A 57,671-nucleotide genomic window follows, 5' to 3' on the forward strand; every position below is an offset into this window, starting at 1 on the left:
ATCTTGTGATGCTGTCATGTACGAAACACCAGGATCCGAAAACAATCGAAGCATTACTGATACGCTTCCAAAGAAACTTCCTCTCATTTTCTCTGGAGATAATCTAGCAGTTGCAAATGCGTCTCTAGCAGAATAATCTTTAGGTAATCAGAAGTTCGATCGTAGAGTTCACCTTTAGGATCCGTTAGAATCATACTTTCCCCAGCGATTGCATTAGCGTAAATCGTAGGGTAAATAACATTTCTTGTTTTACCAGATCTTGTAGCACCAATAAGTAACTTCATTGGAATTGCCGATGTGGAAAATAACAAAATATACTTTTTTGAATATAACATGTAATTTGTATTGAATCCGCTTCCTCGTGTATTGAGGAGGCGGATTTTTTAAAGGAAATGGCAGCCCTTATTTGCTTAAATCGTCACTTTTGGAATTCTGACGGAAGTGAGCGACCTTATTTGGCTTCTACCTTCGGATTTGAGCTGTTATTGTGCATATTGAGGTCTGTATTTCCGTTAGAATTTCATATAGGTGTTTTTTCGTGGAATAAGGTCTGTGGCTTCCGTTAGAAAGGTTGCCGTGGATTTAGAGAACAAATCTGCAATTAAAGCTGGGTGCTATTTCACCAGCTCAATAAACTTGCTGGCTGCATTGGAAAGTGGCATGTTGCGCATAATCATGAACCCCACTTGGGAAGGTGGCATCTTGATATCTAGTTGAATTTCAAAGAGGGATCCCTCTTCTAGTTCCTTGGAGATGAATTCTTTCGTGACGTAAGAGATTCCTAGGCCTTTCCGCGCGAACTCGATGAGAAGATCCACGCTGCCCACCTCAATCTCAGGTTTGATTTCATAACCGTAGCTATGAAATAGTTCCGTTATGGCCATCCGCACCCGACTATTACGGGAGAATAGGATGATCGGGTATTGAAGTAGTAGGTCGAGTGAGAGTGTTTTTCCCTTAAGTTCGGAATAGAGAGGTCCTGCAACAAAGCAATCCTGTAGCTGGATTCCCTCCATCACTTTAATCTGGGAATCGACGATGGGCAACCGAACGACGCCTAAATCGATTTTTCCTTCTTTCAAGAATGCGATCGTTTCTGGTGTTGTCCCATGATTCAGATGCAATTTGATGTTGGGATACTTCCGATGGAAGTTTTCCAGATAAGGAAGCATATAGTGCTTGAACAACGAATCGCTACCGCCGATCCGCAGCTCGCCGCTGTCCAGATTTTTAAGTGCCGCCATCTTTTCTTCTGCCAAGGAGATTAAGATCTGAGACTTCTCGATGTAAGAATAAAGGGTGGTGCCTTCTTGTGTTAGGGTAACTCCTTTGGAGTTCCGGTAAAACAAGGTCAGGCCGAAACTTTCCTCCAGCTGCTTGATAGCATGACTGACGCTTGGCTGGGTGATAAACAATACTTTGGCGGCCTTGGACAAGCTTCCTGTCTTCGCAGCCCAATAGAAAACTTTATATAATTCGTAGTTTATCATAGACATGGTCTATAGCTCCTGTAAGATATATTGATTACCTGTATAGGTGATATCTGTATTATAGTAGATTGAAGAAATAGAAACCAGTGCTGACATAGAAGCCCTGCTGGAAGGAGAAGTAAAATGGAGGCTACCACGTTTGTCTTATTTGGAGCGACAGGAGATCTAGCGAAGAGAAAGATTTATCCTGCTTTGTATAATTTGTTTGTCGATCAGAAGTTACCTCAATCCTTCTCCGTAATCGGTCTTGGAAGAAGGGAATTATCCGATCAAACCTTTCAAGCTAATGTCGAGCAATCTCTCGATATGTTCTCCAGACGAGAAGCGAAAGATCCCGTATTATTGAAAAAATTCTTAAGTGCATTTCGCTATAGTGTACTCAATGTAAGTCATAAAGAAGATTATCAGAAACTGCTACAGATGATCGAGCAGCAAGAAGAAGAGCTTCGGATGGTGCCGAATCGGATGTTTTATTTGTCCGTAGGACCTGAATTTTTCGAAACTATTGCAGCGAACATCCATGAAAGTGGACTTGGTTCCGCGAATGGCTGGAAGCGTCTGGTGATTGAGAAGCCTTTTGGCCATGATTTACAGTCTGCTCGGGAGTTGAATCACAATCTGAGCAAAGCTTTTACAGAAGATGAGATATTTCGAATCGATCATTATCTCGGCAAGCCGATGGTCCAGAAACTTGAAGTTCTACAGAGAAGTAATCCGGTTCTTAAGGCATTATGGGACAATCGTTACATTGCTAACGTTCAAATAACGGCGAATGAAATCGTTGGTGTTGAAGAAAGAGCGGGCTATTACGATCAAGTTGGTGCTGTAAGAGACATGTTCCAGAATCATATGCTGCAATTGCTCATGATGCTGACGATCCACCTCCCGAATAATAGTAGTGACAATGTTCGAAACAACAAGAAAATGGTGATGGATTCCCTGGAGGTGTTACCAAAAGAGGATGTTGGATCCCATGTTGTCCGCGGGCAGTACGGAGCAGGAACGATCCAAGGGAAATCGGTAGTCGGTTATACATCCGAACCTAACATTGCCGCAACCTCAAGAAACGATACATTTATCGCAGCCAAGCTGCAAATTGACGATTATTTTTGGCGGGGTGTTCCTTTCTATATCCGCACAGGAAAAAGAATGAAGGACAAATCGACGCGAATCGTGATCGAGTTCAAAGAACCATTGAAGCAGGCCGGTGCAAACGAAGATAATACAATGCCTAATCTTCTCGTATTTGAGATCAGTCCCAATGAAGGTATTTTACTTCAATTAAATTCAAGAGATCCTCTGCATAAAGGGGAGTTCAAGCCATTAAATATTAATTTTCATGAGAGTCAAGAGAATGTGCCGGAAGCTTACGAGAATTTGATCTTTGATGCTTTGCACGGAGATTCTACGTTCTTCGCACATTGGGATGAAGTTGAATTGTCTTGGCAATGGGTTCAACCTATCTTAGAGGCATATGAAGAGGACATAGTACCACTTCATCTCTATGAAGCCGGTACCTATGGTCCTGCGGAGTCTGATGAGTTGTTGAAGCAGGACGGCTATCATTGGTGGTTCGATAATCATAAGACGGCAGAGATAAGAGCAGAAGTTATGGTGTAATTTAAAATATAACTAATAAAAACGGAGGTCATTATAATGAAATTTTTTATCGATACTGCAAACTTGGTGGATATTAAGAAGGCTTATAAAATTGGTGTTTTGTCTGGGGTTACGACAAACCCATCACTGGTTGCTAAAGAAGGCGTGAAATTTGAAGATCGTATCGCAGAGATTCTTCGTGAAGTACCTGAGGTTGAATCGGTTTCGGCTGAAGTGACACCTGATGCAGAAACGGCTGAAGAGATGATCGCACAAGCGAATGAACTGATTAAAATTAATAACAATGATAAGAACATCACTATTAAGCTTCCGATGACGTTGGCAGGATTAGAAGCATGCCGTTATCTTACGAAGAAAGGTGTTAAGACAAACGTAACACTGATCTTCTCCGTGAACCAAGCACTACTGGCAGCTCGTGCTGGAGCGACTTATGTATCTCCATTCCTCGGTCGTTTGGATGATATTTCGGAAGATGGCGTTCTACTCGTAGCAAAGATCGCTGAATTGTTCCGTACACATAACCTAGATGCACAAATCATCGCGGCATCTGTCCGTCATCCTGATCATGTGACACGTGTAGCCATGGCAGGTGCGCATATCGCAACCATTCCTTTCTCAGTCATCGAGCAAATTTCCAAGCATCCTCTTACGGATCAAGGCATGGAGAAATTCGCTGCCGATTGGAAGAAGACAGCAGAGGTTTAAGTTATATTGTACGATAAAGAAGGTTAAAGGGGAGTCAATCATAATGAAGAAGCAACAAATTGGTGTAGTTGGTTTAGCTGTTATGGGGAAAAACCTAGCTATGAATATCGAGAGCAAAGGGTTCTCGGTTGCAGTGTATAACCGTTCACCTGAGAAAACAAAAGAACTATTAGTGGAAGCGCAAGGGAAAGATTTCGTCGGTACGTACAATGTAGAAGAATTCGTTCAATCTCTAGAGAAGCCACGTAAAATTCTTATCATGGTTAAAGCGGGTCAACCGACGGATGATACGATTAATCAGCTTGTGCCTTTCCTAGATCAAGGGGATATTCTGATTGACGGTGGAAACGCCTATTTCCCTGATACACAACGCAGAAACAAAGATCTACAGGCTCAAGGATTCCGCTTCATCGGTGCAGGTGTTTCTGGAGGAGAAGAGGGAGCGTTGAAAGGACCTGCCATTATGCCAGGTGGGCAAAAAGATGCGTATGAACTAGTAGAGCCGATTCTGACAGCTATTTCGGCTAAGGTGGATGGCGATCCTTGTTCAACGTATATTGGAGAAGATGGTGCGGGTCATTATGTCAAAATGGTGCATAACGGCATCGAATACGGCGATATGCAACTCATCGGTGAAGCTTACCATCTTCTCAAAGATGTATTGAATTTAAGTACAAGTGAGCTACATGACATTTTCACAGAATGGAACAAAGGTGAGCTAGATAGCTATTTGATCGAGATCACAGCTGATATTTTCAAGAAGATCGATCCAGATACAGGAAAACCGATGGTGGATGTTATTCTTGATTCGGCAGGGCAAAAAGGAACTGGTAAATGGACTAGCCAAAGCTCATTGGATTTAGGCGTTCCATTGTCCATCATTACGGAGTCCGTGTTTGCACGGTTTATCTCCGCGATGAAAGAAGAACGTGTAGCAGCAAGCAAGATTCTGAGTGGTCCTACGGTATCTAGCTATGATGGTGATCCTAAAGAATTCATTGAGGCTGTTCGCCAAGCGTTGTATACGAGCAAAATAGCTTCCTATGCCCAAGGATTTGCGCAAATGAGAGCCGCTTCTGACGAGTACAACTGGGATTTGAACTATGGTCGCATCGCAATGATATTCCGCGGAGGATGTATTATCCGTGCAAGATTCCTGCAAAATATTAAGGATGCCTATGATCGGAATCCGGATCTGAACAATTTACTTTTGGACGAATATTTCAATCAGATCGTTGAAAAATATCAAGAAGCTTGGAGAAAAGTCATAGCGATTGGTATTACTAGAGGAATCCCAGTTCCTGCTTTTTCTTCGGCATTAGCCTATTATGACAGCTATCGATCAGAGAGACTGCCAGCTAATTTACTGCAAGCACAAAGAGATTATTTCGGAGCACATACGTTCCAACGTCTTGATCAAGAGGGAAGCTTCCATTTCCAATGGATGGACGATAACAAGTAACAAGTAAGTGTGATCACTATGGAATAATTCATTCATTGAACGATACAAAGGCACTCCTTGCGAAGGAGTGCCTTTATATTTTTTTCTGCGTCCTTTCACAATATTTGTTGCCTTTCCTTCTTCATAAGAAGGATAACAGAATAAAAGCCCGGGTTATAATATAACCGGGCTTAAAAGGCTAGAAACATTACTATTTATTTCTTACATACTCAACCCATTGCTCATGGAACTCTGACTCAGAACATTGAAAAATCTCATTAAAACCATTGGGATGTCTAATCACTTTATTTAATGCATTTACTCCATATTTATCAATAATGAACTCGACAATTAAATAAGAAAATTGAAATCCTTTCATCGTTTCAAAATCCCAAGTATCATTATCTAACTCTTGAAAAGACGGGATAACAAGACTATGAATGGGATCTAAGGTACTGTTCCTTATGAATTCTTCGCTCATTCCTTTTGACTCATATCCACCAATACCCTGACGCACCCATTTTGGAGCAAGTGGATTAATGTCAGTGATTAACCACATTGTGAATAAGTGTACGGTGGATCTAAGAATCGATTGATACGTATGCTCTGGACCGGGATCCAAAGGAGAAACAATTTTTAAATAATTCTCCTCAAAGGTACCCATGAACCAATTGGGAGCATTCTCCTCTCCCACAGCTTGATGGAAGGTCGGAAGATCTGGATAAATTTCAATGATAATTTTTCTGGATGGCTGGTGTTTATATTTCAATGAAATTGTTTCAACATTACTCTTAAGCTCATTAAATAAGTCTTGATGAACCTTCTTCAAACTATCAGTCATCTCATTTGTTTCACTTTTATTTACAATTGATATCATATCTTGAATAGACATTATGGCAATGTCACCCCATTCTTTTAATTCTCTTCTTAATTTCTCTAATGATCGATACAATCTGTTCTTTACTGCACTCTCACGCATTTCAACGATCTTGGAGATTTCCAATAAGGTACAGTCAACAAAAAAACGTAATGAAATAATCTGTTGGTCTAGCACATTTAGCTTTTTTAATGCTGAACTAATATCTATACGGATTTCAATATACTTAGCAAAATCAAGAGAGATAGACTGTGATTCGTAATCTGTAAAGTCATATGGGATTTCTCTCTTTCGTGATAAACTTCGAAATTCATTTTTCGCTATATTTTGAGCGATTTTGAAAATCCAAGTGAATAAACTGGAATTTCCTTTAAAAGTATGGATGTTTTCTATTGCCTTTAAGAAAACTTGTTGAGTTAAATCATCTGCAACCATAGGATTTACTTTCAAAGAGAAATATTTACGGATTCTTTTGCGATATTGATCATAGGTAATTTCAAAGTTTTTTATAATCTCCTGTTTATCCGGATAAACAGGGCTTTTGTCATGAGCTCCAGACATTGTAAGAACCTCCTCTTGACCTTACATTTAATTAGACACCGGAGGGGCATAAAAAGCCACATACAAGTAAAAAAAATTCTTTTGGATTGACCTATACCAAAGGGGGGAAGAGATCCACAAGATCAATCTCCTGAATTCACAGCCAACTTCGATCTGAATACAAAGCTCTTACAACTTGAAGGATGGACATCTAGCATAGGTAAAGTCCCTGATATGATCAGAAGTCGTGGTCTATCAGGGTTTATTTGTATTGACTCCACCAAAATCACATGGTACTTTGAATTGTCAGAGAGGTGGAATCTAGAGCATGGCAACATTTTTTTTAATTATTATATATTTAGCTTTTATTAGTTTGGGTTTACCCGATTCAATGTTGGGATCCGCTTGGCCGATTATGCAATCCGACTATGGTGCTTCATTTGAAACGGCTGGCTTAATTGCGATGGTTATATCAGGAGGTACGATCGTTTCAAGTTTATTTAGTGGAACGATCATTGAACGGCTGGGTACTGGGAAAGTAACATTGATTAGCTGCATGATGACGGCAGGAGCTCTACTAGGATTCTCTTATTCTCCATCTATCATCTGGCTACTTCTCTTTGCTGTGCCACTTGGGCTGGGGGCAGGTGCCGTAGATTCGGGATTAAATAGTTATGTGGCGATACACTACAAAGCGCATCATATGAGTTGGCTACATTGCTTCTGGGGCGTTGGAGCAACATTGGGGCCAATTATTATGTCTCAGTATATTGCGAAAGATAATTCTTGGAGAAACGGTTATACTGCCGTTTTTTGGATTCAAATCACATTGGTTGTGCTATTGTTCTTAACGCTACCTTTGTGGAAACGAGTTGCTACGAGTAGTCAGAACCATGTAGATGGAGATCAGATAGAGAAGAATGATCTTCATTTTGAACATGAGAAGACACTCAGACCCTTGCAAATTAAAGGTGTAAAACTAGCGCTGGTATCATTCTTGCTATACTGCGGAGTCGAAGCAACGATGGGCTTATGGGGGAGTAGTTTTCTTGTTAACGTAAAAGAACTACCTGCATCGGTTGCCGCGCAATGGGTATCGATGTATTACGCTGGAATAACAGTCGGCAGGTTAGTAACCGGGTTTATTACGTTTAAAGTCAGTAATCGTACGCTTATTCGAGGTGGGGTATTGTTGGCACTGTTCGGGGCGCTACTGTTGATATTACCATTTCCTAACATATTCTCTCTTTTTGGTTTTATTATGGTGGGCTTAGGATGTGCGCCGATATTCCCGTGTTTAATCCATGAGACGCCAGCTCGATATGGGCAGAAGCATTCTCAGAAAATTATGGGCTATCAAATAGCCGCGGCCTATACAGGAAGTACCCTTTTTCCGCCACTTCTAGGCTTGCTAGCCGCTAAGACTACGATAGGCATTTTCCCGTTTTTCGTTGGGGCTTATATTGTGTTATTACTTCTTTCATCTGAAAAAATAAATGGTATCGTGAAAGCTCGCCTACGCAATCATGAAAGTATAGGATGAGGGCGTTGATGCGATGAATAACAACATATTATAGAGGCAACAGGGGTAGTTCAACGAACTACCCTTTTTTGCATTTGTAGAATCATCATATATTCGCACAAACTATCATTTTTTGGTAAAATAATAGAGGTATTAGTTGTTACATGCAGTTATCATATTAATATATTCATAGAATAGGAGAGACAAGATGAAACGATTTGCTCAATTATTACTGTGCTACATGATCGTCATGGGTGGAACGGTTGTAATGGATAGCAATACGACTCAGGCAGCGGAAGTTGGCGGAGTTAGTATTGTGCTGGACGGATACCCGCTTCCATTTCCGGTACAACCTAAAGTTATGAATGGGACAACTCTAGTACCGTTTCGGGCGATATCTGAGGCCCTTGGAGTTACAGTGAACTGGGATCAGGCAACACAGCAAATTACGGCATCTAAGCAGGGACTAGCGGGGACTAAGCAAGTAGTCCTTACGATGGGTAGTACGAATGCTGTCGTTGACGGTGTCACTGTTAAGTTAGCGGCTGCTGTGCAAACGCTCAGCGGGAGCACGGTGATTCCGCTGAGCTTCTTCAGTCAGCAATTTGGGGCGTCTGTCGCGTGGAATCAAGGGACGAAGACAGTTTCCATTACATCCCCGCGGGAAGATATATATACGATGGGGTTTTATGCTTTGTCTTCTTTTGACGAACGGTCCTTGATCCCATCCTTCGATTCGGTTGCATTCGGCTGGAGTCGGATTGATACGAACGGTCAATTTACTACGGAAGGTAAGGAATACAGATGGCCGAAGCCTGCTGGAGAGATTACCCCAGAATGGATCATTCAAGAAGCGGAAGGCCAAGGTACAGCACCTTATCTGATGGTGTACGCGGTTGATGGGAACCTTGAACTCACGAAGAACTTAGAAGATAAGTTGCTCCAAGAACAGACGATATCTGGGATCGTAGATACCGCAACACAAAAAGGATTTAAAGGAATTGTACTCGACCTGGAGGGTCTGGGTTGGAGCGGTGATAAGGCCAAAGCGCGTGCAGACTACAATGCATTTATCAAGAATCTATCTATCAAGGCACATCAAGCTAGTCTTAAACTTACTGTCGTTCTTCATCCGTTGAATAGTGCTTATACGGGATATGACTATACTACATTGGCAAGCCTGTCCGACGACGTAATTATTATGGCGTATGCTTATGAACAGGAGAAAAGCCCAGAGCCACTTGGAAAGGTGGATGAAGCCATTACGTTGGCTCTAAAAGAAGTAGACAAGGATAAGTTGATTCTCGGAATATCCATGGGTAGTGAAAATGAAAACTCTGTAAACACCAAAGTTGGACTTGCTAAACGCTACGGTCTAAAAGGGATTGCGATCTGGCGTATTGGACTTATCGGGCAGGCAGCTTGGTCCGAAATGAGTACATCGGTAGAGTTATAGATGATGTAACCTACATTTTTTTACATGTTATTCCGATATGAGTATAGACCTATCTATTTGCGCATTAGAAATTCCCGTAGATTCTAGATAGAGAAAAAAGGAGAAAAGGGAGTAGAAATGATGTTCAAACGTGTCGAGAACGAATTGGAGTTAGCACGGTATCATACCATTTGGACAACAGTCTGGTTAGAGAAAGGGTTTGAACTGGAGTTTTCAGAACAGGTTCTGGAAAGATTCGTGATCGTTACGAGCGATGGAGACTATGTGGGTACCTCTGAAATTAAGCCGTACAGTATCCATGAAAGTATGATCAATGAGGCTGCTCCGTTTGCTACCCATCCGAAATTGATACAGGCAGAAGGCGCAGTAGCTGAAATTGATAAAATGGCGGTTCTCAAATCATATCGAGGAAATTTTATCGCAGATTTATTGTCAGCGGCTGTTCAGTATGGGGAGAACAATCAGTTGCGTTATTATGTGGCATTATTGGAACCTGTGTTTCTGCGAGCACTCCGTATTACGTTTCAGGTACCCTTCGAAAAGATTGGGGACAAAGTGTTCTATAAGGGTGATCATGTTGTTCCGGTTATTATCGATTTAGAGGAGGTATGTAACAATAAGGAACAATATCCATGGTTAACAAACTCAGAAGAGAGTAGTCGTATGAAGCAAACAACATGATGTTCTAATACACTATTACAGCAATGGAAAGGATAACTATGGAAACGACGAATCTTACAGAACTGGATAAACGTAATCGATTGTTCATTAAAATTTCATGGGGGATGCTGGTGCTTGGCATCATTACGGATCTCGCTATTGGGCTTAAAATGCAAATGATTCTTACGCTTGCATGTCTAGGGGGAGTTGCATGTGCTTGGGCAACATTTATGACTTACCGTCGTATTGGGGTCACATATATCAAGTATTTTGTAGCTTCTATATTTACCTTAATCGTACTCTTTTTAATCGTATCAGATCCCAATCCTATTATTAGTACATATTTTTTGATTTATGTTAATTTGGCAGTAATGACGTTATATCAAGATTATAAGCCTATTATATTTACAGGTATTCTAGGGGTAGGTGTAAGTACATATCTATTCTTAACGCCTTCATTCAAAGAGCGGCTATTTCCGGACGATTCCTTAATCTATATTTTCATGTATATTGCATTCGCTACGGCTGCACTTGCTTTCTCAGCTAGATTTAGTCTAACTTTGCAGAAGCAGGTAATAGCTGAGCAACAGGGGACACTTACGGCTAAGAATAAGGCAGACGCACTACTGGATAAGCTTAAAGATTCCATTCTGATGCTGAACGAGTTCAGTGATAGACAGAAGGAGAATGTTCACGTTACCGGTCGCATATCCAAAGAGGTAACCTTGACCTTCTCTGAAATGGCAGTAGCCATTGAGAAGCAGACGGGGAATGTTATGAATGTAAGCGAGTCGACCCAAACCATGGAAGAAGATGTGAAGGGATTACTGGAGGGAACGACGCAATTACAACAATATTCTACGGATAATGCGGATTTGACAGGGCAGAGTAGTACGCAGATGCAGGTCTTATCGGCAGAAGTAGAAAGTGTACGACAAATCATCGAACATACAGTGGAGAACATGAGGCATCTGAATATGGAGAATGATCGCATTAGCTCCATTGTAGCTACAATTAGCGAAATCTCTGAACAGACCAATCTACTTGCGCTTAATGCGGCTATTGAAGCTGCACGTGCTGGAGAACATGGTAAAGGGTTCGCAGTTGTGTCGGGAGAGGTACGCAAGCTGGCAGACAGGTCTAGTACAGCAGCGAATGAAATCGATGGCATTCTCCATAGTGTACGCGAGCAAATAAGCGCAGTCGATCTTCAAGTGAAGCAGGGACAGACGGTTGTGACATCAAGTAGTGAGGTGTCGCAAGAGGTACAACAACTAATTCAGCGTATTAATGAAAATAGTGATCAAGTGAAGGAGCATTCCAACATGATCGATCAATCTGCGAGTCGCCTTCATAATCGTCAGATAAGCATAACGGATGATATGTCTAATATTGCTGCTACTACGCAACAGAACATGGCAGCAGTGGAAGAAATGTATGGAAGCATGGAAATGCAGGATGACAAAATAAGTGCGATTGTGAAAGACTACGGAAAGCTAGATCAACTGATATCAGACCTGAAGGAGCTTGTCTCCAAGCATTAAAATACGCGGGATTGCAACGAGAACAAGAAAAAGCGCTACTAGATTAATCTTTAATCTAGTAGCGCTTTTTAACATACTAACCGGATCGATTATCCATAAATCTGGAAGTAACAGAACCCTCGTAATAGAACAAGAGAAGGGAATGGATATGGAGCGAAAAGTTTACGTTCCGCCTTTAAAAACGTGTCCCACCCACTATGATAGCTTGTGTACTATTCATTTTATAGTAAGAATAATAATATAAATGCACTCAGTAGGAAACAGTACCAAGAGAAGTATTTGAGTTGACCTCGTTCCATAATTCCCATGAACCATTTCATGGAGAAGTAGGAGGCAACAAGTGAACATATGAAAGCCAGCGAATAAGGAAGAGCTAGTGTTCCAATCTCTGGGTCGCGTATAAGGCTTGAACCTTCAAGAATCATACTACCTACACTAATAGGGATGTATAGGAAGAATGAGAATTTGAGTGCAGTAGATTGCTTTAGCCCAAGCCCCATACCAGCTACAATGGTTGCGCCTGATCTGCTAATTCCGGGAATTAAGGCAACGGTCTGAGCAAGTCCAATAATGACAGCATCTTTCAGTTTGAGTCCAGCCTCATTCTTACGTCCGCGTAGATTACGGATCAACCACAGCGCAATTCCTGTGATCAGAAGGGCGATGGCAACCGTCAGCATTCCTTTGAAGACTTCGGAGATGAGGTCATTGAACAGATATCCAATCAACCCAGCAGGAATGGTTGCGATAATAAGATACATGATAAAGTGGAAATCCTTTTTATATTGTTCTTCTTTTCCACTAAGGTATAACCAAGCATGCTTAACTAACTGAATTAAATCGTTCTTGTATATAAGTAGTATGGCTAACAGTGATGCAAAGTTGACGAGCACCTCGAATCCTAGTCCTGCAATCTCTAATCCGAAAAGCTTTTGAACGATAATAACGTGAGCGCTGGAAGACACTGGGATCGGTTCAGTAACTCCTTGTACGAGACCTAAGAAGGCATATTTCAGTAGTGTGAAGAAATCATTCATAATGCAGTAAGCACCTCATTAACGTATTTTGTGAAGAAACAGCAGACTATTTGAAAAAAAGTGCGCATTGTATCATAATAAAGTATGCAACTTACAATTTCAAATCTAAAGAATAAAGGAACTTGCTAAAGTTTGAATATCCTTAGTTTGGAATTGAAGTGGTGGAGAGAGGAGTGTATTCAATATGTGATACTAAGGGCACAATACGACAGAGTGAAAGTCGGAACAATATTAGTATCGAAGTATTTATTGAATAGATTGATTAATAGATAAGAAGGAGCATGACATGTTACTGAATTTATTTTTGGTTGCGTTACTAATTATACTTACGGCTTTTTTCGTGGCTACCGAGTTCGCTATTATTAAGCTTCGCCCTAGTAGAGTGGATCAAATGGTTATGGAGGGCAAAAAGAACGCGGTGGCTGTTCATAAGGTTACTAATAATTTGGATGGTTATTTATCAGCTTGTCAATTAGGTATTACCATTACTGCTCTAGGTCTTGGATGGTTGGGCGAGCCGACTGTAGAGAAGATACTATTCCCGCTGTTTCAACAATTTGGGGTTGGTGAAAGTACAGGACATATACTCTCCTTTATTATTGCATTCGTTTTCATAACATTCCTTCATGTTGTGTTAGGTGAACTTGCACCAAAGACTCTAGCGATTCAAAAAGCAGAACAAATTGCAGTCCTTACAGCACCCCTCATTATTATATTCAATAAAATGATGTATCCTTTTATATGGATATTAAATGGTTCAGCGAACGCGCTTGTAAGAATGTTCGGAGTTATGCCTGCTAGTGAACATGACGAAGCCCACTCAGAGGAAGAGATTCAGATTATTCTGACAGAGAGTTATGAAAGTGGGAAAATAAACAAAGCGGAATATGGCTATGTTAGCCGGATCTTTGCCTTCGATGATTTGTTAGCTAGAGAAGTTATGGTACCACGTACAGATATGATTTGCTTAGATGTAAATCAGACACTAGAAGAGAATATAGCTATTATTAAAACAGAACAATATACTCGCTTTTTAGTTACTAAGGGGAGTAAAGACGATATTGTTGGTTTCGTAAATACAAAGAAGTTTTTCTTGAATTACGATAATAACCCTGCTTTTGAATTAAAGTCACTGATTCAACCGGTGCTAACCATTCCGGAGAGTTTACCTGTAAAGACACTTCTTCTAAAGATGCAAGAACAGCATGTACACATTGCCTTATTGTTAGATGAGTATGGTGGGACAGCTGGATTAGTTACGATTGAAGATATTTTAGAGGAAATTGTCGGTGAGATACGAGATGAATTCGATACAGATGAGATCATGCCAATCGAAACACTAAATGAGAATCATTATTTAGTTGAAGGAAATACAGCCATTGACGATATTAACCTTCTACTTGGAGTGAACATAGAACATGAAGATATTGATTCTATCGGAGGTTGGTTGTATAGTCGACAACCGGAACTACCCAAAGGAATTGAGTGGCAATATGGAGATTTGACGTTCATTATTCGACAAAAAGATAAATATCGTATTCGTAAAATTGAAATTATTCGTCAAGCTCAAGAGGTAACAGAAATCGATTAATAATTTCATTAACGAGAAGTCGCAGGGTGCCTACAGAGGCACCCTGTTTGTCTATAGGAGGGATATGTTTGAGTGATCTATGTAAAGTGCTGATTGTAGATGATGAATAATAGATACGCTCCTTAGCCAATAAAGCCGGGAAGCGTATTTTTACTCGTGAAGAATGTTCAATGATCATGGCACTTCTTTTAATATATCTATCATCATTATGAAGCCCTCCTTCGTAACTAAGCTTTTAGTTGTTGGTGTGCTTTGACGATCGAGGTGGCAATATCAATCATTCGTTTACGCTCATTCATGGCTCTCTTTCGGAGAATATCATAAGCTTCGGCTTCTGATATTCGGTTAACGTCACTTAGGATCTGCTTAGCCATATCGATCCATTTGCGTTCCTCGAGGCGGGATAATAGTTGTAATCGCTCGTTCTGCCAATGATGTCGATCATAGAATTGCTTGGTACCGATGTGGAGCGCCCAATGAAGTTCTTGCTCACTCATGCTAGGTGTTAGGATGCCATCAATGGTAACGTCGGCTTCACAAGAAGAGATGGAGGCAGTGGCTACTGCAGAGCCACACCACCATAGAAGAGGAAGGGGTTTCCATTGTTGAAGGATCGCTTCCCAGCCCTGTATATCCCCAATAGGTAAGTGGAGTATAGCAGCATCCACTTCCTCAATGATTTGTTGAATATCCTGTACCTTAGATGTTGCGAATATCTGATAACCATTGGATTCAAGTAGAACTTCTGGTTGTACTTCTGGAGGAGAAGGAATCTTACTCTGGTCGGTATGGATGGTATTAGACGGATCCTGGACAACCAATAAGAAGCTCAACGGCAGATAACACCTCCTAAATACAGAAATTTAATTATAAATCATAAAAATACAAGGAGTAAACCTAACATCGTAATGATTTGGAAGAAAATAATAGGTCAGTTAAGTTAAACACAGAATATAGGGTTGAAATGGATAAAAAAACTTGAATACCATTTGAAAGAAGATGTTTATTTTTTATTCTCACAATTTTTAATGAAAAAAGCAATAATAATTTAAATTTTATCAAGTTCATTAAAAATATTAATCCAATCCATATGTGAGGTAACATTACATATATGGAGGTGTATTATAAGTAGTTTCTTGTTTTTATTGTTTTATGTTAAGTATATTGACATATACGGCGATGTCTTATATAGTTAGTCTCACGAACAAGAATTGAATGTCTTTCACGAATACATCGGCGTATTCGTATAGAAGCGGCAACGAGGCCTGTCTTCGCTTAGTGGGGAATGTTTTCTTTTCCCTCAGCGCAGCAGGCCTTTTTATGTTATTTGAAGGAGGAGACTACCTATGAATCAAGTGAAAAGAATGGTGTTAATCGGGAATGGAATGGCGGGAATACGTACGATTGAACATGTTCTAAAACTTTCGACAGAGGCTTATGAAATCACAGTGTTTGGTGCTGAGCCACATCCTAACTATAATCGGATCATGTTGTCATCGATGCTGGCAGGAGGGTCCGAAATGAATGATATTGTGATCAATGACTGGGCTTGGTACACAGAGAACAATATTAAGTTATACACAGGGGATGCGGTTACGAATATTGATCCAGTGAACAAAAGGGTGATTTCTGAGTCTGGAATTGAGGTTGCATACGACATATTAATTATAGCGACGGGATCTAATCCTTTCATGCTTCCGCTTCCGGGAGTGAACAAAGAAGGTGTTATTGGATTCAGAAATATTAAAGATTGTCAGATCATGATGGAGTCATCCAAAACATATAAGAAGGCAGCCGTTATTGGCGGTGGATTACTTGGCTTAGAAGCGGCTAGAGGGCTTCTGAATCTAGGAATGGATGTCAATGTTATTCACATCAATAAATATTTAATGGATCGTCAGCTTGATGAAGCAGCATCGATGATGCTACAGAGAGATCTGGAACAACAAGGGATGAAGTTTCTACTTGAGAAGCATACAGCTAGCATAGTAGGCAAGCGTCGCACACAAGGGCTGGCATTTACTGACGGAAGTGAGATAGAGGCCGATCTTGTAGTCATGGCGGTTGGGATTAAACCTAATGTGGAATTGGCTAAGAAAGCAGGGGTTATGGTTAAGCGTGGGATCATTGTGAATGATTTCATGGAGACAAATATAGAAGGTATTTATGCAGTTGGTGAGTGCGCAGAGCATCGTGGGATTGCATATGGACTAGTAGCTCCGTTATATGAACAAGGTGCTGTATTGGCGAAGAGACTGGTGGCTGTTAAGACAACGGGGTATGTCGGTTCGGTAACATCGACGAAATTGAAGGTATCCGGTGTGGATGTATTCTCGGCAGGTTATTTCAATGATGGGCCTGAAATGCGCTCATTACGTTTTCAAGATGATATAGATAATGTATATAAGAAAATTGTTATTCGAGATGATCGATTGATTGGAGCTGTTCTATTCGGCGATACATCGGATGGGGCATCGTTATTCTCCTTAATCAAGAGTGGAGAGTCGATTGCGGGAAGGGAGAAAGAGTTATTACTTGGATATTCGCCCCACCAAACAGGAGAGTCGGCGTTAAGTAAGATCGCAAGTATGTCAGATGACGAAATCATATGTGGTTGTAATGGTGTCACCAAAGGAACGATTGCAGAGGTCATTAGCAATGGTTGTACAACGGTCAGGGAGATTAAAATGTGTACAAAAGCTACAGCTTCATGTGGTGGCTGTAAGCCTCAAGTGGAAGCTTTGCTACATTTGTATGCAGGCGATACCATAGGCGAGCCGGTAAAAGAGGGGATCTGCGGATGTACAAGCCTTAGTCGAGATGACATTGTTGAAAGTATAAAGACAATGCGCTTAATGAGTGTCATGGAAGTCATGAATGTACTAGAGTGGCATGAACCTGAGGGTTGTTCTAAATGTCGTCCTGCACTGAATTACTATCTAGGTATGCTATATCCAGCTGAATATGCCGATGAGAAAGAATCGCGATTTGCCAACGAACGGTACCATGCGAATATTCAGAAAGATGGTACGTATTCTGTTATTCCTCGAATATATGGCGGAGTGACATCACCAACTGAACTTAAGAAAATTGCTACAGTGGCCGAGAAGTACGGTGTACCTTTGGTGAAGTTTACCGGGGGTCAAAGATTAGATCTGTTCGGTGTAAAGAAGGAAGACTTACCCAAGGTATGGGAAGAGCTTGATATGCGTTCTGGTCATGGATATGGAAAAGCACTTCGTACGGTGAAGACCTGTGTGGGCTCAACATTCTGTCGCTTTGGTACGCAAGATGCAATCGGAATGGGAATTGTCTTGGAGAAGGCTTTTGAACGGATCAATACGCCTGCGAAAGTGAAACTGGCTGTATCTGGATGCCCTCGTAATTGTGCGGAAGCGACCGTTAAAGATTTAGGTGTAGTTGCAATCGATGGAGGTTGGGAGATTTACGTTGGTGGAAATGCTGGGGTTAAGGTAAGGGCATCAGAATTTCTCTGCACAGTGAAGACGGAGGATGAGGTCGTAGAGTGGACTGCTGCTTACCTACAATATTACCGTGAGAATGCGAATTGGAATGAACGGACAGCTAGTTGGATCGAACGAGTTGGTCTTGCTTCGATTAAGGTAGCGTTAGAGAGCGTAGATGATCGGCGAGATCTTGTCAGCCGAATTGAAGAGACGCGGAGTTATACAAAGGATCCATGGCAAGAGATTATTAAGAATGATGATCTCCGCAAGAATTTCCAACCGTTATCAGGTGTTGAGACATTAAGTTAGAGAGGAGGAGACATAGTTATGGCGAAAATACAGGTAGGACTAATATCTGATATTGATTTAAAAGGGTCACGTACGATCCGTGTCCATGAAACAGAGGTTGCAGTATTTCGCCTAAGCGATGGGACCGTGAGGGTAGTTGAGAACCGCTGTCCTCACAAGGGTGGCCGGTTGTCGGAGGGTATGGTATGCGGATCTTCCGTGCATTGTCCTCTACATGATTGGAAAATTGACCTCTCCAATGGCGAAGTCCATAAGCCAGATGATGGATTTATAAGGACCTATGAGACTGAGGTAGACGTAACTAGCGGTATTATTTATATCACCATATAAAGGAGAGGGTCCTGATGGATTATGTGAAGCCTGCTGAAGTGCTAGATACGATGATCGAGGTAGGCTCAACGAAGGCAGAAATGACTAAATTTCAAATGCTGATTAGAGGGTTTCTCGGCGGAGCTATTCTTGCCTTCGCAACAACACTTGCGTTTACCGCTGCTGCGCAGACGTCGATAGGGTTAGTGGGTGCACTTGTTTTCCCTGTAGGTTTTGTTATTATCGTATTGTTAGGCTTGGAGCTGGTTACCGGAAGTTTTACGCTTATCCCACTGTCCTTTCTGGAACGAAAAACTTCTCTGTCACGGATGATGACTAACTTCACATGGGTCATTGCAGGGCATTTAATCGGTTGTGCAGTATACGCTGTATTGTATGGATTAACGATAACGAAGATGGGTACAGATATGAGTAATCCGATGATTCAGACCATTATAAAAGCAAGTGAAGCTAAGACAATCGGTTATAAAAGTATGGGATGGAATGGTATGGCTCTTGTGATGATCAAGGCTGTGTTATGCAATTGGATGGTTACATTAGGTGTGGTGATGGCAATGACTTCAAAGTCTACCTCCGGCAAAATTATTGCAATGTGGCTTCCGATCTTGATCTTCTTTGCTCAAGGATTTGAACATGCTGTGGTGAATATGTTCGTCATTCCTGCTGGAATGATGCTGGGAGCGGATGTAAGCATGGGGGATTGGTGGATATGGAACCAGATTCCTGTTCTAATTGGGAATTTCTTGGGTGGTGCTGTATTTACAGGGTTATTCATCTACTTGTCACATAAGAAGGTGAGTAAGATGAAGCTTGTGATTGCGGGTAGTAGTGAACACGACACGCGTGCAGAGAACAGATCATTACTTTCAATTACTGTGGAAGAAAGCCTATGAGTACGATGGGGAAGGTCAGTATTGTTGGTGCAGGACCAGGAGATCCAGAATTGCTTACGATCAAGGCGTTGAAGCGAATTGAAATGGCAGATGTTATTATGTATGATCGACTAGTAAATGAAGAAATCCTTACCTATGCTCGTGGTAGTGCTATTCTCATATATTGTGGTAAGAAACCAGGGATGCATACCATGTCTCAGGAGGAAATTAATAAGACGATAATTGACTATGCGTTAGCAGGGAACCATGTGGTCCGTTTGAAGGGAGGAGATCCCTTGGTCTTCGGACGTGGTGGGGAAGAGGCGCTCGAATTGGCTGCATGTCGTATCCCTTATGAGATTATACCGGGAATTACTTCTGCAATAGGTGCAGCTGCTGCTGCGGGAATTCCCTTGACCCATCGAGGATATGCGACTTCGTTCGCTTGTGTGACGGGAAGCCGGTGCCATGGAGAACAATCCCCTGTGAGATGGGATCTTCTCGCTCATAGTGTGGACACCTTAGTGATTTATATGGGTGTTAGTGAACTGAAATCCATCCGTGAAAAGTTGTTGAAATACGGAAAGGACCCGACAACACCTGTTGCATTAGTGGAACACGGTACGACAGAGAAGGAGCGTACATTCACGGGAACATTATCGAATGTACATCTCCTTGCTGAGGCGGTGAATCTAACGAATCCTGCACTTATTATTATCGGAGAAGTTGTGAGCATCCAAGAGCAACTCACATCATTTGAAAGACAGCTTATCTCAGGGATTGGTTAGTTGTGAGTCTATTCGTGAAATAGGCTCATGCCTTTTTTCTTCTTCGAATCCAAAAAAACAATACAATAACGATTCCAAGAGCGATGACTGCATAAGCGATGTTGGAGTATACATCCATAAACTCGACGAATTTACCCCAATTATTACCAACCGCGGCGCCCACTAAGACAAGAATGATATTCCATATTAAAGTACCAAACATAGTATATAGTAGGAAGAGCCCGAATTTCATTTTTGCCATACCTGCAGGGATGGAAATAAGACTACGGATCAGCGGGATCATTCGACAAAAGAACACAGTCCAATAACCGTAGCGCTCGAACCAAGCATCAGCTTTTCGTATATCCTCTTTCTTCACGCGAAGGAATCGTCCCCAACGATCGATCATCATCTCCAGCTTGTCCACATTGATCAGATAACCTAATCCATATAAAATGACTGCGCCGATAATAGATCCAAGCGTTGCCACAACTATAACGCCTGTAACTGTTAAATTCGTATAGGTGGTCATAAAGCCGCCGAAAGTAAGAATAACTTCTGAAGGAATGGGAGGAAATACATTTTCCACCGCGATAAGTATAAAAATTCCCCAATAACCAAATTGCTCCATGATGCTTGTAATCCAATTTTCCAATTTTCATATCCTCCAAATAAATGATTATATCAATAAACATAGGGTTGATTCTATCATTCTAATATATTGAATTACTCTAAATAGTATAACTGAAAAATCCACTCATATACAACAATTGAAGTCCTAAGGAGCATCTCCAACGATGACAGTGAGGATGGAATATTGAATGAGTTGTATTTACTTCATAAGCATGATATAATAAAATGTTCGCACATACTATGAAGTTTGGGCGTTCTTGTGATACGAATTGATGGAGGTAAACAATATAGTGGAGCGTTATCCTTTTGTGCATGATCCTTCCAAGCCTTTTATTCAACAAGTAGGCGATTGGGTGGCAGACGTTTTCTATGAACTATTACCAGAAGCGGGCTTTGAGGTTCGCGATGAGCAGATATATATGGCCTTTCAATTAGAACGTGCTTTTCTTGAGAAGAAAGCGATCTTTGCAGAGGCAGGAGTAGGTACAGGAAAGACGTTAGTCTATTTATTGTATGCGATTTGTTATGCTCGTTATACACGGAAGCCGGCTATTATCGCTTGTGCGGATGAGTCGCTGATTGAGCAGCTGGTCAAGCCCGAAGGGGATATTGCCAAGTTGGCACAGCATCTTAGCTTAGCGATTGACGCGCGTTTGGGGAAATCTCCAGATCAATATGTATGTCTTGTGAAGCTGGACGATGCAAGATTCAAGGACGAGGATGGGGCCGAGTGGGAGGATTTGTACGACAATTTACCTGAATTCGTTCAGAATCCTCAACCGATGCAGAAATTTTATGCCTACGGTGATCGGAAGAATTATCCGCACCTGAACGATGAACAATGGCATAAGATTAACTGGGATTCCTTCCAAGATTGTTTTACTTGCGATAAGAGGCATCGTTGTGGACAAACACTCTCTAGAGAATACTATCGTCATTCGTCAGATTTAGTCATCTGTTCTCATGATTACTATATGGAGCATGTATGGACATCTGAGGGAAGAAAGCGGGAGGGTCAACTCCCGCTCTTACCAGATCATTGTGCGGTCGTATTTGATGAAGGGCATTTACTAGAGTCGGCTGCGATGAAGGCACTTGGATATAAGATGAAGCATGTCGTGTTCGAAGAGTTAATCACCCGTTTGTTAGAGGGGGAAGTACGTGAAGCCCTTGCCGTGCTGATCGATGCAGCGATTGACCAATCGGAGTTAATGTTTCAATTGTTGGAACAGCACAGTGAGAGTATCCCTGGTTCAGATCGGAAACAGATTAACCTAAATGATAAATTGTTGAAGGCAGTTCACCAATTTCGGAGTATTCTGACAGCGATTGAGGAAGAGCTTGTATTTGAAAGTGAGCTATATACGTTGGATGACTATCAACTGCGGATTGTTGAAGAGCATATTGAGATGATGCAGAAGGCTTTAAGCCTTTTTGAGAATTCTGAAGCATTGATTTGTTGGGTGACGGACAGTGAAGAAGGGCTAACCTTGTCGATTATGCCGAGGACGGTCAAAGAAGTGTTACAGGAACGGGTATTTAGCACAAATATGCCGATCGTCTTCTCATCCGCTACATTATCTATTGATGGGTCATTTCAATATGTTGCGGATAGCTTAGGCTTAGAACATTACTTATCCTTCTCGGTGAATTCGCCGTATGATTATCCGAATCAGATGCAAGCTTTCGCGCCGAAGTTAACGCATGGGGAGACTTTTTCTGAGAAAATGGAGATCGCAGTTCAGCTACTGGAGCGCACGAATGGGAGAGCTCTTATCTTGTTCCGGACACAGGAGGAACTACAACGGTTCAAACAACAGATTAAGGTAGAACCGAGATGTACGGATATACCATTTTACTATGAAGGCGATCAGGAGATTAGTTATCTTATCTCGGCTTTTCAAAGTAATGAAGTCAGCGTCCTATGTGCGGTTAGTCTATGGGAGGGTCTTGATGTACCGGGCCCAGCGTTATCGAACGTGATTATATGGTCACTTCCATTTCCTCCTAATGATCCGGTGTTTATGGCGAAGCGTAATGCATCCACAGCTCCTTTTGAAGAAGTGGATCTACCCCATATGCTGTTACGTCTAAGACAAGGTATGGGGCGTCTAATAAGATCCCGAGGAGACCATGGCATTATTGCTATTCTATGTGAAGAATTACAGCAGAAAGATTCTGTACGGGAGCGTGTTCTATCCATCATGCCCGAAGGTGTTGTGTTACAAGAGACGCTATGATGATAAAATTATTTTGAATGAATGGCCAAAGACCCTAACCCATTAGTAGTGATGGTTAGGGTCTTTACTGTGTGTTAGAACTGAGTAGACATAAAATGGATGATTTAAGCGGGTGAATGATACTCTACCCTATGAAGGGAGACAGATGAGGAAGGGACAATTGCATAAATGGTACTTACTTAGCAGAAAGGAGGAATCACTTAGATTTAAGTGTACTCTATGTAACTGTTGGTGATTGAGAAGGAGAAAGGTTTGTGTTCAGACTTTACCAGCGGATATTATCCGTACCTGCTAACGATACAAAGTATCGCTAGCTACGGAAGCATGAACTTTACCTAATAATAATTCAACGAATTATCAGCTACTGCATAAAAGAGAAAAATAATGATTATAAATGCAATAATAATAGCGTAAAGCGCAGTACCCACAATTCCGCATACAAGACCAGCTACTGCCATACCACGGCCTTGTTCATTTTTGTATTTGAGCTCTTTTAAGGAAAGGCTTGCTATGACAATAGCTATGATTCCTATAAGGAAACCAATGTATGGAAGAACAATAGCTAATATGCCAAGCACAAGTGCGGTGATGGATTTGCCGTTTGTTTTGGCAGGTGGCATCGGTGGTGGATAGTTATTATAAGGTCCTTGTAGATCATTTGAAAATTGACTCATAGGATAAATCCCCCTCTTATTGTGTTTATAACAGATCTAAGTATACCTTCGTATACCCATAATTACCACGATTTTCTTATAAAAGATATTCAAAAAGTCATCTTTTGAACACTGACATATAAAGAGGACACGATCGACAAATACAATGTTGATGAATGTATAACGAGTGGATCGTCTATGAAATATGTCGCTTTTTAATGGAAATATGATTATTATATGTACGATCCTATTAATGAAATCAATCTACCCGAAAGTGAATTGAAAGGGGCTTCGCATATGCCGATATTGACAGTTCATGGACAGAGTCAAGAGGTCGATGCCATTCTTTTCGATAAAGATGGTACACTGTTAGATTTCATGTCCCTATGGGGGCATTGGGCTGAATTTATGACGACACAAATCATGGAGAGAATTCATATCCTTGGTGTCGTGCCAACGGAGGGCTTGGCTTCGAAGATGCTCGGATTGGTGCTTGATGCAGACGGACAAGCGACTTCATATGATATAGAGGGGCCGTTGTCTATGGGTTCAGTCTCTGAAACAGAGGGTGCACTTGCTTGGCAATTATATAACGTTGGACTTCCGTGGAATGAATCGATTCAGCTTATTCGGCAATTCGCTGTGTCTGCTAGTGAGGAATTAGAGCGAGAGCGACCTGTACAAGCTCTTCCGGGCTTGATAGACTTCCTTGGACGATGCAGGGAATTACAACTGCCGTTAGCTGTCGTAACTGCTGATCATACAGTTGAAGCATGTAAACATCTGACTTGGATGGGCGTGGAGGGACACTTCGAGCATATTATTGGAAGTGATATGGTGACTAAAGGCAAGCCTTCACCGGAAATGGTCCAACTAGCTTGTGCTCGACTTAACGTATTGCCAGAGCGTGTGGCAATGGTTGGTGACACAGGGGGAGACATGCAAGCAGCTAAAGCGGCGGGTGTGGGACTGATTATTGGAATAGGATCATTCGAGACTTTACAGCATGCGGATGTGATGATTTCTTCCTACGATGAAATGACACTGACAGTTCCAGCGTTGTAATGTAAGGGGTGTCCCAAAGGTCGTAAATAACGGTCTATGGGACACCCCTCTGTGTAGTTATGGTTTTGAAATGTTTATCTTATCTAGGTAAGCCTGCAATGATTGACCGAGTTGCTCTAATTTTGTTATGTCGGTGTCTGACAAGTGATCCTTGTGAAATTCCCCATTGGCGTCAACGGATTTTTGCGAAATCTCATGCATTTCAATAAAAATATTGTCAAACTCTATATACTCCTCGGGGCTCAATATTTCCTTAGCTTTATCAGTGTCTATAAAGATAGAATTATCAGGGTATTTTCTTGGCGACATATGTTCATTTAATTTGATGAAGCACTCTTTCTTTCAGTTCCGGTGGAGCGATCCATCCTTTGGTTTCTTCTTGGGTATATTCGCTTAAATAATGTAGAATCACGACTTGCTTCAGCTTATACGGAAGACGGTCAACGGCGGCAAGTAATGAATGGTTGTATCATAATATATATTGGAGAGTTGATAGAATATCGTTCGATTTATTTTGAAATGGAGAATAGCATGGTTCGTTGAAAGGATTACCTCAATGCAAAAGAGTAAGCGCTTCATCTTATAGTTGACACTTCTGATTAGGAGTATTAAACTTATAATTAATATTACTGTTAAAACATAATATAAATATTAACAATTGAAAGTGAGGCTATACAATGGTTAATCAAATTACGATTCATGCAGATCAATCAACGGGCACAATTAACCGTAACATTTATGGTCATTTTTCCGAACACTTGGGACGTTGTATTTACGAAGGATTCTGGGTAGGAGAGGACTCGTCTATTCCTAATACTCTAGGGATCCGTAATGATGTAGTTGACGCTCTTAAACATATTAAGATACCTGTATTACGCTGGCCGGGAGGCTGCTTTGCAGATGAATATCATTGGAAAGATGGTATTGGTCCACGTGAGGGACGTAAGCAGATGGTGAATACACATTGGGGCGGTCTAGTGGAGAATAACCACTTTGGAACACATGAGTTTCTTCTATTATGTGAGATGCTAGAGTGCGAGCCTTACATATCTGGGAATGTGGGTAGTGGTACCGTTCAGGAAATGTCCGAATGGGTGGAGTATATGACCTTTGATGGCGTGTCTCCGATGGCGGAATTGCGCAGTGAGAACGGCCAAGAGAAACCATGGAAAGTTAAATATTTCGGGGTAGGTAATGAGAACTGGGGTTGCGGTGGTAATATGCGACCTGAATATTATGCAGACTTATATCGTCAATTTCAAACTTATGTTCGTAATTACGGAGACAATAAAATTTATAAAATTGCTTGTGGTCCGAATGTGGATGATTATGAGTGGATGGAAGTTGTTATGGCGAATGCACATCGTCATATGGATGCGATCAGTCTGCATTACTATACTATTCCTGGAGAATGGGCAAACAAGGGCGCAGCTACAGGATTTGCGGAGTCAGATTGGTTCGGTACGTTGAAGAAGGCGCTATGGATGGATGAGCTAATTACGAAACATACAACCATCATGGATCGCCATGATCCTGAGAAGCGTGTAGGGCTTATCGTTGATGAGTGGGGTACTTGGTTTGATGTAGAGCCAGGAACGAATCCAGGTTTCTTGTATCAACAGAATACGATTCGTGATGCATTGGTTGCAGGATTAACCTTCCATATATTCCATGAACACTGTGATCGGGTAGAGATGGCGAATATTGCCCAAGTCGTGAATGTATTGCAATCCGTTATTTTGACAGAAGGCGAGAAAATGATTCTTACACCTACGTATCATGTGTTTGATATGTATAAGGTGCATCAAGATGCTGAATTGTTATATAGCCATACCGTAACGGCAGATTATGAAATGGATGGTAACAAGATACCGCAAGTGTCTGTATCTGCATCCAGAGATAAGCAAGGTGTCATCCATATTAGCTTGTGTAACTTGAGTCACCAAGATGGAGCAGACTTGAACATTGATCTACGTGGATTAACTGGAAGTAACGTGAAGATAAGCGGAACAGAATTAAAGGCTGCAACAATGGATGCTCATAATACGTTTGATCAGCCTGACAACGTTGCACCATCTGAATTCACTGCATTTAAACAGATAGGAACAGATATTCAAGTGAAGCTTGCTCCAATGTCGGTAACGGTGCTAGAACTGATTGCGGAATGATTGGACAAGAGGCTACATGTAAAGGATGCCGTGAAGAGTACAAAGTAACGGATCAGCAAATTGCTCGTATACTCTCATCAGTTAAATTAACACCAGAACAAAGTGTAAGCGATTCGATATATGCCGAACGATTACAAATATGTAGTGGCTGTACCAAGCTGATGAATAATCATACTTGCACGTTATGTGGCTGTATCGTGCCAGTTATAGCGAAGTTTAGAGATAAGAAATGCCCCTATCCAGGGGATGATCGCTGGGCAAGTTGTAGCTAATGCTGATCGATAGAGCACTACAAGTGTTAGATCCATCATTATTCTGGATTAATCCAGACTGTGGCTTGAAGACTCATGGGTTGGAAGAGACGGTAGAATCCCTGAAACACGTGGTTCAGGCGACTGAAATAGCAAGAGAAGCGAGAAGCATTGCGAAATAAATGAGTAGATGACATGAATGAATAAATGAATAGCAGACATGAATAGGCTTCCCTGTTAGATGGGGGAGTCTATTCTGTGTAACATATTTAGAAAGTATAAGTTTTTTTGGAGGACACGTAGACCAATTCCTTATGAGTCTTAAGAGAGTCCGTTCCTGCTTGAAAGTCGCTAGAATAAGATGGAATAGTTGCATAAATGGTACTTACTCAGAGGAAAAGGGGAGGTGATGAAGAAATAGTTGCACAGAGGGTACTTAAAATAGGTGGAATAGTGAGATTAGATGATTTCCAGTAATTAGATGCTCTTTATACAACTAAACTTAGTGATAGGGGAATATGGCCGAATTTAAGTGTACTTTTGCATCTATTGGTGATTGGAGGAGATGGTATATTAGGAACTAACGCTGTTGCCAAGGATGCCGGTCGGTATTTCTCTTATTTCAAAAAAGCACACGTAAATTATGAAATATAAGGTAGAATAAACCGAGATGAAGATCTAGTATGTGATGAGCATGAGCATAAGTAGGAGGAGTTCCGATGAAGCCTAAGAAAAGATCGCCACTTAGACTATTTATAGGGAAGCGTTATTTCGTCTATCGAAGATATATAAAGTGGATATTAGGTAAAGAGAGATACGCGAAGAAGATTTCCTTAGTTCCCTTGGAGCACACCATAAGTACACATAACACACCATTGCTAAGAGAGTTGAAGAATGTAGATATGTGGATGCAGCATAACAAAGTGAATAATTTGAAGATCGCGATTAAGCGAATGAATGGAGTTGTCTTGCAGCCTGGAGAGGCCTTCTCTTATTGGAAGCTAATAGGGAATCCTACGAAGCGTAAGGGGTATCAAGAGGGAATGGTACTGTTCTATGGAGATTTCAAAGCGGGTATAGGTGGTGGATTGTGCCAATGCTCAAACCTCATTTATTGGATTACGCTTCATACTTCGTTAACGATCACTGAGAGACATCGCCATAGCTATGACGTATTCCCTGATGCAAGACGGACACAACCATTCGGTAGCGGGGCAACATGCGCATACAACTATTTAGATCTTCAGATTCGTAATGACACCGAGGTTCCCTATCAGCTTTGTCTTCGTATGGATGACAACGATTTAATTGGGGAATGGAGATCCATGAAGCCAGAGCCTTGTACATATGAAGTGTATGAGCGAGACCATCGGATTGTACTTGAGCTATGGGGAGGATACACAAGACATAATATCATTCATCGTAAAAAGTATAATGCTCATAAAGAGATAATTGATGATCAGTTCGTAACAGAGAATCATGCGATCATGATGTATCAGCCGCTATTGAAGGAATCGGGAACGTGAAAATCCCAAGATTGGAAATAACTTCGCGATCTGTTACTATAAGTGTGAATCTAGCAGTTCGACATAATTCTATCAAACCCGAGAAATGGATAGCCCATATTCTTCTTGAAGGGGTTTAGTTGGGAGGGTTAACATGAGAAAAGAATCGATGATTGGCGTTTTAGCTCGAAATACGAAGCTTGGAAATGAACAACTGTACCAAATTCGCAGAATATTATCCCGTAGTGAGCTATCAATCGTGTATATTGTACGGAATTTAGAGACAGGAACGATGAGTGTAATTAAAGAGTTCTTCCCGAGTGCCTTGGCTTGCCGTTCTTCTGATGGTAAGACAGTTCAATGTTTGAAATCTTCGCTCTCGCCACAGTTTATGAAGCTCATGGAAGCATTTCTACGCGAAGCTATGGTGTTACGTGATCTAATGCACCCAGGAATCGTCCGTTACGAGGATTACTTCGAAGCCAACGGGACGGCCTATATAGTCATGGAGCATTGTGATGGTATAACGTTGGATCGATTCGTGAGAAAGAACCAACAAAGGTTGAATGTTGCCATGCTGCGTAAGTCTATGCTCCCACTGATCGGAGCGCTGGAGCATATTCATCAACAGGGATACATTCATCGAGATATCAAACCTGCCAACATCATGATAGGGAAGGATGGAGGGAGTAAGTTAATTGATTTCGGGTCTGTTGTTCGTTATACAGATGCGGATACCGAACGACCCATCTTTACCACGGCCGGATATTCTCCCTTAGAATTGTATTCAGACAAGTCTTTGCAGACACCGCTAGCGGATATTTATAGCTTAGCAGCGACGTTATACTTTTGCTACAGCGGATCGGCGCCCGTAGCTGTACAGACACGGTTATTTGAGGATAAGCTAGTGTCGGTTCGCGTCGGGAAGGCTGATATTTCACCGCTCTTATCGCGCGTCATTCATTGGGGACTTGCTCTATCTGCAAGTAAGAGATGTAGTTCCCTTCGTTGGTTTAGAATGGCATTGCAAGCAGAATATATATTACAGAAAAAGAGTGTGGTCCGGTTAACGGGTCGTAAATCCGCAGCCATACCGCACTCTATTCCGCACTCCATTCCTAAGGAAAGGGAATACCAACACTCAGATTAAGCGGAGTGTTGGTTATCGTCTCCTGTATAAATCGTAGTAACGGGTTTAACCGCTTTGTAACGAAGTTCTAGTTCCGTCTTTCCATCTTCAAAGGTAATATACAATTTATCATTGAATTGGAGGGCTTCTTTTTTGTTTCTAGAAAGCGGTAATTTTCCATGAACTACAGCACAACGTGTATGATGTTTGACGAACAATATCCCTTTCTTACCAGGCTCGAATACAATATATTCACTCTCCGGAAGGCTCTCATTCACATCAAGGCTTCGAAATAACTGCATTAGAGTGATCTGTCTTCCAGGGAATGATGTAAGCGGCCATGACTTGACTGGAATATCCGTGCCACTGGCTGTATTTAGGAAGTATCCTTCCAGTTTCCCTGTGAATTCCGGTTTTGGTCTTAACCAGAAATACAGAAGAATGCCAGTGATGAGAATAACAGCTACGGCAGCACTTATGATCTTGTGGAGTGTATATTTGGATTGAATAGAGACATGGAAGAGGGCAGTCACTTCTCCTCCTTCAAGATCTGTTGCCACAATGGATAGTTCTGATTCTCCCGTACGTTTGGGGGTTAAGGTTAGCGTAGATTCAAGTAAATCTGAAGAAAGCTTGTCCTCAACTGTCCCCTGTAGTGAATAGGTCATGAGATCCTGATTAGGGTCCTGAATATACTTCGCAAGATCCAGTTTTACTACCCCATCTTCTTTGATCAATTCCAAATCCAAAGACCCAATTATCTGTGGTGGTAGGTTGGAGATACTCACTTCACTTGATGAGCTCTCACGATAGAAATCGGGTCCGTCAATCATGACTTTCCAAACATATTCCCCCGAATTTGGAAATATATAATCTGTTTGGAATCCAATCCCTGTATTAGTCATGGGAATACGCTGTTCCTCATTACTTTGTACCTCTGTCACTACCAATTCTGCCTTCAATGCGGTGTATACCGCATCGTCTTTTACACTTGTTGTTGCTCCCGGTGTTAAGAGATAAGCTTCAATCCCCGTGGGTTGTCCCTTGATCACTTCATCCTTACTGAGCTTGGTTTCTACTTCCAAATTATAACTACCTAGCAAATTGATCTTGACCCAATCGCCTTGCTGGCCCTTGAATTTAAGTACCACTGTCCCTTGTGGTGGATTGGAAATTTTCATTAAGGAATACTTGTCGGATTTGAAAAGTCTAGTGTTCTCAGAGTTGAAATACATTTGTGTTTCTTTCAGAGGATGATCTGAGAGCAGAATAATATTAGCTTCCTCCATGCTTGAATTGGGGAGGTTTACTTTGACTTCTTGTAGATCACCTGTAGCAGTAAGACCAGCGATAGGTACGAGTACAGACCTCATCTCGCTAGCGAAAATTTGATTGAATATTTCAGGCAAATCGTCAGCACTACTAGTCATGAAAGAAGCTCCTCCCGTCTGGGAAGCAATTTGTTCTAATTCGTTCTGGTTCACGGAACCGTCATGATTAAGTCCAATGGTGTATATAGGGAATCCATTCTTGTTCGCTTTGGTGATTGCGGCGGTTACATCTCTAGCGGAATCTTGTTTCGTTCGCCCACCGTTAGTATTTCCGAAACTGGTCTCCCCATCGGATAACAGAATGAGGAATGGTAATCGGTCATGCCCTTGAGAAGATGGTTCTGAACTCCCTGTCGCTAGTACATTTGCACCTTTAAGCAGTCCTAGTCCTAAATCGGTATAACCAGATCGTCGTAATTGATTGATCTGCTGTTTTAGCGCTTTCTTTTTCTCCGCTACAGCAATAGAGGTGAGCGGTTGGGAGGCGACAATACGGTCATTATAAGCTACGAAACCGACCCGTGTACGACTAGCCTCACTCATATCCATGAATAGCTGGATAACATCTGCTGAGATACGATCTTTGTCGCTTGTACTCATAGAATAACTCGTATCTAGTACGAAAACAGCATCGAAAGCCTTACCATTGCTATCTTTAACGGGTGCTTCTGCAAAGATTGTCGAAGAAACAATAAGTATAAATCCGAAAAACAGGTAAAAAGTCCTAATTAACAATTTCATGTTTTTGTGAAACCACCTTTTTTAGTTACTAGATCGGGTTGTGGAAATCCATAAAAGAGACTCGGGAAGCGGCAGTAGAGGCATTGGTGTTTGAATAAAAGTAGGGCTACGGGTTCAAGTAAAGTCTTGATTGTTTGTAAAAAAGTTACACAAGGAACTTTATCGGCATTACTTACTTAATCCATAATAGATATCCAAAATTTAGGTCTTTATATGCACAAAAAATACCAATTGGCACCTAATATTAGGACATAAGTCCCCTTAATAATACTCATACCCTATATATTGACAATATAGAGCATAATTACTTAAGATAGAATCCATGACACGGGAAATATTGGGAATGGAGTCTTATTTACTCGGATAACCACACTTCTCAAGTCGGAGTAGCAGTAAGCGGGGAGAGAGGAACATTCATGGACATTATCAATCAAACGAATCGGACAATGCTTTTTGAAGAAATCAATCCAGAGAAATTAGATCTTGTAACCATCGTAGGGGATGTTAAAGGAATTGACAGCCTGAGTGATGACAAAGTTAAAGAGATCCACCAACACCTCTTGGTGCGCAACTTTGATGAATTTCTAGACAAGTTCTCACCAACGGTGTATTCATTCTTTAATGCTGCCAATCAGAAAGTCATGTATGCCTTGAAGAAGCCAGAAGGATTAGCAGAAGATTGTATTTCTGAAATTCGCATCGATCAGAATAATGATTTCTTAAAGATGTTATTTACGCTTATCGATACGAAACGCAGTCAGGGTATTACGAATGTAGATTTCAAATTTGAGAATTTACTCGATATGATTTCTCCGAAAAAAGTGATGGATGATATTCGCCAAGTGCGTAAGGAAATTCATTACCTATTCGGGCAATATGAGAAATTAGATGAGGGCGATCCAAAGAAGTTAGATCTTGGAGATAAGCTGAATACGATGTTTGAAGATGCAAGCCAGAATTACAACAATGTCATGGCGATGTTGCCACTTGCCATTGAGGATATCAAGACACGTCTTCTACTGGGCAACACTCAAGATGAGAATATGTCTGAAGCGATCCGCATCGGTACTCTGACCATTGGAGACAGTGGTGAATTGAAGATTATCGAGGCTCCGAAGAGTGCCAGCACAGAATTGTTACTGCTTGATGAGAGTGGAACCAATGAACTGGTGAATGTCTTTGAAGAAGATTATAACAGTGTGACAGAATCTCCTTCAGGGTATGTCAAGGATCTCGTCGTGCGCACGTTCTGTCCACTTCCGGCTGTGCATGAAGAAGTAGATATCACAACAGAAATCCAGAATTATAATACGTATTTGGAATTTTACAAGACGGCTAAAGATGATTTCGTCAAAACGGTGAAGCCGTTAGTTGAGAAAATCCTAGGCGTCAAGATGTTCTTTGACCAATATTCGATCAAGAACAAAGGGATGTTACCTTCGCTTCTGGTCACCAATACTAAGCTTGAGATGATGGTCAAAAGCAGTAATATTCCGAGACTTGAAACATTCCTGAACACAGTGAATTCTAAGAATGAATTCTCGGATACGATCTGGTTCGGTATTGTACCTTCCATCGAGCTAGAAACGGCAGGTAATGCGAAAGTTAGTCGTGAACGCTTCCGTGGGAATGAGAAAGTCGTTAAGCAGGATGGGAATAACCTTGAATCGCTAACGATGCTGCTTCAAGTCATTAAGGATTACAAAGTACAGTTGTTCTTTAATTTCCAATCTGGAGAAGATACAACATTTAGCAGTATGGCAACAGCGGGCATCGATAAATATATCGACAAATGTGCCCCGTTACTTCGTAAGGAGTATAGCGAATTTGCCATTCCGTGCGTGCCTAACTTCACCATTATTCCGAAAGATAAATCGGGTGTCGTGATTGATAGCCGTATGCTTCAGACGGAGGATGGAGTACAGCTCTCGAGAGAGAAGGAAGATATTCTGAAATTATGGATTGAAGGCGTGTATGTTGGCGCTTCCTATGTGGCAGCTGGGCTAGTAGCTGCTTATCAATGTCCAGAGTATTTGAAAGAAACCTTCAAGAACGTGAGTAGGGAGTTCCCGGGCGTACGTTATGACATTGAAGCTAGGGACAATAGTCTGCGCTCCGTCACAACGATGGCGAAGGAGATCACTGGTTTCACCAACAACATCAAGGATTCGATCAATCGTAAGAACTTCGGATTTGTATTCTCGTCAGAGAGTGCTCAGCTACAGGATAAGGACATCCGTCGGATTACTGTCTATAAGGCGAGAAGCCTTGCTACTTCTGAGGACGGATTCGACTCGATCTATAAGACACTTGTCAGTACCTATGTAGAGCGTATTCTTCGCTTTCAGACAGGTGATTTCAAACATGAGAATATCTTGAAATTCTTCAGTAACAATCCCGGCAGTCAAAAGAGTAAGTGGCTGGGTACGCGAGGGTTCATCAACTCCATTCTTCAAGATGGAGACGATATGACTTATGTGATCGATGAGAAGAATAACCTGTGTCACATTGACTTGATCTTTAACGGTAACGTGAAGAACTTGGAAGTGATGATTACCAAAGCAACGAGCCCTGTCAAGGTATGACAGGTTCACTAAAGCGTATGTTCGGGGCGATCTTTAATAAGTTCGCCTCTATACATAAATTCTGGAGACGTTCTAACGCTCTAGACAATAAGTTAGTCAATTTAAAGGAGGAATTATGTATGGGATTTATACTTAAAGTTGAAGGTGCAGAAACGATTGAACTAGGAATGGATAACATCCAAAAGGTCGTTTACGACACAGATACACCGGATGACTCTAATGCAAGATCAACGGATGTAGGTTCAACACTGAGAATTAGTGGTAAAATCATCACCGCAACAGACGGAGACAAAGCAGATGATACGTTGAAATTGGCTAATTGGTCACTTGTACCTGCTGAGAAGGCTGATTGCTACCGTAAAGTGACATTGAAAGTGATTGCAGCGGACCAAGTTGTTCGTGAGGTAAGCTTCCCTAACGCTTTTGTGGTGGATTATACCGAAAGTTTCGGTGATTCCGAAGGGGTCGGAACATTTAATTTGTACATTAAGCAAAAGAAAGACAAGACAGAATTCGCTAACATTCTAGGCGGATATGCATTCTCGCAATAAGCATATGCATCATTTGCTGCCTAATTTAGGTTGCAAGCTATTGGATTTTAAGAGGCTTCGGCCTCTTAAAATACTTTGTTCTATACATAAAGGCGGGGATATAGGTCAGTGACTAACTATTATCATGTTCTCGGTATAGGTCGAGAGGCACAAGCAGCAGAGATTAAACAAGCTTATCGACAATTAGCCAAGCGATATCATCCAGATACCAATCAGGGAAGTGAAGAAGCAACAGAACGATTCAAACAAATTCATGAAGCCTATGAGGTACTGAGTAACGAGTCTTCAAGGCAAGAATACGACGCTAGATCGTCTAGTACGAATAGCCAGCAGTCACAGCAACACAAGAATGCACAAAGTGGGCCTAGTGGTAGGGCGAAGAGTAATCCCACAGCATTCAATCCAGAACAAATGCGCAAACAGTTTGATCAGTTTTTTGGTTATCAAGGCAAGTCGAAGGATGAATCATCTCAACCTAAAGATGGACGGAATGCCGCCAATCCGCTTGATACTTCTGCCATGTTCGATCGCTATTTCGGTACGAAGAAGAAATAAGTTGAATCATGAATCCCCCTTAAGAGATGGAGGTGACGAATATGAAGGCGAAGAAATCCGTGTGGATTGTAGTTATTGATGTGATCATGTACGGCATTGTAGCCGGCATTATTCTTTATACCTTATTACATCCTAAGGATCAAATATTGAAAATTTCAGTCACCGTGGGAGCGGCCTTTTTTGTAGGTGCAATCATATTGCAACGCTTGACTAGAAAGACTTCACGTATAGCAGAAGATTCGGTCGTGAAGTTGATTCTATTAGATGACGATGGAGAACGAATGAAGGAATGGTATATCGAAGGTGAGACATCGTTACTCATTGGAAAGAACAGTCAACGCGGTGAAGTTGATATAGATTTATCGGAATGTGAATATGCGTCACTTATTAGCTCGGAGCATGCGGTACTGAATCGGGCAGGTACAAGATGGTACATTGAGGACATGGAATCAAATAGCGGGACCGGTATTAGACAGGCAGGAAAGAGTACCGCCAACAAGCTTGTTATTGAAGAACCGCTACAGATTGGAGCAGGAGATTTGATCTATATTGCCAACACGCGATTGCTAGTGAAGTAAGAATATAGCCGCGTTGTGGACTAAGACCTATTGGAGGAATGAAGACAAGATGAGCTTGACTAGATGCGCTAACGGACACATGTTCAGCACGCGAAAACACGGTAATACATGCCCCTACTGCAACATAACGGTAGATGCAACGCCGAAGGGGGAGCAGAGAAGGCAGGTTTCCGCGGACACGGAAGAGAAGACGATGCCTTATCTAGGAGAAACGGTCGGTATTCACCCCGTTACGGGCTGGCTAGTTTGTATTGAAGGACCTCAATTTGGTCATGATTATCGGATTATGTCAGAGAAGAACTTCATTGGACGTGCGGAGGAAATGCATATTCGTATTCTTGGTGACAATACCATATCTCGAAGAAACCATGCCGTTATCGTCTATGATCCGAAGAAAAGAAATTTCTATTTACTACCTGGGGATGCTTCGGGACTAGCCTATCATAATAACGAAGCGGTTTATTCGCCTGCAGAACTGGCGGCATATGACGTAATTCAGCTGGGGAATAGTAAGTTCCTCTTCCTCCCACTGTGCGGCGCCCATTTCGTATGGGAAAACAATTGAGGACGTGATGTTAACGATGCAGCAGAATGTAGAGTTAGAGCATTATATCGTTATTCTGTCGGCACTCATCTTATGGATTGTGTTGTACTATGTTCGGCGAGTGCTCGTACGACGTCAATCCACCACCACCACTGGAATTCATATTGGGAATGGACAAAGTATCGGAAGACGAGAGGAGCAAGATGATTACTTCTCGAGTTCAACAACCTCTGTCGGTACACTTGCAGTCATTGCTGATGGGATTAGTGGCTTGTCGAACGGAAGAATGGCTAGTACGCTCGCTGTGACGGTGTTTAGTAAGGAATTTCTGATGCTAGAGAAGACGGAGGATTTCACTGATTTCTTTGCTAGTGCAGCAATGCAGAGTAACAATGGGATTCTAGCTAATCTAAGCGGAAGTCATGGTGGAACGACCTTGGTCGCAGCTGTAGTAACTTCTGGAGTGCTGCATTGGGCAGCGGTGGGAGATAGTATGATTTCGGTATTCCGTGACGGAGAATTCATCCCTATGAATTCCAAGCACACGGTCGAGACATCTTTACTCCGTGAGCAAGTTCTCAGTGGTGAGTTGACCAAAGAGGAAGCTGAGGCAAGTCCTGTGCGTAAGCATTTGGTCAATTATTTGGGATATGAAGGATTTAGAAATATGGAGATAGGCGAACCATTCTCGTTACGCAAACAGGACAAGATTATGCTTGCCAGTGATGGAATATATGATGCATTAAGCGAAGTAGAGCTCGAACTTGTGATGAAGCAGAAGAAGCCAGTGGAGGACATCGCTGATGACATTATCGAACAGCTCGATGCCAAAGGCTTAAGAAATCAGGACAATGCGACAGTTATTATACTAGAAAAGGGCTGGTGATTCCTTGCGGCATCCGCAAAGCTCGGATCGCTAGAGACAAGGGGGAACGCATGAGGAAGGAGAACAGTGATTTCAAGACCGGTTTCGTTTCCGAAGCGGGTTCTTTTATTGATAATAAGGATTATTTCGCTTATATCGAACTTGATGATATGGCTTGTTATGTGATCGCGGACGGAATTGATAACGATCAAGAGGCTCATAGCGCTGAGATAATAGCTAAGATTGTACTAGAGAATTTCATAGAGCGTCCAACCATGTCACGGAGGCAACTGCAGCACTCATTGCGTGAGGCGCATGAATGGCTGAAGTTCGAGAGTCGGAGGGTCCGGCTGAAGGCAAGTCTACTCGTGGTTGTAACCAACTATACGAAGATGGTATGGGCATCTAGTGGTCACGTGAGGCTATATCACTTTCGTGGGGGGAGGCTCAATCAGAAAAGTAAAGATCAGAGTCTATCCCAGGTTATGGCAGATGATGGATATCTCCCGGATGAGACCGTATCACAGCATGAGGAACGGGGAAATTTACTGAATTATATGGGTAATCCAGACCGTTTCAACCCGTATGTATCCCCACGCATTCCACTGTCAGATGGTGATGTGTTGTTGCTATGCACATCAGGATTATGGGAGCAGGTTAATCTACCCGAAATGCTCGATGCGTTGGAGGAAAGTAAAGAACCAGAAGCACTGACAGATACGCTGGAAGAGATCCTTCTTAGTAAACAGCAGAGAACGGTCAATAATTATACGGCTGTCGCGATCTATACAGATAAGACCTATAAAGAGCCTCCTAAGAATCGTAAGAAATGGATCAAGCGTATTCTGATCGTTATGATGGCTCTTCTATTAACAGGTGGGGGACTCTGGATATATAAAGCAAGGGAAGCGACCCGCATTGCTGAAGCGGCCGCCAATATGGTGGAATTCGAACGTGACGGAGATGAATATGCAGCGGACGGCGATTATACGAAGGCGCTTAAATCATATAGCGAGGCAAGAAATGCAGCTTCTAAAGTGAAGGATAAAGTTCATACCAAGCTCATTGGAGATAAGCAGAAGCTAGCTCGGACCTTAGTGGATGGCGATGACTATTTGAAGGATGGCATCTACGATAAAGCGGTGTCTAGTTATACGAAGGCATTAGATGATGCGGATCGTTGGGATGCGTTCGATGAAAAGGATATTCAAGAAAGAATCGATCGTACGACCGATTATGAGCGAGTAACGGAAGAGATTAGGCAGGGAGATCTCAAATTTCAGGGTCAAGATTACAGTGGTGCGCTTGTTCTATATAAGAAGGCGAATACATCCGCAATCGAAGTGTCGTTCACCACCGCTCAGAAGGATTTACAAGATAAGATGAGTAAGGCTCAAGAGAAGCTGGATGCGGTGCAAACGGAGACCATTAACCTGCAGGGTGATAAGTTAGAGCAAAAAGGCGACCGTAGCTTCGATGCTCAGGACTATGCGGGTGCTATAGATGGTTATATGCGGGCGCAGGAGAAATATCAGGCTATCGGCAAGCTAGAGAAGGTATTGGCCATGGAGCGTAAGATTGCTAAGGCGGATGAGAAGTTACATCCCATAGTGCCGGTATCAGCAGCAAGTACAGACAATAGTAGCTTAGGAGAACAAGAGATTTCCAATCCCTACGAAGCGATGACGGAGCCTATTCAACAGGCAGCTACGAAGAAAAATGTGACAACAACACCTCCAGTAGTAGATGAAAGCACCCAGAGTGAGACGGATGGTACGTCTGATGGTACAAGCCCGACAAGTTCTACCCCTGATAGCAAGGAGGAGCTGTGATGATGAAGGATATCGTACAAGACCGAATTAGCAAGATGGAGGATTTACAGCAACGTCGTATGCTGAAGAACATGATGACAGGTGTATTCCTGAATCTAGTAGAGTATCAAGATGATTTGAATCGGAAGTTGGAGCGTAGAGTATTCGATGAGATCGAGGGTGATGACGGGAAGCATGATATATTCACAGCTCTATGCCCAAGGGATGAGTTGGACCCCATTCACGAATTTCTATACCCCATCATCCCTCAGGATGCGGAAGCGCCAGTCATTGATATGAAGCATATCGTCGATGCTCTAGGTCAGAAGGAAGAGGTTGTACTGACTACTTTTTTTCTACAATGCAATTATTCATTAATCAAACAGTTACTGCAAAGCGACAGGGAATTCGAGGGAGTGCTGGTCACTCAAAATGGACGATATACGGTGAAGGTTCGACTGAAGCAGAACAGAACATATCAGGATGAAATTGAGAAGCTATACCATGTGTTTATTACTAACGGTCTTCCATGGAGAACGATCAATCATCCTTACATACATAAGTTCGTTGATGTCGTGCTGACTGAATGTGATGGCGAATTAGAAGATTCGGAAGAAATCTCCGAAGTGACGGTCCATTTAGAAGAATACGAGTCATATAAACGAGTGAATCTTATACCGCTGTGGAATATTCAGAAGCTAGAGCTGAGGACAGGGGGATTTCCTATTCCAGCAGAGGACCGTATCAATTATGAACATGTGCTACCGCTACTTAAGACCGGGATTAGGCATGGTTATCTGGTGAATGGAGATCAAGAGGATATCCGGTATATCAAGCGTACGGGGGATGAGATTACAATCGTATCCTCTCGTGACAAATCAGATATATGGCATTTGCTTCAGATTGCAGAACCAGTAGATACGGTGATTGGTAAGCTGGCTTACGACGTTATATCCAACCGTAAGGCGGAAGGATTCATCGGCAAATACAAGCATAAACAAGATCAAAGAGTGCGCTCTAAGGGGGAAATTATTCGTATGATTCACTCCTTCGAAGAATCAAAGATGCTAGAACTAATAGATCACAAATTAGATGAGTCTGGTGTGTGCCGTTCTGTCACTTATGAACTGAATCCATTTGTTAGTGATCATGTACGGTCGGAGCAAGGGAAGACGCGCATGATTTTGCGCTTTGGGAGCAGTGTGATTCGGGGAGAGAGTCAGTTTATTCTAGAGGATTTAATGAGCTTTCTCGTATCTGAGATTCAGCTAGCTTTCCCTGAATATAAGTGCGAAGGAGAATGGGCTTGAATTATATCTGGGACCTCATTATCCGCGGACAGGAATTAGGAATGGCCAAGAGAGACATCCATTTCTTGCCTGCTAAAGTATATTCGCCATATATGGAGCTTAGTCAAGAGGACTTGAACGCCATGACGGTTGCGGGTGACGTTGAGGTGAATCCGTACTATCGCTTCTACGATATTTTTAATGGCATGTTTGATATAAATAATACAGAAGATACGGAACTTCGTGGCGCATTGTTTGATATATTAATTCATTTCTTAGCTGATATCGATCTAATGCAGGGGATGAACAAGCGGGAGTATTATATTCGCTTCGTGCTGCGAGATATCCAAGATGGCCTGCTGGGAAAAGTAGTGAAAGAGCATATTTCATTATTCGATCGAGAGGAACAGGAGATCATTGCAGCTAATGTGCTACGACTATACGATACCGGAGAGGCACTTTATTTGTTCAAAGATACGGTGAGTCGGATGTTCCAACGTTCAACCATATATGCGATCTGTGAGGAGAAGGATGAACTTCTGCTCTACATTGGGCAGCGGGAGAATGAAACAACACGTAACAAACTGCAATTGATTATGGAGCTACTACTCCCTATCCAGTATAGCGCAGAGGTATACTGGAACGATCATTTTGGCATTATTGATGAAGATTACACGATGATTCAAGATCGTATCGCAATCTATTGAAATACAGGTCTGCATTGGCGGATAGGATGACTTCAAAGATGATCAGTGAGGAGGAAAAGGTATGAAGGGTTATTCCTACAAATTGTATAACGATCTAATAACGAAAGCCTCTGAACGCGGTGTTGTTAGGTATACCCGGGATGAACTTATGGATATGACCACATTTCAGTTGAGGAATATTTGCTATAAACAAAGACTGGTTGAAGGACTGGGCAATAGCTTGGACCGTGAGGGATTAATCCGCATCATCATGAAGTATTTAAGTGCGGAGGAACGGTTATTCATAGGCCCGATCTGTGAGGGAGGCTTTGATCGAGTTCAAAGTACGATCCGCAAGTATATGCAGCTCCCACTCCAAGGTGACGGAGGCATTCGTGTACCTGCAAGATTGATTCTTTACTCAGGAATGGCCACGGATAAGTCCGATAGCTATCGAGTAACTACTACAGTACCGCTACCAGAATCCAATGTGTTACTGGTGAATGATCGTATGGAGCTGTGCGGCATTCTTCATCTACAACAAGATGATGGGAAGCAGGGACAATATTATTTGACTACGGATCACGAAACACAGTGGCTTCTTACATCTAATCGCCATTATAGCCTATTATTCTTGCGTAAACGAGAGTCGGAATATATCTACAATACCTATTATCAGGTGCATGACCAACCCCCAGCTAATATTCAATATTATAAGATCCCTCTCGCAGAACTGGAGATAAGAGAACTAGAAGAGACAGACGCTGTGCTTGCTATTGATTTCGGTACATCGAATACGACAGCGGGTGCCTTTCTATATAACGGTTATGCAGCATCGCCAAGTAGTCTAGATCTGCTAAATGGACAGATTCAGATGGATACCATCAACTATGTTAAGTTCCCAGATACCACGTATAAGGTGACGGATTGGATTGAAGCATTGCCCTCAGTAGTTAGTGTGACGGACTGTTCTGACCCAACCAACATTCAGTATAACTTCGGTTATCAGGCGCTTCGAAGCATGCGTCATAGTAGTTATAGTAGCCGTGCTAGTGTGTTTCACGGGATGAAGCGATGGGTGAACAATTACACCAAGCAAGAAGAAGTCATGGATACACAAGGGAATATTGCAATGGTATCTAGGAGCGAGATTCTTCGCGCGTATATTCATTATGTGATAACGAGAGCGGAACAACAATTCAAGTGTAAATTCAGACATTTGCACCTATCTAGTCCTGTGAAGATGAAGACACAGTTCCTTGATATGTTCACTCATATTTTACCGGACTATAAGATTGAGCGAGACAACGCGCTGGATGAAGGAATGGCCGTACTGTACAACACCATTGCCGATGGAATTGAACGGGGAACGTTTGAGGATGGAGAGGAATATAAGGCATTGGTTATTGACTGTGGGGGAGGAACAACGGACTTATCCTCTTGCAACTTCCGAGTGGAAGACGGTCATATGTCTTATCGAATCGATATTAATACGACTTATGAGAATGGAGACACCAATTTTGGTGGCAATAACATTACATACCGCATTATGCAATTCATGAAGATTGTCTTTGCCGACTATTACATGGGTCAACGTAATCTAAGTGATATTGATAAGCTGATCAATATTCCTGCGAATGATCTATTCCGAGAGGTCGATGAACAGGGTGTTGAGCAAATATATAGTGAATTAGAACGAAGGTACCGTGAGGCGGAAGATGTGATCCCAACAGCATTCACATTATATGAGAATCGTTCACGTGATGAGTATTTACGTGTAAGAGGTAACTTTCACTTCTTATGGGAAATTGCTGAACAAATGAAAGAGCAGTTCTTTCGTAGAACGGGGATACTGCGTAATCGATTCCATTCTGAGCACGATGCGCTCGAAGAAAGCGACTTACAGATTACGACGATAGATCGCTGGTTCTTGTCGGTCTCTCGCAATGGAGTGATGAAGGATGAATACGAATTTCCCGATGTCGTGTTCAATATTAAGGAGATCACGCAATTAATCAAAGCGGATATATATGACGTCGTCCGTAAATTCCTCGATGATTTCTACCGTGAAGGGCGCATCAGCGACTATTCCATTATTAAGCTTACCGGTCAGTCCTGTCGTATCGACGTGTTCCGTGAAGCACTGAAGGAATTCGTCCCTGGACGAAGCATTGAGTTCCGCCAGAAGCCTGTAGAAGGAAGGATACCTGATCTTAAATTATCCTGTCTACGTGGGGCGATTCGGTATTTGCATGCACGTAAATTCGGTAGCATTGAAGTGAGTATTACGAATTATTCGTCTGTTATTCCTTACGCTGTTAGTGCACATACGCATAATCATCAAGAGAAAGAACTGATCAGTAGCTTGGAACGTAGTAACCGAGTGCTCGGTTCCATCTCACGTCCATTCGATACCGCAGAAATAGAATTCTTCCTCCATGGAAGTGATGGCGGGCTCCGTCACAGTTACTTATACGTAAATAAAATCGCGGATTATCATCCCATTACGCATCAGGAGATCAATTTGGCCTATGCGGACAAAATCCCACAGGATGACACGGATTCTATCGTCAATGGAGAGACCAAGTGGTTCGTGTTCGCAGATGACAATCATTGGGGGTTCCACGTACTTCCTATAGCACGGCAGAAGGACGGATTACATCTTGGAAGGAAACAAATATTTGCATTTGAGAGCGATCTGTCTGAATTGGATTTCTTCGATGGATTGAAATAAAGATACGAAGCGGCAGAGGAGGAGCACATTGTTTACACATCTATATCCCCATTTCAATAAAGGTAGAATTCTGAAGACAGAAATGTTGACCAATTTGCGAGACTTCCCTCGAGAATTCGTAGATATCCACTATGCGGATTATTCCGATGGTATTGTGACAGGTGCTAATCTCAAAGTCGGTCCTAAGCATCTGATCATCTCACCAGGTATTGTACGGCATGAGGGAAGGCTCTACATATTGAACGAATCTACGGAGATTACCTATTTGGCTACAGGGAAGGAACTAGTACTCAAGATCCGTTTCCTCGAAGTGAAGGAAGGTAGTGACCTGACAGTGTACTCTAGCGAAATTGTGCTAGACGAACAAGTAGATTGCAATTCATCTGAGTTGGAACTGGGTCGGTTCAAGCTGAAGGAAGGGGCCAGACTCCGCCAGGATTATCAGAACTTCGCGGATTTCACGACCGAATACAACACCTTGAATGTGCTGCACACATCTTATGCTGCACATGGGGAGAGTACATTATCCCCATTGATTATGCGCTATTTCGCAGATCAGATGCTTCGTAGTGGTAGCGCGGACCCGCGTGATCTAATCTTCGCAATGATGTGCGGCAATGAAGGAACCGTGTCACGCAGCATGATTCTACACTATATCGCCGGCCGTATGGGCATAGCCTACAAGGAATACACCCATGTGCAGATTCATAAGCATCTAGGTCGAATTCTGGATAACGTTCGTGGCGGCGGTAAAGCCCGAGGTAGTTTCTCCATGGGTGGGCCGCAGCGGGTGATTGTGGATTAATAGATTTATAACGAGAAGGAGGTTGTTAATGATATGGAGCGTGCAGATGAGAAAATATTAAAAATATTAAATGAAATGAAAGACAAATCTAGTGAACCTCCAAAAATCACAGATGGTCCAATAAAAATCGGAGCTTACTATTACGAATTTGAAGAAGCTACCTTTTTTGATCAACGATTATTTGTCCAATTGCCTAATCACTTTAAGGAAATGGAAGAGAAACATAAGAAAATGAAATATCCACATGAACAACGACCTGAAATTATTAAAACCGATGATACAGGAGCCATTAACTTTTCATTGAGTAATCTGGAAGAAGACTTAAGTGATCATTGGGTGAAGGAACTTACTCTTGGTATGAGGGACGTCATTAAGAAAACAAATCCTTCAAATGTCTTTTATACGACTGAAGTCGAGAGTGTGAACGGTAAACAGATCGGTTACTTTGAATTCAAAAGTTCTGCACTTGACGGTTTTGTCTACAATATTATGTATTTTCTAGCCGTGGATGGAAAAACGATCATGGGAACATTTAGTTGTCTTTATAAAGATCAGCCTCAATGGAGAGATATAGCATTTCAAGTTATTCGATCCATTCAAACGGCTGAAATTCGTGAACAGGAGGTATAGCCATGAGTGAAGCTATATATACCATTTCAGATATATCGATGAAATCCAGTCCGTTCGATAAGATAACCAACTTGAGCTTAATTAGACAGGTCAATGAGCATGTAACGTGTGCCATTAGTGGAATTATTCCTGAAAGTAAACTAGATCAATATATTGAACAAATCGATGAGAATGAAAGTATTGAGATATGTGTAACCAACGATAACCGAGAGATGGCCTTATTCAAAGGGATAATTACGAATATAGCCGTTCAAGTAGATAGAAATGTGAGAACGATGACAATTGAAGCAAGTAGTAAGACTTTCCTGATGGATATCAAGAAGGAGAGTCGATCCTTTCAACATAGCCAACAGTCCTATTCAGATGTGTTCGCAGTGATCACCAACTCCTACCCAGAGTCGGACGTAGTCGATGCTGCCTCCAATGGAGCAGCTATTGGAGGGCTATTGGTTCAGTATCGAGAAACGGATTGGGAATTCGCCAAGAGACTAGCTTCTCACTTTCAAATGCCCTTACTTCCTATCAGTACATTGGACGGGATTAAATACTATGTGGGTCTGTCAGATGCTGGGCAACCTGTTGAACTCAATGAATATAATTATAAGATACACAATAACATGAAAGAATTTAAACAGATCACCGAGAATAGCGATGATCCGTTTGTTGGTCAAAGTAACTTCAGTTTTGAAGTTACAAGCAATAAGCTGCTAGAGATTGGTTGTCCTGTGACATTTCGTGATCATGAATTATATGTCTATCGTGCTGACATAGTGATCGAGAAAGGGATACTCGTAAATCAATATCAATTGCGTGATCGAGAAGGCTTTCAATGTCATAAGCAAACTAACCATGCCATCATTGGCAGCTCTTTATTCGGTAAAATCACAGCGATTGCTAAGGATAAAGTGAGGCTACATCTACAGATAGATGATAGCCACACTCCATCTCAGGCAATGTGGTTCTCTTACTCAACAGTGTACTCATCACCAGATGGAAGCGGCTGGTATTGTATGCCTGAGATAGGAGATGAGGTCCGTCTTTACTTCCCTGATGCGGAAGAGAAGAATGCCTTTGCAGCAAGTTCAGTAGACTTAGACTCTTCAGATACGACCAAGAGAAGTGATCCATCCGTGAAAAGCATTAGTACCAAGTATGGGAAACAAATTGTATTTCAGCCAGGAGCTGTTGAGATTATCGGCAATGGACAGACGTTATTGCGATTAACAGACGATGGAGGAATAGAGATCAAGAGTGACAAGAAAATTGTGATTACGGCTGTAGATGATATAGAAATTACAGGTGGAGCCAAGGTTCTGATTCAGGGAGATGAAGGGGTAGATCTTAAGCAGGCGGATACGATGCTGACGATCCAAGATGAAGTTGCGTTGACCGGATCCAAGGTGAATATTCGATGAACTATATGAATAAAGAGGCTGCCATTTCCGAATTTTTAGAGAAATTCGTATTTCATCAGTGGATCCAAGATGTCATTCTCATTGACGATGCTTACAAAGAATGTCAAGAACAGATTGACCGTAGCCTGTATGAATCCTTCCATGATTTATTGGTGAAGGCAAGCATATTACATGAACAAGGAGATAAGGGGAAGATACGTTATATCTATTGTTCCTATTTACGTACAAGTGTAATGGAGAATAAGGCTATGTACAGACTAGATGCCTATGATGCTAAGTGGTACCTGGATTCAACAGAGTGTAGCACGACATGGGAGGCAGCCTTTATGTTCGAGCCTTTGTTTAAACGGATGGAGATGCTTGAGCAAGAGAAGAAACATTATGCAAGAAAAGTTACTTCGATGGATATTGAAGAAGTGAAGCAGATCGAAGGCTATAAATATCACTTGTTAACCAAAGAGTTGATCAAAGAACAAATCCCTTCCATCATGGATACATGTCATTTCAACCATATAATAGATGATTCTGGCTTGATTGTGGCGGTGGGGGAATATCGAGATGAAAGTGAAATTGTCTTTGAATACAACGGTCAAGGTGGGGATTGTGAATAATGGATTACTTCGTATTAAGGCAGGACGAGCGGTATACCCAAATCCCGATGATAGAACAACTCAGAACTCAGATTGACACTAGACATATTCATCTAACGGATGCACACCATATTCCGGACACATCAATTTTTTATGTGAAAGCAGATCAAGAAACAACCTATTTAGATTTCCTTGATCGACAGATCGTGCTGATGTCTAGCCATATGAAACAATTGATAGACTTATATCAGCCTGATTATGTCACGAAATTAGTCGTTCTTATCGATAGAACCATGCAGAAACAATCAGAATATTATCTACCGATCTTTAAGGAAATCAGTTGTCTCAGTCCAAATACGGAATTTCACCATGATCATACCACGATTAAAAGACTCGTTCTGCAAGAAAGTCTGATTGAGAATCATCACATATTTCAAATTAAAGAGAGCGAAAATCCGCTCATTGTCGTTCGACTAGATGTTGCAGAAAGTATACTTCGGCGTGGGTTTACGGGCATCCACTTAGATCGAGTTTCTGTTGAATAGAACTATTGAACTGTAAAAGGGGGACTAACATTGACAGATCAAATGATATCAAATACTAGAATTTATCCGATAGATTCAGATTCTGGTCAAGTCATCATTCTTACGCCAGATTATATATTTGACAAAGTAAATCAAGATGAAGTTGAACAATTTATTGAAAATGTATATGGAGATGAAGACTTTGTTTATAGCTTGAAACCAAGCAGAGTACATTATATTGACACTATAAAGAAAGTATCTTCTAACCAAAAGACATCACTCATCACGATTGTTACGAAAGTGAACGGTAAGAAAGAAACGGACTTTCTAAGTATAGAAGATAAGGAGCAAACGGAGCAATTTCTCCAAGAATTATACCAACTTCTAAAGGATGAATGTAGTTTCAAAGTGAAAGAGTATAACCGATTCAATGCAACGTTTAGGCCACTTCTAGCATTGCTGATCATTATCGGTTCAGGCGTATTCTTGACATGGTTTGCCCAAGAGGCACGAAACGGTCTTAGTAGAACTAGAGTAGTGAAAGCGTCCGTGTATTATTTGTATAAAGTCATGGATTTCATTGGACCTACGGGTGCCATCATTATTACGGGAATCGCCTTTTTGATTGGGATGGCAGTATTGGCATACAGAGTAAAGAATCCGCCAATCATGACATTGATCAAGAGAAATAATTAAAAGTTTCTGTTGAATAGAGAGGAGAAAGATACTATGTCGGATCATCCCGCTTATGTCGTAAGAGGAGCGTTGATGGAATGTGGAATGGGATCTCACCATCGGCGCATTAATCTTCCAGAAAGTCATGGTTCTTACGTCAATGAAAAGCCGATGATGAACGTGGAAGATTGCAAACCGAATCATATCCCTTACTTTGGTATATGTAATAGTGTGCATAACCTAAACAGCGAGGTCGTACATCTTATCGCAGAAGATGGATCCGGGACGATCTCGGGTAAACCATGTGTACCTATCTTTTATGGGAAATGGGTGAATGCTAAAGAAGGGACATTGGTAGAGGGGAAAGCAGCACTGACCACAGATTCAGTCATCTTCTGCCATTGTGTGGATGGTGTAGTCAAGTTCCTCAAAGATGGACAGCATGATGACTAGTCTAAAGGGAGGTTGCGAACATGATTACGTACGATAGTCTCGTTGTCCACACACCATATTCTCTGCAAAAGATTATCGATCTGGACATCATCATGAGGCCTGGAGAACACGTTAAGGCGACTATGAAAGGCATCGTAGACGATTCATTTCACATCCAATCGACGACCAGAGCGATGTGGCAAGATGAACTAACGATCTATGACAAGAGGGATGAGAAACAAATCATCGTCTTTAAAGGTTTAATTACGTCAGTGAAAAGTACGAATGTGAATGGCGTATATTATGTGGAGATTGAAAGCTTATCCGCAAGCATTCAACTAGATATCCAGCGAAGAAAACGAACCTTCCAGAATAGTACGATGACCTATGAAGCCCTACTTCAGAGTATCATGGAAGAATATTCAGGAGGAGATGTTTCGTGTAACGTCGGAGTAGGAATTCCTATAGGGGAACCCATCATCCAATATGAAGAGACAGACTGGGAATTCATCCAGCGTCTAGCAAGTCATTTCCAACAATTCGCTACATCGGATTTAAAGTATGCGGACCCGAAAATATATTTCGGTACACCTCCAGGGAAAGAATATAACATGTCAGATGATGTATCTTATACGGCAGGTAAAGATTTAGTCGCGTATCATCGCGCGGGTGGTGCAGAGGCAGGACTACATCATACGGACTTCTTCTATTATGACATCATAAGTGATCAGCAATATAACATCGGTGACATTGTGAACTTCAGAGATAAACAACTGGTCGTTAGCCAAAAGACAGTATGCTTAGAGGAAATACAGCTGGTATATAGCTATCGCTTGTCTCGCCAGAAAGGAATACATCGAAGAATTATACATAATGAACGGCTGTCTGGCGTCTCACTTGAAGGAGAAGTGCTAGATGTTCAGGGAGAGCAAGTCAAGCTACACCTCACAATAGATAAAGATCAACCGAAGCAGACCGCTCACTGGTTCATATTCGCTCCACCAACAGGGAATGCCATGTACTGCATGCCCCAAATCGGAACAAGTGCCACACTGTACTGTCCAGAAGCGGATGGAAAAGGCGCGATCGTGACGGGATGTGTACGAACGAATGGAGAAGAATGTGAGAAATCTGGGGATCCTAACATTAGATATTTCGGAACAGAGCATGGGAGTGAAGCCAAGTTATCTCCAACGGGCATAGATATTGTAAGCGGCTCGAAGGAACCGTTAAAGCTAACGCTAGAAGACGAGGACGGAATTACATTAACAAGCCATAAGAAACTATTATTACAAGCAGATAGTGACATCATCATCCACAGCCAGAAGCGAGTCGTGATCCAAGCGGAAAGCCAAGTGATGGTAGTAAAAGCGGGGCAGACCAGTGGGATAGCTATTGAGAATGAGTACCATATCCTTGGAGCGCAGGTCATTGCTGAAGGGTCGGACCGAACACCCTTCTCACCTTATGCTGACGAACCCTTGATAGGAACCCCACCACCGCAACCCGAACCTGAGCCCGAGGAGAAACCACCGTTTAAGTGGGGGAAACTCATCGGAAATGTAGTGGGTGCACTTATAGTCGTTGCGGTAGTAGTAGCTGTTGCAGTGGTTGTCGTAGCGACGCTGGGTGCAGGTGCCGTGGTCATAGGCGCTGTAGCAGCAGGTGCGGCGATAGCAGGTACAGCCGCCGTCGTCAGTCAGGCCGTGTCCGATATTTCCAGAGGAGAAGTCAGCGACTTCGGTGCCTATGGATGGGCTGCCTTACGAGAGTCGACCATAGGGGCAATATCTGGAGCGATATTCGGTCCATTCGGACTAACTAGTGTTGTAGGTGGGAAGATGGCATTGGGAGCAGTAACGAATGCCTTCGAGAGTGTAATCCGTCAGACGATGATTGGAGAAGGCTTTAGCCTGAAGACACTACTTGGCGATGCGACGATAGGAGCCGTAACAGCAGGGATACTGGATTCAAGAATCGTAAAAGGAATCGGCGGAGCAGTAGTCAAGAAAATAAGTAGTGTGGCACCGTGGTTGAGAAACGGAATAGGCTCTGTAGCGAACCAATTCAGCAAGCGAGTAGATGATCTAACCCAATATGGCAATAAAATGGGTCAGAAATATATGAAGGAAACCCGCGACATGCTCGAGAATGTCGCAGAGTCGCTTAGACAAGTGGGGAACAATCTACCTGGGCCTATACCCGTCCTCGCTGGGGCAGGTGGTAGATTACCAGATGACCAAGTATTGAAAAGCTCCGATCCAAAGTTAAATCAGCAGCAACAGAGATACTGGAGTGAGTTGGAACAAGGTAAGAAGGAATTGAATGAGCGGATGTCGAAGAATGCTGAGGGGACGGGTGAAGGTGGAACTCTCAAGCAAACGGTTATCTCAAGAATCTCTGAAATAAAAGTGAAATTCAATAGGAATCTTAAACATGATAGTGTAGAGTTTAAAAGACAGTTGAAAGATCAAGAAGAGGGAATAAATGAGCTATCTGTAGATGAATTTTTAAGTAATAGAGATAAATATTTAAAAGATGGTAGATCCCTTGAGGGAGATGCTGCTCAGAAACTTGCTAGAAAGAAAGCTCTTCAAGAAGAAATAGATAGACTACGTGATCAAGGACTTTCGTATGAAGATGCTGTGAAAAAAGCTGAAGAATGGATTAAAGGTAAGGCCGCACTTCATAATCCAGACCAAGTTGCTGGTGGATATCCGCAGAATATTGATGGTTTAGGTGACTTGGGGGTAAATTCATCGATTGGATCACAATGGAAGGGCAATATCAAAGATCTGGATAAACAAATTAGAGATATTGCTGAAAATATGACTGAGGAACAAAGAAAAGCAACATACCTAAATATAAAATTAACAGAATAATAATATGGAGGGTGAAATTATGAATATTCCCAATTTTCTTCCTGTAGAACAAACACCAATAAGCATTTTTGAAGAATACAAAGAAAATATTCCTGGTCAAGTAGTTGAAGTATGGGAACAGTATGGTTTGGGAAGTATTTCAAATGGATATCTAAGAATTGTAAATCCAGATCAATATCGTGAAATCTTAAAAGATACTTATGTTCGAGCTGACTTAGCAATTCCATTATTTACAACAGCAATGGGAGACATATTGGTTTGGGAAGATGGTTATCTTTTGTCACTTAACTATAGGAAGCATGAAGTAAATGTAGTTGCCAAAAACCTCAAGTTCTTTTTCGGGGATATAAATGATGAGTATTTCTTAAAGGAAGCTCTCGATTGGTCCCCATATCCAGAAGCTATAAAAATATATGGAGAGCCTGCATTTGATGAGTGTTTTGGTTATGTACCCCTTATAGGTTTAGGGGGATCAGAAAAAGTAGAGAATTTGAAGAAAGTTAAATTTATTGAGCATATTTACTTGATTACAGAATTCATGGGACCTATTGGATAAAAGGATATCACGGCAATGCGTGTTAATAGCGCGTATAGAGGACTTTTTGCATCAGCTATTGTGGCGCTGATGAAGGAGATTTTGTTCCATCCATATTTGCTAAACACTTTGAGATTCGTAGATATGACGATGCTGTTAGAGAAGCAGAATATTATGAAGAGGCGAGCAATGACCTGAATCAATTACTTGAAGGATTCTCTTATGATGATAAAATTGTCCTGAGATTTGATACGCTAGTGCAGGAAGAATTGCCAAATGATATTAATGCAGTAGTTTTACTTTATAACTTTAAGTATACTGGGGAAATTGTCGAAGCTAAAATTCAATCGAATTATCTGAGATTCTTAGGAACGGTAGAATACTGATAATGTGGCTTAGAATGGTTAATGGATAATTTAGATGAAGGGACAATGTTGGTTGACTATGAAGGAAACAAAAAGGAATTAGATTTATAAATGCTGTATTTACTAGTTCGTAAATGTTTATTAAATTAACAAACCAAATACGCTTGATTACTATAGTGAATTACAGGCTGATATGAAAAAAATTATAAATTTATGTAAAGAATATAACCGTGAGATGCCTACAGAAATGAGATTAATCTAAGATGTTAATACAAGAAAGTTGACTGCAAATTATAAGTATGCTTAGTATACTTATAATTTGGTTAAAACCGCAAATAGAATTGCAATAGAGTGGTTCGAGCAAATTAAAGCAGAACATAGTAATTAAGAAGTTTATAATATATACCCAGTCAGCACCATTTGTTTGGTCAATGCTGGGTTCTTTTCTGTCTAAATCACTAGTTAGGGTGGAAGAATCCCTAACTGGTAATCCTAAAGGGCTGTTAAATCTCCTGTCTAATCTCAAATAATAGGTTCTCTCCGGCCCCCTGAGTATTATAAAGGTGTTCGTGGATATGAATACAAAATAACGGATATACGTCAAACCGTAAGCGAGCAAGTCATGAAGCTGAAGAACGTGATGGAAGCACTGGCGCTGAAGAATCCAAAAATGGAAAAAGTGTTATCTATGTCAACCCATGTGGCAACACAATACAGCAAGAGTCTGGTCCTGGAACAAGGAATGCAAGCCGGGGTGCAGTATGAATTCGTCGGAGACCTCGTTGAGAAACTGGGTGGAGACAAGATGCGTGCAGCGCTGACATGGGTATCTATTGTGGCAGGCTCCAAGCGTAGCGTAGGCGGAGGGAAATCTAAACTCGGCATTACGGATGGCGGAGGTAGTTCTTCAGGCGGCGGATCTGGGAAGAAGGATAAATCGAAGAAGGATAACGAGCCGACGAAGAAAGATATGGATAAGAGTAAGAAGGATACAGATCAGACCAAGAAGGAAGAGTTGAGCAAGAAGGATAAAGAGTCAACGACATCGAAGAAGGAAGGGGATAAGAAAGAATCGGAAGGTAAGAGCAAGAATAAAGAACAAGGTAAGAGTGAAGGTGAAAATAATAAGAAAAGTAAAGAGCGTAAACCATTACAACCAAATCAGAAGAAATGGATAAATAACGGTGGGAAAGTAAAACAAAATAAGGATGGGTCAACAACGTATACAAATAAAGATGGTAAGTCAGTAACATATAATAGAGATGGATATCCTGACTTTACGCCGTATGCGCATTCATCAGTGGCACCTGTAAAAATAGAGGTAGCATATCCAGATAATCGTAAACAAGACTTTAAAAGAGCAAATGAAGAGGCAGGGTTAGATAAAAATTCGAATCCGGCAGTTCCAAAAAGTGATGAGCCTCCTGACGGTTATACATGGCATCATCATGAGGATGGAACAACAATGATATTGGTAGACAAAGAGATACACAAGGAATTTTCACATACAGGTGGAGTAGCTACTAAAAAAAATCAAAATAAATAAAACTCAATATAGAGAAAGGAAATGAAGATGGCGAATATAATTAGTCCTTATAATAAGCTTTCTATTGAACAATTAGATGAATTTGAAAAGAAATATAGTGTTATTTTCCCTGAAAAGTATAAAAGTCTTATGCTTGAAACAAATGGAGGTAAACCCGAGCCACATATATTTGAAATATCTGATGGGCAAGGGGAAAGTGGTGTTACAGCTTTTTTTACGATAAATGATGGTCCACGATATAATCATTTGGAGAGAAATTTAGACATTTATGATGGCAGACTTCCCACAGGATTTATTCCAATTGGTGATGACCCAGGTGGAAATTTATTATGTCTAGGTATAAACGAAAAGTACTATGAAAATATTTATTTTTGGGATCATGAGGAAGAGTGCGGAGATATGAGTAACATGTACTTTCTTGCTAATGATATTTATGAGTTTCTGAATAAATTATATAAGGATATTGAGGACTAAACTATCATTCTTTAAAATTCAATTATAAAAGGGGGGATAAAATGACTAACTTAGAAGGTTACAACCAACAAGTGTCTCAATACATTCAAAATCAACTAGGCGGTACATCCAAGATACAGCAATTTTCTAGTGATGAATTGTTTTGGACTAAGGCTGCGGATTGGAAAAATAAACTGAGCTTTGATATCCTCACTTTAAAGAATATACCTGAAGAGGGGATTACTACTTATAGCACTATTGGATTGTCTCAGTATGAGCTTAGGGATGCTGAAAATAATAGACTTCCTCGACGTATTGAACTAATGGCAGTACTAAGAGAAGACACAGACTTTCTAGAACTTACTGGAGATCCAGAAGATCAAGTTTATTTCTTAGAAGATACTCTAATGTATATAAGTTGCTATTTAGTTAATGAGGAAAGTTATATTTATCCAGGTGATGTATGGATAAATTGGTTTTCAAAATATGAAAAATTCGGTAATGTGGAACATCTGTACTTTATGTATCCAAACTTATTAATAGAGAATATACAATCGAATATAATAGAAGGTAATGAAATTGAATGGCTATTATGTGTTCCAATTTCCCGAGAAGAACTTGAATATTATGAAAGTAATGGATCGGAAGCATTAGAAAAACTGTTGTTGCTGAAGCGAGTTGATGTTTCGGACTTGTTTCGGGAGTCTGTACTATAACCATCGTATCCTACCCCAAGCGAGCTATACTCGTTATGGGGTGTTTTTTCGTCACAATTAAAGGAGTGGCAGCTCTGCTTTCTCTAAATATAAAAAAGGAAAACGTTTCTGATTCAGTGTCAGAAGGATAGATGTTGACCGTACAGTTGGTTTATAACCTGAAGGAGCCGATGATATCTTGAATATGAATCCGTTAGATAATAGTGCTAATAGGAGTCTTGGAAAACAAATTTAGAATAAAACTAAGGATTACCCATTTGGCATAATAATAGTGATATCCAGGCCACGGAAGTAAAACTGGAAGGTCAGACGAAATGTGCCGTGTATGTCGAAGATATGGAACCTGAACCTGAAGCACCATTTGTATGCGAAGTGGAGATCGAGGAACCCGAACCCGAGAAGAAGAAAAGTTTCTGGGAGAAAGCACTAGATGTCACGCAAATCGTACTCGATGTCGCGGGTCTCATACCTGGATTAGGAGAAGTAGCGGATTTACTGAATGCGGCTATCTACGTGGGGCGTGGAGATTACACGAATGCAGCCCTATCTGCGGCAGCTGCCATTCCGTTCATAGGTTGGGGAGCAGCAGGAGCCAAGGCCGTAAGCCGAGGGATTAGTGCAGTCAAAACAGGTCAGAAAGCATTAAAGACGGCCGATCGAGCTGTAGACACCGCCAAAGCGGTTCGTAAAACCAGTGAAATGGTAACAGATCTGATGAGCAGTGGAAGTATGGGTAAAGTGTTCACCAACGCGCGAAAGATGGCGAACAACCTCGGTATAAGCGAGCAAGTCATGAAGCTGAAGAACGTGATGGAAGCACTGGCGCTGAAGAATCCGAAAATGGCAAAAGTGTTATCTATGTCAACCCATGTGGCAACCCAATACAGTAAGAGTCTGGCGTTGGAACAAGGAATGCAAGCCGGGATGCAGTATGAATTCGTCGGAGACCTCGTTGAGAAGCTGGGCGGAGACAAGATGCGTGCTGCACTGACATGGGTATCCATTGTAGCAGGCTCCAAGCGTAGCGTAGGCGGAGGAAAATCTAAACTCGGCATTACGGATGGTGGAGGAGGCTCATCAGGCGGCGGATCTGGTAAGAAGGATAAGTCGAAGAAAGATAACGAGCCGACGAAGAAAGATACGGATAAGAGCAAGAAGGATAAGGAAACAACGACCACGAAGAAGGACGATACGAATAAGCTAGCCAATCCGAAGAGTACAGAGCCGAGCAAGTCGGATAAAGATACATCGACAACGAAGAAGGCTGGGGGTAAAGAAGATATTGGAACTCCGCCTAGGTATGGGGAAAGAAAAATCTCAGATGAGGAGCGAGAGTTTTATAGAAATAGAACGCCAAATGATAAAGCTAGAGATAAGGTAAATGAGGGTCTTGACGAATCTACATTGCCAATAGCAGATCCTGTTCTGCATGGAAAAGAAATGAAGGCAAGATATGAACCAGATCATATTGTCTCTTATGATAAAATAACTCATATGGATGGTTTTGATACTCTGACGGATAAACAAAAACGAGAAGTTATTAATAATCTGGATAATTTCGAAGGTTTAAGTAGATCAGCAAATGGTTCGAAACAAGATAAGACATATGAAGAGTGGACACATTATAAGAAAGGTCAATCGGGAGAAATTGAGGTTGACCCTGATTTCAGAAAGAAAATGATAGATAAAGAAAGAGAGATGGAACGAAGATTACAGAAGCAAATTGATGAGTTTAATGAAGGGAATAAAAAATAAATACTGAGAAAGGCGATGATTAGATGGAACAAAAAATTGATTATTTAAGAAAGTTCAATAAAAGTGCGCGTCTCATATCAATGAGTGAACTAGATAATAATACGCATTCAATACCCAATACTTGGCGTGAACTTTTTAGAGAAGAGGATATTGAAAAAAAAATCAATATACTTCTAGAAATATGGAGAAGAAACCTAGGAAACGAA

53 protein-coding genes and 1 pseudogene (1 of these 54 only partly in view) are annotated in these 57,671 nt (G+C 41.6%); 45 read left to right on the forward strand and 9 right to left on the reverse strand.

Annotated elements, in window-relative coordinates; all coding sequences use genetic code 11:
• Positions 1 to 83 precede the first annotated feature (83 nt).
• A complete protein-coding gene (locus tag AC1TO8_RS13120; protein WP_482056073.1) occupies positions 84 to 335 on the reverse strand; it encodes a type IV secretory system conjugative DNA transfer family protein in 252 nt (83 codons plus the stop codon).
• A 279-nt stretch (positions 336 to 614) separates the two neighbouring features.
• Positions 615 to 1,496 (reverse strand): LysR family transcriptional regulator, encoded by an 882-nt coding sequence (locus tag AC1TO8_RS13125; protein ID WP_482056074.1) that lies wholly within the window; start codon positions 1,494 to 1,496, stop codon positions 615 to 617.
• A 117-nt stretch (positions 1,497 to 1,613) separates the two neighbouring features.
• Here AC1TO8_RS13125 and zwf point away from each other — a divergent pair, with 117 nt between their 5' ends.
• The 3 genes from zwf to gndA are packed head-to-tail and all read left to right on the forward strand — an operon-like array spanning position 1,614 to position 5,277.
• Positions 1,614 to 3,110: a glucose-6-phosphate dehydrogenase gene (zwf, locus tag AC1TO8_RS13130; protein WP_482056075.1), complete on the forward strand. Its 1,497-nt coding sequence runs from the start codon at positions 1,614 to 1,616 to the stop codon at positions 3,108 to 3,110.
• A 36-nt stretch (positions 3,111 to 3,146) separates the two neighbouring features.
• Positions 3,147 to 3,815: a fructose-6-phosphate aldolase gene (fsa, locus tag AC1TO8_RS13135; protein WP_482056076.1), complete on the forward strand. Its 669-nt coding sequence runs from the start codon at positions 3,147 to 3,149 to the stop codon at positions 3,813 to 3,815.
• 43 nt (positions 3,816 to 3,858) lie between these two features.
• A complete protein-coding gene (gene gndA / locus AC1TO8_RS13140) occupies positions 3,859 to 5,277 on the forward strand; it encodes an NADP-dependent phosphogluconate dehydrogenase (protein WP_482056077.1) in 1,419 nt (472 codons plus the stop codon).
• Between the two features lie 190 nt (positions 5,278 to 5,467).
• On the opposite strand, the gene AC1TO8_RS13145 is transcribed toward gndA, so the two are convergent.
• Complete coding sequence (locus AC1TO8_RS13145; RefSeq protein ID WP_482056078.1) at positions 5,468 to 6,694, reverse strand: RNA polymerase sigma factor; 1,227 nt, start codon at positions 6,692 to 6,694, stop codon at positions 5,468 to 5,470.
• A gap of 307 nt (positions 6,695 to 7,001) precedes the next feature.
• On the opposite strand from AC1TO8_RS13145, the gene AC1TO8_RS13150 reads away from it, so the two are divergent.
• The 4 genes from AC1TO8_RS13150 (at position 7,002) to AC1TO8_RS13165 (ending at position 11,855) form a co-directional block, all read left to right on the forward strand.
• Complete coding sequence (locus tag AC1TO8_RS13150; protein WP_482056079.1) at positions 7,002 to 8,216, forward strand: MFS transporter; 1,215 nt, start codon at positions 7,002 to 7,004, stop codon at positions 8,214 to 8,216.
• 220 nt (positions 8,217 to 8,436) lie between these two features.
• Positions 8,437 to 9,651 (forward strand): stalk domain-containing protein, encoded by a 1,215-nt coding sequence (locus tag AC1TO8_RS13155; protein WP_482056255.1) that lies wholly within the window; start codon positions 8,437 to 8,439, stop codon positions 9,649 to 9,651.
• A 117-nt stretch (positions 9,652 to 9,768) separates the two neighbouring features.
• Positions 9,769 to 10,332: a GNAT family N-acetyltransferase gene (locus AC1TO8_RS13160; RefSeq protein ID WP_482056080.1), complete on the forward strand. Its 564-nt coding sequence runs from the start codon at positions 9,769 to 9,771 to the stop codon at positions 10,330 to 10,332.
• Positions 10,333 to 10,355: 23 nt separating this feature from the next.
• Complete coding sequence (locus tag AC1TO8_RS13165; RefSeq protein ID WP_482056081.1) at positions 10,356 to 11,855, forward strand: methyl-accepting chemotaxis protein; 1,500 nt, start codon at positions 10,356 to 10,358, stop codon at positions 11,853 to 11,855.
• Between the two features lie 221 nt (positions 11,856 to 12,076).
• Here the strand turns inward: AC1TO8_RS13165 and AC1TO8_RS13170 are convergent, their stop codons facing one another.
• A complete protein-coding gene (locus AC1TO8_RS13170; protein WP_482056082.1) occupies positions 12,077 to 12,892 on the reverse strand; it encodes an undecaprenyl-diphosphate phosphatase in 816 nt (271 codons plus the stop codon).
• 286 nt (positions 12,893 to 13,178) lie between these two features.
• On the opposite strand from AC1TO8_RS13170, the gene AC1TO8_RS13175 reads away from it, so the two are divergent.
• A complete protein-coding gene (locus tag AC1TO8_RS13175) occupies positions 13,179 to 14,483 on the forward strand; it encodes a hemolysin family protein (protein WP_482056083.1) in 1,305 nt (434 codons plus the stop codon).
• A 227-nt stretch (positions 14,484 to 14,710) separates the two neighbouring features.
• Here the strand turns inward: AC1TO8_RS13175 and AC1TO8_RS13180 are convergent, their stop codons facing one another.
• On the reverse strand, positions 14,711 to 15,316 hold the full coding sequence (locus tag AC1TO8_RS13180; protein WP_482056084.1) for an ANTAR domain-containing response regulator: 606 nt from the start codon (positions 15,314 to 15,316) through the stop codon (positions 14,711 to 14,713).
• 513 nt (positions 15,317 to 15,829) lie between these two features.
• On the opposite strand from AC1TO8_RS13180, the gene nirB reads away from it, so the two are divergent.
• The 4 genes from nirB to cobA are packed head-to-tail and all read left to right on the forward strand — an operon-like array spanning position 15,830 to position 20,249.
• A complete protein-coding gene (gene nirB / locus AC1TO8_RS13185; RefSeq protein WP_482056085.1) occupies positions 15,830 to 18,259 on the forward strand; it encodes a nitrite reductase large subunit NirB in 2,430 nt (809 codons plus the stop codon).
• Between the two features lie 18 nt (positions 18,260 to 18,277).
• Complete coding sequence (nirD, locus tag AC1TO8_RS13190) at positions 18,278 to 18,589, forward strand: nitrite reductase small subunit NirD (protein WP_482056086.1); 312 nt, start codon at positions 18,278 to 18,280, stop codon at positions 18,587 to 18,589.
• Between the two features lie 14 nt (positions 18,590 to 18,603).
• Positions 18,604 to 19,482 (forward strand): formate/nitrite transporter family protein, encoded by an 879-nt coding sequence (locus AC1TO8_RS13195; protein ID WP_482056087.1) that lies wholly within the window; start codon positions 18,604 to 18,606, stop codon positions 19,480 to 19,482.
• Positions 19,479 to 20,249, forward strand: a complete 771-nt coding sequence (gene cobA / locus AC1TO8_RS13200; protein WP_482056088.1) for a uroporphyrinogen-III C-methyltransferase — start codon at positions 19,479 to 19,481, stop codon at positions 20,247 to 20,249. The genes AC1TO8_RS13195 and cobA overlap by 4 nt, the downstream gene beginning before the upstream one ends.
• 25 nt (positions 20,250 to 20,274) lie before the next feature.
• On the opposite strand, the gene AC1TO8_RS13205 is transcribed toward cobA, so the two are convergent.
• Entirely contained in the window at positions 20,275 to 20,883 is a 609-nt protein-coding gene (locus AC1TO8_RS13205) for a DedA family protein (RefSeq protein WP_482056089.1), read from the reverse strand.
• 268 nt (positions 20,884 to 21,151) lie between these two features.
• Between AC1TO8_RS13205 and AC1TO8_RS13210 the strand changes: the two genes are divergently transcribed.
• Complete coding sequence (locus tag AC1TO8_RS13210; protein ID WP_482056256.1) at positions 21,152 to 23,101, forward strand: ATP-dependent DNA helicase; 1,950 nt, start codon at positions 21,152 to 21,154, stop codon at positions 23,099 to 23,101.
• 335 nt (positions 23,102 to 23,436) lie between these two features.
• Here AC1TO8_RS13210 and AC1TO8_RS13215 read toward each other — a convergent pair whose 3' ends face one another.
• Complete coding sequence (locus tag AC1TO8_RS13215; protein WP_482056090.1) at positions 23,437 to 23,775, reverse strand: DUF4190 domain-containing protein; 339 nt, start codon at positions 23,773 to 23,775, stop codon at positions 23,437 to 23,439.
• Between the two features lie 216 nt (positions 23,776 to 23,991).
• On the opposite strand from AC1TO8_RS13215, the gene AC1TO8_RS13220 reads away from it, so the two are divergent.
• The gene (locus tag AC1TO8_RS13220; RefSeq protein ID WP_482056091.1) at positions 23,992 to 24,819 is read left to right on the forward strand and encodes an HAD family hydrolase; all 828 of its coding nucleotides are present in this window, start codon (positions 23,992 to 23,994) and stop codon (positions 24,817 to 24,819) included.
• A gap of 57 nt (positions 24,820 to 24,876) precedes the next feature.
• Here AC1TO8_RS13220 and AC1TO8_RS13225 read toward each other — a convergent pair whose 3' ends face one another.
• Positions 24,877 to 25,128 carry a hypothetical protein gene (locus tag AC1TO8_RS13225; RefSeq protein WP_482056092.1) on the reverse strand — a complete coding sequence of 84 codons (252 nt, stop codon included), beginning with the start codon at positions 25,126 to 25,128 and terminating at the stop codon, positions 24,877 to 24,879.
• A 368-nt stretch (positions 25,129 to 25,496) separates the two neighbouring features.
• Here AC1TO8_RS13225 and AC1TO8_RS13230 point away from each other — a divergent pair, with 368 nt between their 5' ends.
• The 5 genes and pseudogenes from AC1TO8_RS13230 (at position 25,497) to AC1TO8_RS13250 (ending at position 29,893) form a co-directional block, all read left to right on the forward strand.
• Entirely contained in the window at positions 25,497 to 26,987 is a 1,491-nt protein-coding gene (locus tag AC1TO8_RS13230) for an alpha-N-arabinofuranosidase (protein WP_482056093.1), read from the forward strand.
• Entirely contained in the window at positions 26,984 to 27,259 is a 276-nt protein-coding gene (locus tag AC1TO8_RS13235; protein WP_482056094.1) for a DUF6171 family protein, read from the forward strand. The genes AC1TO8_RS13230 and AC1TO8_RS13235 overlap by 4 nt, the downstream gene beginning before the upstream one ends.
• 2 nt (positions 27,260 to 27,261) lie before the next feature.
• Positions 27,262 to 27,420: pseudogene (locus tag AC1TO8_RS13240) on the forward strand (hypothetical protein); the annotation flags it as partial.
• A gap of 537 nt (positions 27,421 to 27,957) precedes the next feature.
• Positions 27,958 to 28,764 (forward strand): VanW family protein, encoded by an 807-nt coding sequence (locus AC1TO8_RS13245; protein ID WP_482056095.1) that lies wholly within the window; start codon positions 27,958 to 27,960, stop codon positions 28,762 to 28,764.
• Between the two features lie 133 nt (positions 28,765 to 28,897).
• Positions 28,898 to 29,893 carry a serine/threonine protein kinase gene (locus AC1TO8_RS13250; protein WP_482056096.1) on the forward strand — a complete coding sequence of 332 codons (996 nt, stop codon included), beginning with the start codon at positions 28,898 to 28,900 and terminating at the stop codon, positions 29,891 to 29,893.
• On the opposite strand, the gene AC1TO8_RS13255 is transcribed toward AC1TO8_RS13250, so the two are convergent.
• Positions 29,890 to 31,944, reverse strand: a complete 2,055-nt coding sequence (locus tag AC1TO8_RS13255) for a vWA domain-containing protein (protein ID WP_482056097.1) — start codon at positions 31,942 to 31,944, stop codon at positions 29,890 to 29,892. The genes AC1TO8_RS13250 and AC1TO8_RS13255 overlap by 4 nt on opposite strands.
• 416 nt (positions 31,945 to 32,360) lie before the next feature.
• Here AC1TO8_RS13255 and AC1TO8_RS13260 point away from each other — a divergent pair, with 416 nt between their 5' ends.
• The 26 genes from AC1TO8_RS13260 to AC1TO8_RS13385 all read left to right on the forward strand — a co-directional run.
• Complete coding sequence (locus AC1TO8_RS13260; RefSeq protein ID WP_482056098.1) at positions 32,361 to 34,529, forward strand: transcriptional regulator; 2,169 nt, start codon at positions 32,361 to 32,363, stop codon at positions 34,527 to 34,529.
• A 119-nt stretch (positions 34,530 to 34,648) separates the two neighbouring features.
• Complete coding sequence (locus tag AC1TO8_RS13265; protein ID WP_482056099.1) at positions 34,649 to 35,080, forward strand: membrane-associated protease 1; 432 nt, start codon at positions 34,649 to 34,651, stop codon at positions 35,078 to 35,080.
• A 108-nt stretch (positions 35,081 to 35,188) separates the two neighbouring features.
• On the forward strand, positions 35,189 to 35,635 hold the full coding sequence (locus AC1TO8_RS13270) for a J domain-containing protein (protein ID WP_482056100.1): 447 nt from the start codon (positions 35,189 to 35,191) through the stop codon (positions 35,633 to 35,635).
• A gap of 41 nt (positions 35,636 to 35,676) precedes the next feature.
• The gene (locus AC1TO8_RS13275; RefSeq protein WP_482056101.1) at positions 35,677 to 36,213 is read left to right on the forward strand and encodes an FHA domain-containing protein; all 537 of its coding nucleotides are present in this window, start codon (positions 35,677 to 35,679) and stop codon (positions 36,211 to 36,213) included.
• A gap of 49 nt (positions 36,214 to 36,262) precedes the next feature.
• Positions 36,263 to 36,778 (forward strand): FHA domain-containing protein, encoded by a 516-nt coding sequence (locus AC1TO8_RS13280; protein WP_482056102.1) that lies wholly within the window; start codon positions 36,263 to 36,265, stop codon positions 36,776 to 36,778.
• Positions 36,779 to 36,794: 16 nt separating this feature from the next.
• Positions 36,795 to 37,643, forward strand: coding sequence for a PP2C family protein-serine/threonine phosphatase (locus AC1TO8_RS13285; RefSeq protein ID WP_482056103.1), 849 nt, complete (start codon positions 36,795 to 36,797; stop codon positions 37,641 to 37,643).
• A gap of 50 nt (positions 37,644 to 37,693) precedes the next feature.
• Positions 37,694 to 39,454: a serine/threonine protein phosphatase gene (locus AC1TO8_RS13290; RefSeq protein WP_482056104.1), complete on the forward strand. Its 1,761-nt coding sequence runs from the start codon at positions 37,694 to 37,696 to the stop codon at positions 39,452 to 39,454.
• Between the two features lie 2 nt (positions 39,455 to 39,456).
• On the forward strand, positions 39,457 to 40,743 hold the full coding sequence (locus tag AC1TO8_RS13295) for a normocyte-binding protein (protein WP_482056257.1): 1,287 nt from the start codon (positions 39,457 to 39,459) through the stop codon (positions 40,741 to 40,743).
• Positions 40,734 to 41,429 carry an iron-dependent peroxidase gene (locus tag AC1TO8_RS13300; RefSeq protein WP_482056105.1) on the forward strand — a complete coding sequence of 232 codons (696 nt, stop codon included), beginning with the start codon at positions 40,734 to 40,736 and terminating at the stop codon, positions 41,427 to 41,429. The genes AC1TO8_RS13295 and AC1TO8_RS13300 overlap by 10 nt, the downstream gene beginning before the upstream one ends.
• A 61-nt stretch (positions 41,430 to 41,490) precedes the next feature.
• Complete coding sequence (locus tag AC1TO8_RS13305) at positions 41,491 to 44,142, forward strand: molecular chaperone (protein ID WP_482056106.1); 2,652 nt, start codon at positions 41,491 to 41,493, stop codon at positions 44,140 to 44,142.
• A 28-nt stretch (positions 44,143 to 44,170) separates the two neighbouring features.
• On the forward strand, positions 44,171 to 44,947 hold the full coding sequence (locus AC1TO8_RS13310; protein ID WP_482056107.1) for a DNA and RNA helicase: 777 nt from the start codon (positions 44,171 to 44,173) through the stop codon (positions 44,945 to 44,947).
• 33 nt (positions 44,948 to 44,980) lie between these two features.
• Positions 44,981 to 45,577 carry a hypothetical protein gene (locus tag AC1TO8_RS13315; RefSeq protein ID WP_482056108.1) on the forward strand — a complete coding sequence of 199 codons (597 nt, stop codon included), beginning with the start codon at positions 44,981 to 44,983 and terminating at the stop codon, positions 45,575 to 45,577.
• A 2-nt stretch (positions 45,578 to 45,579) separates the two neighbouring features.
• The gene (locus tag AC1TO8_RS13320; protein WP_482056109.1) at positions 45,580 to 46,992 is read left to right on the forward strand and encodes a phage tail protein; all 1,413 of its coding nucleotides are present in this window, start codon (positions 45,580 to 45,582) and stop codon (positions 46,990 to 46,992) included.
• The gene (locus AC1TO8_RS13325) at positions 46,989 to 47,603 is read left to right on the forward strand and encodes a hypothetical protein (protein ID WP_482056110.1); all 615 of its coding nucleotides are present in this window, start codon (positions 46,989 to 46,991) and stop codon (positions 47,601 to 47,603) included. The genes AC1TO8_RS13320 and AC1TO8_RS13325 overlap by 4 nt, the downstream gene beginning before the upstream one ends.
• Positions 47,603 to 48,127, forward strand: a complete 525-nt coding sequence (locus AC1TO8_RS13330; protein WP_482056111.1) for an imm11 family protein — start codon at positions 47,603 to 47,605, stop codon at positions 48,125 to 48,127. Before AC1TO8_RS13325 ends, AC1TO8_RS13330 begins: the two co-directional genes overlap by 1 nt.
• A 30-nt stretch (positions 48,128 to 48,157) precedes the next feature.
• Positions 48,158 to 48,802 carry a hypothetical protein gene (locus AC1TO8_RS13335; RefSeq protein WP_482056112.1) on the forward strand — a complete coding sequence of 215 codons (645 nt, stop codon included), beginning with the start codon at positions 48,158 to 48,160 and terminating at the stop codon, positions 48,800 to 48,802.
• A 33-nt stretch (positions 48,803 to 48,835) separates the two neighbouring features.
• The gene (locus tag AC1TO8_RS13340; protein WP_482056113.1) at positions 48,836 to 49,234 is read left to right on the forward strand and encodes a DUF4280 domain-containing protein; all 399 of its coding nucleotides are present in this window, start codon (positions 48,836 to 48,838) and stop codon (positions 49,232 to 49,234) included.
• Between the two features lie 20 nt (positions 49,235 to 49,254).
• A complete protein-coding gene (locus AC1TO8_RS13345; RefSeq protein WP_482056114.1) occupies positions 49,255 to 52,095 on the forward strand; it encodes a polymorphic toxin type 15 domain-containing protein in 2,841 nt (946 codons plus the stop codon).
• 16 nt (positions 52,096 to 52,111) lie between these two features.
• Positions 52,112 to 52,651, forward strand: coding sequence for a T6SS immunity protein Tdi1 domain-containing protein (locus AC1TO8_RS13350; protein ID WP_482056258.1), 540 nt, complete (start codon positions 52,112 to 52,114; stop codon positions 52,649 to 52,651).
• A gap of 15 nt (positions 52,652 to 52,666) precedes the next feature.
• Positions 52,667 to 52,828 carry a hypothetical protein gene (locus AC1TO8_RS13355; protein WP_482056115.1) on the forward strand — a complete coding sequence of 54 codons (162 nt, stop codon included), beginning with the start codon at positions 52,667 to 52,669 and terminating at the stop codon, positions 52,826 to 52,828.
• Positions 52,765 to 53,016, forward strand: a complete 252-nt coding sequence (locus AC1TO8_RS13360) for an immunity 22 family protein (RefSeq protein WP_482056259.1) — start codon at positions 52,765 to 52,767, stop codon at positions 53,014 to 53,016. The genes AC1TO8_RS13355 and AC1TO8_RS13360 overlap by 64 nt, the downstream gene beginning before the upstream one ends.
• A gap of 601 nt (positions 53,017 to 53,617) precedes the next feature.
• Entirely contained in the window at positions 53,618 to 54,541 is a 924-nt protein-coding gene (locus tag AC1TO8_RS13365; RefSeq protein ID WP_482056116.1) for an HNH endonuclease, read from the forward strand.
• Between the two features lie 27 nt (positions 54,542 to 54,568).
• Positions 54,569 to 55,015, forward strand: coding sequence for an SMI1/KNR4 family protein (locus AC1TO8_RS13370; RefSeq protein ID WP_482056117.1), 447 nt, complete (start codon positions 54,569 to 54,571; stop codon positions 55,013 to 55,015).
• A gap of 41 nt (positions 55,016 to 55,056) precedes the next feature.
• Positions 55,057 to 55,710 carry a suppressor of fused domain protein gene (locus AC1TO8_RS13375; protein WP_482056118.1) on the forward strand — a complete coding sequence of 218 codons (654 nt, stop codon included), beginning with the start codon at positions 55,057 to 55,059 and terminating at the stop codon, positions 55,708 to 55,710.
• A 336-nt stretch (positions 55,711 to 56,046) separates the two neighbouring features.
• Positions 56,047 to 57,465, forward strand: coding sequence for a hypothetical protein (locus tag AC1TO8_RS13380; RefSeq protein WP_482056119.1), 1,419 nt, complete (start codon positions 56,047 to 56,049; stop codon positions 57,463 to 57,465).
• Between the two features lie 23 nt (positions 57,466 to 57,488).
• Positions 57,489 to 57,671, forward strand: the start of a protein-coding gene (locus tag AC1TO8_RS13385; RefSeq protein WP_482056120.1) for an SMI1/KNR4 family protein. The gene runs 528 nt beyond the window's last position; only the first 183 of its 711 coding nucleotides appear in the window; its start codon is at positions 57,489 to 57,491; the stop codon falls past the right edge of the window.

It is taken from the genome of Paenibacillus sp. Y859, assembly GCF_056786405.1.

Coding starts and splice junctions, on each gene's coding strand:
- AC1TO8_RS13325 (WP_482056110.1), top strand. CDS start 46,989: ATGAACTATATGAATAAAGAGGCTGCCATTTCCGAATTTTTAGAGAAA.
- AC1TO8_RS13255 (WP_482056097.1), bottom strand. CDS start 31,944: ATGAAATTGTTAATTAGGACTTTTTACCTGTTTTTCGGATTTATACTT.
- AC1TO8_RS13345 (WP_482056114.1), top strand. CDS start 49,255: ATGATTACGTACGATAGTCTCGTTGTCCACACACCATATTCTCTGCAA.
- AC1TO8_RS13280 (WP_482056102.1), top strand. CDS start 36,263: ATGAGCTTGACTAGATGCGCTAACGGACACATGTTCAGCACGCGAAAA.
- AC1TO8_RS13155 (WP_482056255.1), top strand. CDS start 8,437: ATGATCGTCATGGGTGGAACGGTTGTAATGGATAGCAATACGACTCAG.
- AC1TO8_RS13265 (WP_482056099.1), top strand. CDS start 34,649: ATGGGATTTATACTTAAAGTTGAAGGTGCAGAAACGATTGAACTAGGA.
- zwf (WP_482056075.1), top strand. CDS start 1,614: ATGGAGGCTACCACGTTTGTCTTATTTGGAGCGACAGGAGATCTAGCG.
- AC1TO8_RS13160 (WP_482056080.1), top strand. CDS start 9,769: ATGATGTTCAAACGTGTCGAGAACGAATTGGAGTTAGCACGGTATCAT.
- AC1TO8_RS13195 (WP_482056087.1), top strand. CDS start 18,604: ATGGATTATGTGAAGCCTGCTGAAGTGCTAGATACGATGATCGAGGTA.
- nirB (WP_482056085.1), top strand. CDS start 15,830: ATGAATCAAGTGAAAAGAATGGTGTTAATCGGGAATGGAATGGCGGGA.
- nirD (WP_482056086.1), top strand. CDS start 18,278: ATGGCGAAAATACAGGTAGGACTAATATCTGATATTGATTTAAAAGGG.
- AC1TO8_RS13220 (WP_482056091.1), top strand. CDS start 23,992: ATGTACGATCCTATTAATGAAATCAATCTACCCGAAAGTGAATTGAAA.
- AC1TO8_RS13215 (WP_482056090.1), bottom strand. CDS start 23,775: ATGAGTCAATTTTCAAATGATCTACAAGGACCTTATAATAACTATCCA.
- AC1TO8_RS13370 (WP_482056117.1), top strand. CDS start 54,569: ATGGCGAATATAATTAGTCCTTATAATAAGCTTTCTATTGAACAATTA.
- fsa (WP_482056076.1), top strand. CDS start 3,147: ATGAAATTTTTTATCGATACTGCAAACTTGGTGGATATTAAGAAGGCT.
- AC1TO8_RS13275 (WP_482056101.1), top strand. CDS start 35,677: ATGAAGGCGAAGAAATCCGTGTGGATTGTAGTTATTGATGTGATCATG.
- AC1TO8_RS13150 (WP_482056079.1), top strand. CDS start 7,002: ATGGCAACATTTTTTTTAATTATTATATATTTAGCTTTTATTAGTTTG.
- AC1TO8_RS13145 (WP_482056078.1), bottom strand. CDS start 6,694: ATGTCTGGAGCTCATGACAAAAGCCCTGTTTATCCGGATAAACAGGAG.
- AC1TO8_RS13340 (WP_482056113.1), top strand. CDS start 48,836: ATGTCGGATCATCCCGCTTATGTCGTAAGAGGAGCGTTGATGGAATGT.
- AC1TO8_RS13125 (WP_482056074.1), bottom strand. CDS start 1,496: ATGTCTATGATAAACTACGAATTATATAAAGTTTTCTATTGGGCTGCG.
- AC1TO8_RS13295 (WP_482056257.1), top strand. CDS start 39,457: ATGAAGGATATCGTACAAGACCGAATTAGCAAGATGGAGGATTTACAG.
- AC1TO8_RS13305 (WP_482056106.1), top strand. CDS start 41,491: ATGAAGGGTTATTCCTACAAATTGTATAACGATCTAATAACGAAAGCC.
- AC1TO8_RS13290 (WP_482056104.1), top strand. CDS start 37,694: ATGAGGAAGGAGAACAGTGATTTCAAGACCGGTTTCGTTTCCGAAGCG.
- AC1TO8_RS13300 (WP_482056105.1), top strand. CDS start 40,734: ATGGGCTTGAATTATATCTGGGACCTCATTATCCGCGGACAGGAATTA.
- gndA (WP_482056077.1), top strand. CDS start 3,859: ATGAAGAAGCAACAAATTGGTGTAGTTGGTTTAGCTGTTATGGGGAAA.
- AC1TO8_RS13260 (WP_482056098.1), top strand. CDS start 32,361: ATGGACATTATCAATCAAACGAATCGGACAATGCTTTTTGAAGAAATC.
- AC1TO8_RS13365 (WP_482056116.1), top strand. CDS start 53,618: ATGAAGCTGAAGAACGTGATGGAAGCACTGGCGCTGAAGAATCCAAAA.
- AC1TO8_RS13120 (WP_482056073.1), bottom strand. CDS start 335: ATGTTATATTCAAAAAAGTATATTTTGTTATTTTCCACATCGGCAATT.
- AC1TO8_RS13245 (WP_482056095.1), top strand. CDS start 27,958: ATGAAGCCTAAGAAAAGATCGCCACTTAGACTATTTATAGGGAAGCGT.
- cobA (WP_482056088.1), top strand. CDS start 19,479: ATGAGTACGATGGGGAAGGTCAGTATTGTTGGTGCAGGACCAGGAGAT.
- AC1TO8_RS13355 (WP_482056115.1), top strand. CDS start 52,667: ATGCGTGTTAATAGCGCGTATAGAGGACTTTTTGCATCAGCTATTGTG.
- AC1TO8_RS13235 (WP_482056094.1), top strand. CDS start 26,984: ATGATTGGACAAGAGGCTACATGTAAAGGATGCCGTGAAGAGTACAAA.
- AC1TO8_RS13175 (WP_482056083.1), top strand. CDS start 13,179: ATGTTACTGAATTTATTTTTGGTTGCGTTACTAATTATACTTACGGCT.
- AC1TO8_RS13315 (WP_482056108.1), top strand. CDS start 44,981: ATGGAGCGTGCAGATGAGAAAATATTAAAAATATTAAATGAAATGAAA.
- AC1TO8_RS13320 (WP_482056109.1), top strand. CDS start 45,580: ATGAGTGAAGCTATATATACCATTTCAGATATATCGATGAAATCCAGT.
- AC1TO8_RS13375 (WP_482056118.1), top strand. CDS start 55,057: ATGACTAACTTAGAAGGTTACAACCAACAAGTGTCTCAATACATTCAA.
- AC1TO8_RS13230 (WP_482056093.1), top strand. CDS start 25,497: ATGGTTAATCAAATTACGATTCATGCAGATCAATCAACGGGCACAATT.
- AC1TO8_RS13380 (WP_482056119.1), top strand. CDS start 56,047: ATGGAACCTGAACCTGAAGCACCATTTGTATGCGAAGTGGAGATCGAG.
- AC1TO8_RS13170 (WP_482056082.1), bottom strand. CDS start 12,892: ATGAATGATTTCTTCACACTACTGAAATATGCCTTCTTAGGTCTCGTA.
- AC1TO8_RS13165 (WP_482056081.1), top strand. CDS start 10,356: ATGGAAAGGATAACTATGGAAACGACGAATCTTACAGAACTGGATAAA.
- AC1TO8_RS13285 (WP_482056103.1), top strand. CDS start 36,795: ATGCAGCAGAATGTAGAGTTAGAGCATTATATCGTTATTCTGTCGGCA.
- AC1TO8_RS13225 (WP_482056092.1), bottom strand. CDS start 25,128: ATGTCGCCAAGAAAATACCCTGATAATTCTATCTTTATAGACACTGAT.
- AC1TO8_RS13250 (WP_482056096.1), top strand. CDS start 28,898: ATGAGAAAAGAATCGATGATTGGCGTTTTAGCTCGAAATACGAAGCTT.
- AC1TO8_RS13330 (WP_482056111.1), top strand. CDS start 47,603: ATGGATTACTTCGTATTAAGGCAGGACGAGCGGTATACCCAAATCCCG.